The following is a 57,671-nucleotide window of genomic DNA, read 5'->3' as shown; positions in this document are numbered from 1 at the left end:
GCACCTCGGTGGAGAACTTCTCCATGCCCATCACGCCGGCCGAGACCGCCGACTGCATCTCCTTGACCATCTGTTCGATGTCCCAGGTCGCCACGGCGGTCTGGTCGGCCAGGCGGCGGATCTCGGTGGCCACCACGGAAAAGCCCACGCCATACTCGCCAGCCTTTTCCGCCTCGATGGCGGCGTTGAGCGACAGCAGGTTGGTCTGGTCGGAGACCTTGTTGATGGTGGTCACCACGGTGTTGATGTTGGCGGCCTTCTCGCTCAGCACCGCCAGCTTGGAATTGATGGTGTTGGTCGCCTCCAGCATGTGGCGCATGGTCTCCTCCATGCGGGTGAGCGAACTGCGCCCGGCGTTGGCCTGCTCGGCGGTCTTGAGCGCGACGTCGGTGACCTCGTGCATGGTGTTGACGAGTTCGTTGGAAGTGGCCGAGATCTGGGTCACGGTGGCGCGGATCTCGTTGGTGGTGGCGGCCTGTTCGTTCACCGTGGCCTCCTGCTGCTTGGCGGTGGCGGCGATCTCGGTCACCGAGGAGGTCACCTGGATGCCGGCCTGCTGGATGCGGGCGACCAGGCTGTTGAGACTGTCCAGCATGCCCTGTACGCCGCTGGCCAGTTCCGAAATGATGTCGTCGTCGCGATAGATCATCAGCTGGCCGGTGAGGTCGCCGCGGGCGGCCATCTCGACGACTTCCTGAATGAGTTCCACCTTGCCGGTCAGGTCCTCGGCGGCCTGGCGCTCGCGCTCCAGGTTCTCCTTCATCTTGCGGGTCATGCGGTTGAAGGCCTGGCCCAGCAGGCTGAATTCGCGCAGCTGGTCCTCGCGCACCTGGCTGTCCAGATCGCCGTCGGCGCCGCGGCGCATGTCCTGGATCAGGGCATTGACCGGGGCGAACAGGAAGCGGTTGAAGATGCCCAGCGCGATCAGCAGCGCGCCGCCGAACAGCACCACGTAGGCCACGGCGGTCTGGTTGCGCACGTCGAGCATGTTGGCCACCAGTCGTTCCTGCGGCTGCTGGGCACTGAGGGTGAGCAGGGGGCTGCCCGCGGCATCCTGCAGCACGTGCTGCACACTGATGCGCTCGCCCTGCCTGCCGGACTGCCAGTCGGGAGAGCGGTACAGCGGCTTGCCGGTGCGGGTGGCGAGCAGCAGCGGCTGTCCCAGTGCGGCCTCCAGCTGCTGCACGGCGGTGTCCAGTCCGGCCTGGATTTCCAGCCAGGCGCTGCGTTGCGGGGTGCCGGCCGGCAGTGTCAGGCTCAGTACCGGCCCGGTCGGCGTCAGACGCAGCTGGCCGCTGTCTCCCGCCCCCCGACGGGCCTGCAGGGTCTCGGGATCGAGGGCGCCGTCCATGGCCAGTTCACCGCTGCCGGCCAGCGGCTCGCCGTCGGCGGAATAGACGCCGACCCGGTAGCCCTCCAGGCCGGTGGTCTGCCCCAGGTCGTGGATTGACTGCTCCAGATAGGCGGCCAGCCGGCGGCTGCCCATGCCGCTGTTGACCAGGATGTGCTGAAACGCCGGATCATTGCCCAGCGCATGGCCGACCAGACGGGCGTTGCGCTCGAGTTGCTGCAGCAACTGGCTGGCATGGGTCTGCAGCTTGCGCTCACTCAGGTCGGTCTGTTCCGTCAGGGCGGCCGCGCGGTAGCGGTTGCCGGAGTACAGGGCCAGTGCCACGGTGGTGGCGCCAACCAGCAGGATGGTGCCGATGGTGATGGCCTTCAACGAAATCTTGTTCAGTTGCATGACGCGTCCTTGTTGCCGATGGGGGCGACCCCGGGCTGTTGTTGTATCCGGTTTGAGTGGCACTTGTTTGTGCCGCGTCATCCCGCGACGGCAGGGGGCCAGCGTTTGTCGGTTCGGCCGCGCATGGATCCCCGCTTTCGCGGGGATGACGGAGAGACCGAAAACCGGCTGATGCAAGGGCCCTCATGTCCGAGTTGGCAGGTCGGGTTGGCCCGTAAGGGCGTAATCCGACAACATCAGCGGTACCTGTCGGGTTACGCTGGCGCCAACCCGACCTACACCTAAGTTTCTTATTTGAATAGCAAAATGGGTGCCATGCGGGGAGAAAAGGCAGCCGGCTGGAGAATGGTATTGATTTCAGAGGGTTAAGGGGTGACGTGAGGCGCGAGAACGGCGGCTGATGTGACGGTTTCGTGGCGGGTCGGGCGCAGCGGCGTCAGTCCAGCAGGCCCTTGAGCTTGTACAGCACATCCAGGGCCTGGCGCGGGGTGAGCTCGTCGGGCTCGATGCCCTCCAGGGCCTCCAGCAGGGGATGGTCGGCCGGGGTGGAGAACAGCCCCAGCTGGGGGCCGTCGGCCGCGCCGGCGGTGGCCGGTTCGATCGGCTGGGCTTCCAGTTCGCGCAGTCGCTCCCGGGCCTGGCGCAGCACCGGCTGCGGGATGCCGGCGAGCGCGGCCACGTGCAGGCCGTAGCTGCGATCGGCCGGGCCCTCCTTGACCGCGTGCAGAAAGACGATGCGCTCGCCGTGTTCCATGGCGTCCAGGTGCACATTGGCGATGCCGGGGTAGTGCTCCGGCAGCTGGGTGAGTTCGAAGTAGTGGGTGGCGAACAGGGTGAAGGCGCGGATGCGCTGCGCCAGGTCCGCCGCACAGGCCCAGGCCAGCGACAGGCCGTCGTAGGTGCTGGTGCCGCGGCCGATCTCGTCCATCAGTACCAGGCTCTGCTCGCTGGCGTTGTGCAGGATGTTGGCGGTCTCGGTCATCTCCACCATGAAGGTGGAGCGCCCGCCGGCCAGATCGTCCGAGGCGCCGATGCGGGTGAAGATGCGGTCGATCGGCCCGATCACGGCCGCTTGCGCCGGCACGAAGCTGCCGATGTGCGCCAGCAGCACGATCAGCGCGGTCTGGCGCATGAAGGTGGATTTGCCGCCCATGTTGGGGCCGGTGATGATGAGCATCCGGCGCGCGTCGTCGAACTCGACATCGTTGGGCACGAAAGGCCTGTCCATCACCTGTTCCACCACCGGGTGGCGGCCGGCGCGGATCGACAGGCCCGGGGTGGGGGACAGGCTGGGCCGGCGCAGGTCCAGGGCATCGGCGCGTTCGGCCAGGGTGGCCAGCACGTCCAGTTCGGCCAGGCCCTCGGCACAGCCCTGCAGCGTGGCCAGATGCTCGCACAGCTGCTCCAGCAGGCTGTCGTAGAGCGCCTTCTCCCGCGCCAGGGCGCGTTCGCGTGCGCTCAGCACCTTGTCCTCGAACTGCTTCAACTCCGGGGTGATGTAGCGCTCGGCGCCCTTGAGCGTCTGGCGGCGCTGGTAGTCGGCCGGGACCTGATCGGACTGGGCTCTGCTCACCTCGATGTAATAGCCGTGCACCCGGTTGTAGCGCACCTTCAGGGTGCTGATGCCGGTGCGTTCGCGCTCGCGGTTTTCCAGTTCCAGCAGAAACTGGTCGGCATGCTCGCTCAGGCCGCGCAACTCGTCCAGCTCGCTGTCGTAGCCGGCGGCGATGACGCCGCCGTCGCGGATCAGTACCGGCGGCGATTCGATGATGGCGCGGCGCAGCAGCTTGTGCAGCTGCGGATGCTCGCCGATGCGCTGGCGCAGTTCGGTCACCAGCGGATCGTCGCTGGCGCGCAGCTGCTCGCGCAGTGCGGGCAGCTGGCCGAGGCTGTCGCGCAGCCCGGCCAGGTCGCGCGGCCGCGCCGATTTCAACGCCACGCGCGAGAGGATACGCTCCATGTCGCTGATACCGCGCAGGCTGTCCTGGTAGGCGGCGTAATTGCAGTTATCGAGCAGCGCGTCCACGCACTGATGACGCTGATGCAGGCGGGCGGTGTCGCGCAACGGCCGGTGCAGCCAGCGCCGCAGCAGCCGGCTGCCCATGCTGGTGGCGGCGGTGTCCAGCACCCCGAGCAGGGTGTGGCGGCGCTCGCCCGAAGGCGCGCTGTCGAGTTCCAGGTTGCGGCGGCTGGCGGCGTCCAGAATGATGGCGTCCTCGCGCCGTTCGTGGGCCAGGCCGCGCAGATGCGGCAGGGCCGCGCGCTGGGTCTCCTGCACATAGCCCAGCAGACAGCCGGCCGCGCCCACCGCCAGCGGCAGGCCCTGACAGCCGAAGCCGGTGAGATCCCGGGTGCCGAACTGCTCGGTCAGCCGGCGATAGGCGGCCTCGGTGTCGAACAGCCAGGCCGGGCGCTGGCGGCTGCCGGGGCGATCATTCAGCCAGGCGGGCAGGGCCGCGCCCTCCGGCAGCAGCAGCTCACTCGGCGCCAGGCGCTCCAGTTCGCCGGCCAGGGCCTCCTCGCCGGCCAGTTCCTGCACCGTGAAGCGGCCGCTGGCCAGGTCCAGCGCGGCCAGGCCGTAGTCGCCCTCGCCATCGACCGCCACGGCAGCCAGCAGGTTGTCGCGGCGCTCGTCCAGCAGGGCCTCGTCGGTCAGCGTGCCCGGGGTAACGATGCGCACCACCTTGCGCTCCACCGGACCCTTGCTCTTGGCCGGGTCGCCGACCTGTTCGCAGATGGCCACGGACTCGCCCAGCTTGAGCAGCCGGCCCAGGTACTGCTCCACGCTGTGCACCGGCACGCCGGCCATGGGGATAGGCTCGCCGGCCGACTGGCCGCGTCGGGTCAGGGTGATGTCGAGCAGGGCGGCGGCGCGGCGGGCGTCATCATAGAAGAGTTCGTAGAAGTCGCCCATGCGGTAGAAGACCAGGATGTCGGGGTGCCCGGCCTTGATGCGCAGGTACTGCTGCATCATTGGAGTGTGGGCGGCATTGGCTGGAGCGGTCCCGGTCATGGCGCGAAGTTTACGTCCCTCGTCCCGGCAAGGCCACACTCACGGCGGTACCCGCTCCCTTGCGCCGGCGGGATGGCTCGTTTTTTCCGTCATTGCGAGCACAGCGCGGCAATCTCATAATGCAGAATCAGCCGGTTGGAGATTGCCGCGCTGTGCTCGCAATGACGTATCCCGAGGAGAGCAGTGCCCATGCGGCGAGACTATGACGAGAAACGCGACTTCCGGCGCATGGCGCTGGACACCCGGATCCAGTGCAAGGACCTGGCCAGCGGCGAGACCTTCTACGGCCATGCCCAGGACCTGAGCAGTCAGGGGCTGTCCATCGACACCGACCGGGAATTCGCCCCCGGCACGCGGCTGGAGGTGCGCATCGTCCCGGAGAAGGCCCTGGTGCCGCCGCTGTATGCCGCGGTCGAGGTGGTGCGGGTGGAGCCCGCGGCCAACGGCCAGGGCTACAATCTCGGCGTGCGCATCCTCGAGCACAAATCCTGACCGATAGAAGGTGGGCAGTAGGATGGGTGCAGGCGCGGAGCACCGTAACCCATCGACCGACCGGCCTCGATGGGTTGCGCTGCGCTCCACCCATCCTACCCGGGCGGGGTATGTTGTAGGTCGGGTTGGCGCAGCGTAACCTGACACCCCGGCGGTGCTGCCGCATATGTCGGGTTATGCCCTCCGGGCCAACCCGACCTACAAGGCTGATCCATGACCCAGAGCACCAATAGCAATGAAGCGCGGCTGTCGGACCTGAGCCGGGCGCTCGGCCGGGCGGCGACCGAGGCCGGGGTGATGCTGACCGTGGCCGAGTCCTGCACCGGTGGCTGGCTGGCCAAGGTCATCACCGACACCCCCGGCAGTTCGCACTGGTTCGACCGGGGCTTCGTCACCTATACCAACGCCGCCAAGCAGGACCTGCTGGGCGTGAGTCCGGCGACGCTGGAGGCGCAGGGCGCGGTGAGCGAGGCGACGGTCCGGGAGATGGCCGCCGGCGCCCTCGCGCACAGCCGGGCGCAGCTGGCCGTGGCCATCAGTGGCATCGCCGGCCCCGAGGGCGGCACCGAGGACAAGCCGGTCGGCACTGTCTGCTTCGCCTGGAACCGGCTCCACCAGGCGCCCCGCGCCGAAACCCTGAAACTGCCGGGCGACCGCGAAGCGGTACGCCGCCAGGCGGTGGAGCGGGCACTCTATGGCCTTCTCGCAGCCCTCGGACATCACGACTGACGCGACGCAGCGGCTGTTCTTCGCCCTGTGGCCGGACGGCGGGGTGCGCGAGCGGCTCGATGCCGCGGCCGCGGCCGCGGCCCGGGACAGCGGCCGGCGGGTCCCGCGGGGCAACCTGCACCTGACCCTGGTGTTCCTGGGCCAGACCCCGGCCGCACGGCGCGACTGCATGATTCAGGCGGCCGCGGCCATCCGCTGCCCGGCCTTTGAGTTGTGCCTGGACCGCTTCGGCCACTTCCGCCGTGCCCGCATCGCCTGGCTGGGACCGACCGCGCCGCCGCCGGCGCTGGTCGATCTGTACCGGCAGCTGAACGCGGCCCTGGCCGACTGCGGCGGCACGCCGGAGACCCGGCCTTTCGCGCCGCACGTCACCCTGGCGCGCAAGGCCGGACGCTGCCGGGCCCCGGCGGAATTCGTGCCCATCGACTGGGCGGTGCGCAGCTTCGCCCTGGTGGAGTCCCCCGGCGACGGCAGCGGCTACCGGGTGCTGGCGACCTGGCCGCTGGCCGCTGCGTGATGGGTTGCGCTGCACCTCACCCGTTCCATCGGGGGGATTGTAGGATGGGTGCAGGCGCGGAGCGCCGTAACCCATCGTCTGGCCGCTCCGCGATGGGCTGCGCTGCGCTCCACCCATCCTACCCGGGCGGGAATTTGTAGGATGGGTACAGGCGCGCAGCGCCGTAACCCATCGACCGGGCGGTCCGCGATGGGTTGCGCTGTGCTCCACCCATCCTACCCGGGTGAGGGATGTTGTAGGATGGGGGAAGCGCCCGCCCCTCTGGACAACTGGATAAACATCCAGTATAACAAACAACCACAAGGGCACGGCCCGAACACCCCTGACAGCACAGCCTGGAGACCCCTATGGACGACAACAAGCGCAAGGCCCTGAGTGCCGCTCTCAACCAGATCGAAAAACAGTTCGGCAAGGGTGCCGTGATGCGGATGGGCGACGTCGGCGCCGTGCGCGATGTCGAGGCCATCTCCACCGGCTCGCTGGGACTGGACGTGGCCCTGGGCATCGGCGGCCTGCCCGCCGGCCGCGTGGTCGAGATCTACGGGCCGGAATCCTCCGGCAAGACCACGCTCACCCTGCAGGCGATCGCCGAATGCCAGAAGACCGGCGGCACCGCCGCCTTCGTCGACGCCGAGCATGCGCTGGATCCCACCTATGCCGAGAAGCTGGGCGTGAACGTCGACGACCTGCTGGTCTCCCAGCCCGACACCGGCGAACAGGCGCTGGAGATCGCCGACATGCTGGTGCGCTCCGGCGCCGTGGACGTGGTGGTGGTCGACTCGGTCGCCGCGCTCACCCCCAAGGCCGAGATCGAGGGCGAGATGGGCGACTCCCACGTCGGCCTGCAGGCGCGCCTGATGTCCCAGGCCCTGCGCAAGCTCACCGGCAACATCAAGCGCTCCAACACCCTGGTCATCTTCATCAACCAGATCCGCATGAAGATCGGCGTCATGTTCGGCAATCCCGAGACCACCACCGGCGGCAACGCCCTCAAGTTCTACTCCTCGGTGCGCCTGGACATCCGCCGCATCGGTGCCATCAAGAAGGGCGACGAGATCGTCGGCAACCAGACCCGCGTCAAGGTGGTCAAGAACAAGATGGCCCCGCCCTTCAAGCAGGTCGAGTTCGAGATCCTTTACGGCGAGGGCATCTCGCGCGAGGGCGAGATCATCGACATGGGCGTGGCCGAGGGCCTGGTCGAGAAGTCCGGCGCCTGGTACTCCTACCAGGGCGAACGCATCGGCCAGGGCAAGGAGAACGTGCGCAACTTCCTCAAGGAAAACCCGGACATCGCCAACGACATCGATCAGCAGCTGCGGGCCAGACTGCTGGTCAAGCCCAAGTCCAGTGCCGAGGAGGCCATGGACGAGGCGCCCGAGCCGGAGGCGCTGAACTAGTCGCGACGGTGGCATGAACGCAGAGGCGCGGAGACGCAAAGAAAGATCAATATATTGAAAAAACCTTTGCGCCTCTGTGCCTCTGCGCCCTCCGCGTTATTATCACCGCACTAGACAAGTCCAAAGACTTCGCGTAACGGATATTGCCCGGCTTCGGCCGGGTAATGTCTTTATGGGACCCGGAATCATGTCGGAACAGGACGAAGCCGAAATGCCGGAACCGGGAGACCGTTCGGTCGAGATCGAGCACAAGCTGGTCGAACTGCTGGCCCGGCGCGAGCACAGTCGCCGGGAACTGCTGCGCAAGCTGGAGCAGCGCGGCTACGGTTCTGACGAGGTTGAACCGGTGCTGGCGGAGCTGACTGCGCAGGGGCTGCAGAGCGAGGCGCGCTTTGCCGAGCACTATGCCCGCGGCCGCGAGCAGCGCGGCTACGGCCCGGTGCGTATCCGTCAGGAACTGCGCGAGCGCGGCATTGACGACGGCCTGATCGCGGCGGCGCTGGGAGCGCTGGAGGTGGACTGGTTCGCCGCCGCCCGCGCCGCCCGGCACAAGCGCTTCGGGGCGGCGGCCCCGGCCGATTTCCGGGAGCAGGCCCGGCAGCTGCGGTTTCTCAACAACCGCGGTTTCGACGCCGAGCAATGCCGCGTCGCGCTGGAGAACGACCCGGCGGACCGGTGACGCGCGGTCCCGCATCAGGTAAGCTTTGAGCCGGATCCAGCGGGCTTGTGTCCAGGCCCGACACATTACCCGTCATCCCGGTGCAGGCCGGGATCCAGTGGCCGCAGCGGTATCTGGATCCCGGCCTGCACCGGGATGACGATCACAGGCATGACAACCGCGATTCATACGGTTGTGGGAATGAGCGGCATGAAGACAAGCGCGGACATCCGCACCCTGTTTCTGGAATTCTTCCGCGAGCGCGGCCACGAGGTCGTGGCGTCGAGTCCGCTCGTGCCGGCCAACGACCCGACCCTGCTGTTCACCAATGCCGGCATGGTCCAGTTCAAGGATGTCTTCGTCGGCAAGGAGACCCGCAGCTACAGCCGCGCGGCCAGTTCCCAGCGCTGCGTGCGCGCCGGCGGCAAGCACAACGACCTGGAGAACGTCGGCTACACCGCCCGCCACCACACCTTCTTCGAGATGCTGGGCAACTTCAGCTTCGGCGACTATTTCAAGCGCGAGGCCATCCAGTACGCCTGGGAGTTCCTGACGCAGACCGCCGGTCTGCCGGCGGAGAAGCTGTGGGTGACCGTGTACGAGGAGGACGACGAGGCCGCCGACATCTGGCTGAACGAAATCGGCGTCGACCCCGATCGCTTCACCCGCATCGGCGACAAGCCCGGCGGGGCCAGATACGAAAGCGACAACTTCTGGTCCATGGGCGACACCGGCCCCTGCGGCCCCTGCACCGAGATCTTCTACGATCACGGCCCCGAGGTCGAAGGCGGTCCGCCCGGCACCCCGGAGGAGGACGGCGACCGCTACATCGAGATCTGGAACCTGGTGTTCATGCAGTACAACCGGGACAAGGACGGCAACATGAGCCCGCTGCCCAAGCCCTCGGTGGATACCGGCATGGGCCTGGAGCGCCTGGCCGCCGTGCTGCAGGGCGTGCACAGCAACTACGAGATCGACCTGTTCCGCAACCTGATCCTGGCCGCCGCCGAGGTGGTCGGGGTGAAGGATGCGGGCCAGAGTTCGCTGCGGGTGATCGCCGATCACATCCGCTCCTGCGCCTTCCTGATCACCGACGGCGTGCTGCCCTCCAACGAGGGCCGCGGCTATGTGCTGCGCCGCATCGTGCGCCGCGCCGTGCGCCACGGCTATCGCCTCGGCGCCGATGGCATCTTCTTCCACAAGCTGGTCGCGCCGCTGGTCGCCGAGATGGGTGAGGCCTATCCGGAACTCACGCAGGCGCAGGCCCAGGTCGAGCGGGCCTTGCGACAGGAAGAGGAACGCTTCGCCGAGACCCTGGACCAGGGTATGAAGATCCTGGAGGCCGATATCGCCGGTCTGTCCGGCAAGGAAATTCCGGGTGAGACGGTGTTCAAGCTCTATGACACCTACGGCTTCCCGGTGGATCTGACCGCCGACATCGCCCGCGAGCGCGAGCTCACCCTGGACATGGCCGGCTTCGAGCGCGAGATGGCCGCCCAGCGCGAGCGCGCTCGCGCCGCCAGCCAGTTCGGCGCCGACTACTCCAGCGACATCGAGGTCCGGTGCAGCAGCGAATTCACCGGCTACGAACACCTGATCGACCGCGGCCGGATCGCCGCGCTGTTCCGCGGCGCCGAGCCGGTCGAGGTGCTGCATGCCGGCGAGTCGGGCATCGTGATTCTGGACAACACCCCCTTCTATGCCGAGAGCGGCGGCCAGGTGGGCGACAGCGGCACGCTGGAGACCGCCGGCGCCCGCTTCACCGTCAACGACACCCAGAAGCGCGGCACCGGCGCGCACGCCCATATCGGCGTGCTCGAATCCGGCGAACTCAAGCTGGGCGAGCAGGTCGAGGCCCGGGTCGACGCCGAACGCCGCCAGGCCACCCGGCTCAACCACTCCGCCACCCACCTGCTGCACGCCGCCCTGCGCCGGCTGCTGGGCGAGCATGTGCAGCAGAAGGGCTCGCTGGTCGAGCCCGAGCGGCTGCGCTTCGATTTCTCCCATCCCCAGGCGATCACGCCCGAGGAACTGCAGCGCATCGAGAATATGGTCAACGACCAGATCCGCCGCAACGTGTCGGTCGATACCCGCATCATGGACATCGATTCCGCCATGCAGGCCGGGGCCATGGCCCTGTTCGGCGAGAAGTACGGCGATCAGGTGCGGGTGCTGAGCATGGGCGACTTCTCGGTCGAGCTGTGCGGCGGTACCCACGTCGAGCGGGTCGGCGATATCGGCCTGTTCAAGATCACCAATGAAACCGGCATCGCCTCCGGCGTGCGCCGCATCGAGGCGGTCACCGGCGACCGGGCCCTGGCTTACGTCGAGCAGACCGAGCAGGCGCTGGGTCGCATCGCGCGCCTGGTCAAGGGCAGCAGCCAGGACGCCGAATCCCGGGTGCAGCAGCTGCTGGAGAAGAACCGCCAGCTGGAGAAGGAACTGGAGCAGCTCAAGAGCAAGCTGGCCAGCAGCCGCGGCGGCGATCTGGCCAGCGAGGCGGTGGAGGTCGAGGGCATCCAGGTGCTGGCCGCCCGCCTGGACGGCGCCGATCCCAAGTCGCTGCGCGACACCCTGGACCAGCTCAAGAACAAGCTGGGGGCAGCGGCCATCGTGCTGGCCGCGGTCAATGATGACAAGATCAGCCTGGCCGCCGGCGTGACCAAGGCCGAGACCGGGCGCGTCAAGGCCGGCGAACTGGTCAATCACGTGGCCCGGCAGGTGGGTGGCAAGGGGGGCGGGCGGCCCGACATGGCCCAGGCCGGCGGCAGTCAGCCCGAGCATCTGGACGCGGCCCTGGCCTCGGTGCCGGAATGGGTGCGCTCCGTGCTGACAGAAAGCCAGAGCGCCTGAGCGGTCTCTGTCATTGCGAGCGTAGCGTGGCAATCTCGTCCCGCATAATCAGCCGGTTAGAGATTGCCGCGTCACTTCGTTCCTCGCAATGACGTTTATTGTTTTCATGCCCGAAAATCCCATCGGGCGTTTCATCCCGCCGCGATTTGTAGTTTAATTCACGCCTTTCGTGCCCCGCCCGGGGCCAGACAATCGGGTTTACACGCATGGCACTGCTGGTACAGAAATTCGGCGGCACCTCGGTCGGCAGCCCCGAGCGCATCGAGGCCGTCGCCGCCAAGATCAAGCAATACCGCGACAACGGCGATGACGTGGTGGTGGTGGTCTCGGCCATGAGCGGCGAGACCGACCGTCTCATCGGCCTGGCCCGCGCGCTGAGCGAGGCGCCGCCGCCGCGCGAGATGGACGTGCTGCTGTCCACCGGCGAGCAGGTCACCATCGCCCTGCTCAGCATGGCGCTGCAGAAGCGCGGCTGCCCGGCCAAGTCCTATACCGGCAGCCAGGTCCACATCCTGACCGACAACGCCCACTGCAAGGCCCGCATCCAGGGCATCGACGGCAGCCGCATCCAGCAGGATCTGAAGGAAGGCAAGGTGGTGGTCGTCGCCGGCTTCCAGGGCGTGGACGAGCAGGGCAATATCACCACCCTGGGCCGGGGCGGTTCGGACACCACCGCCGTGGCCCTGGCCGCCGCCCTCAAGGCCGATGAATGCCAGATCTTCACCGACGTCGACGGTGTCTACACCACCGATCCGCGCGTGGTGCCCCATGCCCGCCGGCTGGAGCGCATCACCTTCGAGGAGATGCTGGAGATGGCCAGCCTCGGCTCCAAGGTACTGCAGATCCGCTCGGTCGAGTTCGCCGGCAAGTACAATGTCCCGCTGCGGGTCCTGTCCTCCTTCCAGGAGGGCCCCGGGACCCTGATCACCTACGAGGATGAGACCATGGAAAACGCCCTGATTTCCGGCATCGCCTTCAACCGCGACGAGGCCAAGATCACGGTGCTGGGCGTGCCCGACCAGCCCGGTGTGGCGCACAAGCTGCTCGGCCCGGTGGCCGCGGCCAATATCGAGGTGGACATGATCGTGCAGAACATGGCCCCGGACGGCGCGACCACCGACTTCACCTTCACCGTGCACCGCAACGACTACGAGCGCGCCCTTGAGGTGGTCCGCCGGACCGCCGGTGAGATGGGGGCGCGCGAGGTGGCCGGCGACGACAAGATCGTCAAGCTGTCGCTGGTGGGCGTGGGCATGCGCAGCCACGCCGGCATCGCCTCAACCATGTTCGAGACCCTGGCCAACGAGGGTATCAATATCCGCATGATCTCGACCTCGGAGATCAAGATTTCCGTGGTGGTGGACGAAAAATACCTCGAACTGGGGGTGCGTGCGCTGCACGACGCCTTCCAGCTCGAGGCCCCGGCTGCGGGTTGAGCCGCGGAAAAATGTCGCCGCTCAGCGCTTGGGTTGCCAACATTCTGAAATAAATAGAAATCTATAAATGGCTGGGGACGGAAAATTGACTATAGTTTCCGATGCCCGTGCCGACATAGAGTGTGTGCTGACGTGCATGCACCAGTGGGATGTTGGCGCTACCGGCCGCACCGGGTTCTTTTGAGTTGCTCGTAATTGAAAGTGTTAAGGAGATAACACATGTTGATTCTGACTCGCCGGGTTGGCGAAACCCTGATGATCGGTGACGAAGTGACCGTGACCGTTCTGGGGGTGAAGGGTAATCAGGTTCGGATCGGGGTGAATGCGCCCAAGGACGTCGCCGTTCACCGCGAGGAGATCTACGAGCGCATCCAGAAGGAAAACGGCGAGGAACCCGTCGCTACCGCCAAGGGCGACTGATCCGGAAGCCCTTGATTCCAGAGTTACATACTTTACCTCGACCGGCCGCGCCGGTATCCTACGCATCTTCCAACCCGGAGAGATGGCCGAGCGGCTGAAGGCGCTCCCCTGCTAAGGGAGTATGGGGTTAAAAGCTCCATCGAGGGTTCGAATCCCTCTCTCTCCGCCATATAAAAAGGGCCCCAACCGGGGCCCTTTTTATATGGCGGAGAGAGCGGCCCTGGTGAGAACCCTGTGTTCGACCACGCAGACGACAGCGCCGAAAGTGCGAACATAACAAGCTCTATACTTACTGCATGACAGGAACCGCTTATAAGCGCCTGTGGCCAGCCAGCGGGAGTAGAGGCAGCACCCATGCCGCGTGAATTCCTTAACACTGAACGTATCGCCTATCTGACGATGGAGGTCGCGCTGCGACCCGACATCCCGACCTACAGCGGCGGCCTGGGTGTACTCGCCGGCGACACGGTCCGCTCTGCAGCGGACCTGGAACTGCCGCTGGTCACGGTCAGCCTGGCCAGCCGCAAGGGCTATTTCCGCCAGCGGCTGGACGCGAACGGCCGCCAGCAGGAAGAGGCCGATCCCTGGGAGCCGTCAGAGCGCGCCCGCCCGTTGCAGGCACGGGTGGTGGTGCCCATCGAGGGGCGGGATGTCTGGGTCGGCGGCTGGCTGTATGTGCTGGAAGGCGGCCTGGGCGGCCGCCAGCCGGTGATCCTGCTGGATACGGACCTGGGCGAGAACTCCGCCGACGACTGCGAACTGACGCATTATCTCTACGGCGGCGATGCCGCGTATCGCCTGAAGCAGGAGATCGTGCTTGGCATCGGCGGGGCGCGCATGCTGCATGCACTCGGTTTCCGGGTGCGCCAGTACCACATGAACGAGGGCCATGCGGCCCTGCTGTGCCTGGAACTGATGAATCGCTATGCCTACCCGAATGACGATCTACGGCCTGGCGAAACCCCCTACGACATCCCGCGGGTACGTGATCTGTGCAACTTCACCACCCACACCCCGGTCGAGGCGGGACACGACAAGTTTCCCTATGACCTGGTCGACCGGGTGCTGGGGGATTTCATCGACCGCCAGACGCTCCGGCGCCTGGCCGGGGAGGACCAGCTGAACATGACCCGGCTGGCGCTCAACAGCAGCGACTATGTCAATGGCGTCGCCCGCCGTCATGCCGAGACCTCGCAACACCTGTTTCCCGGCTACCACGTGCGTTATGTGACCAATGGCGTGCATCCCCAGACCTGGACCCATGTCGCCTTCGCCGGCCTCTACGACCGGTCCCTGCCAGGATGGAGTCACGAACCGGAGTTGCTGGTGCGCGCCGATTGCTGCCTCTCGGACGAGGCGGTCTGGCAGGCGCATCAGGCTGCCCGGCGGGATCTTGTGGCCCTGGTCCGGGACCGGACCGGCATCGGGCTCGACCCGGAGGCCTTTACTCTCGGCTTCGCCCGCCGCATGACCGCCTACAAGCGTCCTGAGTTGCTGTTCAGCGACATCGCCCGGTTGAAGGCGATTGCCGGTAACCACCCGCTGCAGATCGTGATGGCCGGCAAGGCACATCCCCGGGACGAGGAGGGCAAGCGCGCCATCGAGGCGATCCACGCCCACATGCATGAACTGGCTGGAGTGATCCAGACCGCTTATATACCCAACTACGACATGGCGGTGGCCGCGACCCTGGTCGCGGGCGTCGATGTCTGGCTCAACACTCCGCTGCCGCCCTGGGAGGCCTCGGGCACCAGCGGCATGAAAGCGGCGTTCAATGGCGTGCCCCATCTGAGCGTGCTGGACGGCTGGTGGAGCGAGGGGCGCATCGAGGGCGTTACCGGCTGGGCCATCGGCAATGGTGATGCCGATGGCGATGACGCCACCCATCTGTATGAGAAGCTCGATCAGGTGGTATTGCCGCTGTTCTACCAGGACCGGGCAGGCTGGCTCCGGTTGATGAAGAATGTGATCGCCAAGAACGCGTCCTACTTCAACAGCCACCGCATGATGCGTCGCTACGCCAGCGACGCCTATATCCGCTAGGCAACGCAGTGACTCAAACGTCGGCGCTTGCTCGCAGGTGGGCGGTCGGGAAAATACGCTTCCTCAGGGAAACGAAGGGATCGTCGGCTCGGTGCCGTGAACCTCGGCCTCGGGGTGATGCTGTTTGATTTTGTTCTCGATCTCCTCGACCCGGCCCTTGTCGGTATCGACCATCATCAGCAGCTTTCCCGACTCTATGGCCTGCTGAAACTGCTTCAGCCGCGAATTCGCTACATCCACCCCGATCATGCTGGACATAAGGGCACCGACACCGGCACCGGTCAGGCCGGTAGCCAGAATGGCCCCACCACCGAGAACGAGTCCGGCGGGAGGGAAGCTCACGGCCACGATCCCGGCAAGAATACCGGCGGCACCGCCGATGGCGAGTCCGCGTTCGAGGGCGGGCACGAGGTCGCTTTTCTGGGACAGCTTCGCCTCGGGCAGATCTTCCATTGGCGTGCCTTCCCGGGCCAGTACATGGATACGCCGCTCCTCGATCCTGGCCAGGAGCAGCTCATCCACGATGGCCTTCGCCGTCCCGATATCGGGAACGAGAAAATACAAGCGCCGCATGTCTGCCTCCTGGTTTATTTGTGGTGTGTCCGGCATTTGAGGCCAGCAACGGCCCGCCTTCAGGAAAGTTAGTCGGTTTCTGCAGTGGCGCAAGCCAGCTATCGTAGCGGTATGCCGGCCGCCCGTTGCTCAAGGCCCGCTGCAGGAGCGGGGATTTCGCCATATCACATCCCGCAGCTTCCTCAACTATCTGATCGAACTGGCAATGTTCAGGTTTACAATTTTCCCGGGGCAGTTTATCCTACCCCGCTTTCGTCGTCCCGATGCAAACCGGGCGCGTATCTCCGGAGAGGTGTCCGAGTGGTTGAAGGAGCACGCCTGGAAAGTGTGTATACGGTAATCCCGTATCGAGGGTTCGAATCCCTCCCTCTCCGCCAAATCACGAAACAACCGGCTCTCAGCAGCCGGTTTTTTTGTGCCCATCAAATGTTTATCTCATGCTCCACTTCACGAATGTCAGCGATGATGTCGTGAATGACGGTGGGTTGTTATACCCCATCCCAGCGCCGAGCATCTTTGCATAGTCTGTTCGTAGTTCGGCGTTCTCTCCGTTCTCGGCGATCAGGAGGAGTTCATTGGCCAGATGCGCCTCGTGATTGATGAACGCGGCGTTGAAAAAGACCTGTTTGTGTCGAATACGGCCATCGATTCGATCGCGATTATCGAGCGCTGTCTTGCCGGAGGCCTGTTCCAACCGCATTGGTGATTCGAGTCTATGTCGGTACAGGCGATGCATATTCGTTTTTAACTTGTTGCGACTGCACTCGATGTGGATCAGCGTGGCTTTCTCTCAGAGCGTTCGTTCCAATGAGAGGGCTGGTGGTACCTCGCCCGAAGACAACTCGAGGTCGGAGATCAATGCCGAGTAGAGCAGCTGGCCGACGTTATTCCGGTACAGGGCGGACCGGCAGTCGGGTGAAGCGAATAGACCAGGGGCCCACCGCCGCGATATCCGGAGTCCGGTCTGTGATGGGATGGCGGGCGCGGACGCTGTCGGCATGCCGGCTGGACATGTCGCATGCCTGCCTCGGAAATGCGTAATGAACTTTTTATACCTGACGCCCATCCCTGATGTCGTTGCGATGAGCGATCAGAAGGATAATTCAGCAGGGGGTAAGCATACAGCCGAGCCACATCGTCCGGTATAACCGGCCGGTTGTCCTCTGCCAGGACATTCGAGGGTCCCCCGCCACACCTGTCTATACTTCAGGGAACCTCTGATGTATTCGTCATGCCTCGGTGGCGGGCATCCATGTCGCTCAAACCGCTGGATTCCCGGCTTCGCGGGAATGACGGAAGGGGAAATCATCACAGTTACCCTGGCGTGATTTCAGGCGATTGAGCGGGGCTTCCCATGCAGGACTGGAATGTCGTTATTACCGTCCAGGATGGAACTTACACCCTGGTACGCCAGGCGCTGAGCAGGTTCGGCACTGTCTACAAGACTGACTACTACAATGTTCTGCTCATGCAGGTCCCAGATATACAAGGATTTATACGCAGCCTGGCAGACCATCTTGAGTCGCACCCGGGCTTGCGCTCGGCGCTGGCCCGGGTGATGCCGGTGACTGTCCGGTTCACCTTTCAGGCGGTCGAGGGGTTCGAAGAAGGCTGCCGTCGGGCGATCGTGCCCTGGCTTGGCGAACTGGGAGGCAGGCGTTTTCATGTCCGCATGCACCGCCGGGGCTTCAAGGGACGGCTTTCGAGTCAGGAGCAGGAGCAGCAACTCGATCACTACATCCTTATGAATACGTCCTCCGAGGCGCAGACACAGATCGACTTCGAGGATCCGGATTACATCCTGGCCGTCGAGACGCTGGGCCAGCAGGCCGGTTTGTCCCTCTGGTCCCGTACCGATCGTCAGCGTTATCCGCTGCTGAAACTCGACTGAGCCGGGTCCGCGTACCGGCGCCAACCACAATGCAGCGGGGGGGATCTGCATCATGACCGGGTCTGTTCCGGTCACAGCATACGGATCGTCCGGTACACTTGAGTCAGGAGCAAGATCGGTCCGCTGCCGGTCGGGATCTGAACCTATGACCTCAGCCACTGCCATTCCCCTGCTGCCCCCTTCGGCGGAGGCGGTGCTGGAGGCTGTGCTGGCGAAGGCCGATCGCCGGGTGTTGCTGTACGGCGAACCCGGTAGCGGGAAATCCACCCTGGCCGCGGGTCTGGCAGCCGCGCTGGCGGCGCGTGGACGTGACTGCGTCTGCCTCGGTGCCGATCCGGGCAGCCCCGCCTTCGGGGTGCCCGGTGCCGTCGCTCTTGGCCAGTGGTGCGGGACTGGCTGGCAGCCGGTTGCCATGGAGGCGTTATGCAGCCTGGATGCCGGCCGTTTCCGCCTGCCGCTGCTCGCTGCCGTAGGGCGGCTGCTCGCGCGGGACACAGGGGGTACCCTGCTGATCGATGCCCCCGGCGTGGTGCGTGGGGTGGCCGGGGCGGAACTGCTGCTTGGGTTGCTTGAAGTGACCGCGGCCGAGGTCGCATTGTGCGTGACCCATCATGTCAGTTCCCCGCCGCTGCGCGAGGAGTTGGCGGCCAGCGGCTGCCAACCCCGGGTGGTGCCCGCCGTGGCCTCGGCACGTCGGCCGGGGCGGCGCATGCGCGCCCGCAACCGGACGCGGCAGTGGGAGGCGTATCTGGCCGCGGCCGGGGAGGTCAGCCTCGAACTGGAGCGGCTGCCGGTGGTGGGTACGCCGCCGCCGGCCGGGGCGGCGGCCGCCTGGCGTGGCCGACAGCTGGCCCTGGTGGATGCCGCGCAACGGACCCTGGCCCTGGGCGAGGTCATCGGCTGCGAGGACGGGCAGTTGCGTGCCCAGCTGGCCATGACGTCAGGGGCGGCGGCTGCCCTGGTTATCCGCGACGCCGCGCGCAATGCCCGCGGCGAACTGGAGACGGCTGCACCCGCCGCCGCGCACGTAGCCTGGTACCGGCCGCCGCCGGACATGCTCACCCGCAGCGCCGGGCCCGACGACGGCGGGCCGCGACCGGTGGCGACCCTGGGGACAGGGACCGCCATGCTGGTCAACGGGATCTTCGGCGACCCGCTGCTGCACCTGCGGCTGCGCCATCAACGCCGCAGCCTGCTGTTCGATCTGGGGGAATCCGAACGTCTGCCGGTGCGGGTGGTGCATCAGGTGACGGACGTATTCATCAGCCACGCCCATGCCGATCACATCATGGGCTTCCTGCGGCTGCTGCGGTCCCGTGTCGGCGTGGCCACGGTCTGCCGCCTGTATGGTCCTCCTGGCTTGCACCAGCATATCCAGGGCATGATCCAGGGCATCCGCTGGGACCGGATCGGCGAGCGCGGCCCGCACTTCGAGGTCCATGAACTGCACGACGACAGCCGTCTGCGCCGCTTTCGTCTGCAGGTCGGGCGGGAGCGGGTGGAGGAACTGGACGAGCAGTGCGTCCACGACGGGGTCCTGCACACCGAGTCGGGGTTCCGGATCCGGGCCGTGAAACTGGATCACGGTATCCCGGTGCTGGCCTATGCCTACGAGACGTCGCAGCTCCTGCAGGTGCGCAAGGATCGCCTGCTGGCCCTGGGCGTCGAGCCGGGGCCCTGGCTGACCGACCTCAAGCGCCGGATCGGCGAGGGCGCGGTCGATGCGGCGATCACGCTGCCCGCTGGCCGCAGCGTCCGGGCCGGGGAACTGGCTGAGCGTCTGCTGCTGTCCCAGCCGGGGCAGACTCTGGTCTATGCCACCGATCTCGCCGACAACCCGGCCAATCGCGAACGACTGATCCGCCTGGCCCGGGGTGCCCATACCTTTTTCTGCGAGGCGGTCTTTCGCGAGACGGAGGCGGGCCAGGCCGAGCGCACCGGCCATCTGACTGCCCGGGCCTGTGGCGAGATCGCAGCCGCCGCCGGTGTCGGGACGCTGATCCCGTTTCATCACTCCCAACGCTATGTCCGGGCGCCGGCCGCCCTGTATGACGAGGTGCGGGCGGTCTGTCCCAATGTGGTGTCCCCGCATCCCCTGCGCGGCTGACGTGAGGCGTGACGGACGGGGCTGCGCCACCGGCCGTTGCGGGGAGAAGCACAGGCAATCCTTCTCAGTTGCAGGCCACCCGGTTCCTGCCCGCCTCCTTTGCGGTATAGAGCGCCCTGTCGGCACGGCCGAGGGGCTCCTCGGGGTCGGCATCCTGCGGCTGCAGTGCGCTGACGCCGATGCTGGCGGTTATCCCGAAGGAACCGCGTCGACAGTTCACCTCGATTGCGGCGACTGCCTGGCCAATGCGTTCGGCGAGTTGCATTGCCTCATCCAGGCCGCTTTCGGGAAGCAGGAGGGCGAATTCCTCCCCGCCCATGCGTGCGAACTGATCGGTGTGGCGCAGCATGGGTTTGATCGTCTGACTGAAGGCCTTCAGGGCCGCGTCGCCGCCCTCGTGGCCGTAGCGGTCATTGACGGCCTTGAAGTGATCAAGATCGATCATGAGCACTGTGAACGGGTGCCCGTAGCGGCGGGCGCGCTGGTATTCCTCGGCCAGTGTGTCCATGAATGCCCGCCGGTTGGCGATATCCGTCAGCATATCGGTGCGGGACAGCTGCACCAGTTTCTCCGTGATTCGTTCCTGCTCGGTGATGTCACGGTAGAACCAGATCCGTCCCCACCAGGTCCCTTCGCGATCCCTGAGACCCCGGGAATAGCGCTCGAGGATGCGGCCGTCGCGCATCCTGATCCGGTGCTCCTTCTCCTCCTGATCCAGGCGCTGGTACAACTCCCTGATCCGGTCGACGAATTCATCGGGATCCCGCAATTGCGCCCGGACAATTTCCAGTGCCCGGGCGCCATCACGGGCATCCATGACGTCGGCCGGGATATTCCAGATTTCCAGAAAGCGCCGGTTCCAGTTTTTGATGTGATTGTCGGCATCTACCACCAGGATGCCATCGGGCGACTCTTCCAGATAGGCATCCAGAAGGCTGGATTGGTAGCGGGCTTTCTGTTCCAGATGAACGGTGCGACTGATTTCAAAGGACGTGCCCAGCAGGCGGAATACCCGGCCCGAGGCATCGATATAGGGTACCAGGTTGGTGCGCCAGTAACTGGTGCCGTTTGGCAGCTCCAGGCTCTCGTCGTAGTCAATGGGGGCGCGTTGGTGTACGCAGCGACGATAGTTGATCTTGACCTGCTCGGCTACCTCCAAAGAGAGGATCTCATCGATCCTCCGCCCCGCGCAGTCGGCGTGCCGCATCCCGGTCAACTGCTCATGGCGTTCATTGATGGCGGCAAGACGATAGACGTCGTCGCCCTCAACGTCGATCACGAACGCGGCGATGCCGAGGTAGTTGAGGATGCTGTGAAGTTCCGCATAGTCGCGGCTTTCCAGGAGTCCGTGCACTTTGAGCCTGCTCAGTGACCTGGGTCCTTGGGAGGGCGGCAGCGGAGGTCTCCTGCTGACGACTCTCAACAACGAACGCATGTAGCGCCCCGCATATCATACGCGCAGCTTAGCATGAATCACGCGCCCGTCATAAGAATGGAGCATGTGAGGTTTATAGCGCTGGTCAAACTGGGTGCGATTGGGTAATTTGTTGATGTGTGTAATATTTATTAATCAATGCCGTAGTGGTTATTACAGCAGGGTTGCGGCTTCCGATCAGATGGATTTGTGGATTTCCACCGGCATTGATATATACGCAAGGGGATGTTGCATTTGCGTAGACTATCAACCGTTACCCAGGAGAGACCAATGTACAGTCTGGCCAGTGATCGTGTTTCAGCGCTTCAGATTTCCGAGAATACCCCTTACCGCCACCTCACAACCCACTACGAGGAGAAGTACAGGGTCGGCTGGTACTTTATGCATGCAGCACCGCGTCCCTGCTTCAATCCCGAGTTGCTGCAGGACATCGATCAGTGGTTCACCTGCGTCCGCCAGGAGCAGGATAGCGAGGGAGGGCGTGACTACCGTTATCTGGTGCTTGCTTCCGACGTCGATGGTGTCTTCAATCTCGGCGGTGATCTCAATCTGTTCCGTTCCCTGATCGCCGCCGGTGATCATGATGGCCTGCTCGATTATGCCAAGGCATGCATCAATGTTCTCTACCAGAATATTGTCCATCTGGAGCGCGACCTGACCACGATATCGCTGGTGCAGGGCGATGCGCTGGGCGGCGGATTCGAGGCGGCACTGTCGAGCAACGTGCTCATTGCGGAGCGCGGCACCCGGATGGGACTGCCTGAGATCCTGTTCAATCTGTTCCCGGGGATGGGTGCCTACAGCCTGCTGTCGCGGAGAATCGGTACCGGGCGGGCCGAACAGATGATTCTGAGCGGGCAACTCTACACTGCCGAGGAACTGTATGAGATGGGGGTGGTGGATATCCTCGCTGAGAAGGGTGAGGGTGAGTTGGCCGTGCTCGAGTACATCAAGCGTGCCGACAGGGCTGCCAACGGATATCGTGCCATGCGTGAGGTCAGGGATATCTGCAATACCCTGGATTACAGGGAGCTTCTCGCTATCACCACGGTCTGGGTCGAAGCAGCGCTGCGCCTGGGGAAGCGTGATCTGCGTATGATGGAGCGTCTTGTCAGTCGGCAGAACGCCAAGTAGGAGACTTGCGGCACGGGGTTTTCTGGGGCCACTCCATTCCGCAAAATGGGGTGGTTTCAACGCATTTCGCGTTGTTGAGTAAGATATCCCTGCATTGTCTCGAGCAGGTGTCCATGGGCGAGGCGCAGCTGCCTCATGCTGTTCGCGGGGGCGGCGCCCGACATTTCATAGGGCTTGATCGTTTCGGTCTTTTCGCAGAGCTGCACGAATTCTATGGCGCCGAGTTCGACCGCGCTACCCTTGAGCGCGTGTACCGCCTCGCGAAAATCAAGGTAGTCCTGTTCCTCGATCGCCTGCTCCGCCCGGCGCAGCAGTGCGCGACTGTCGTCGCAGAAGCCATCGATAAGTTCTGCCACGAAGTCGATTCCAGAACCCAGATTGGCGAGACGGTTCAGTGCTTCCTGGTCGAGAACGATGTTCTTTGTCAGGCTGCTGGTCCTGCCTTGCCGTTCAGTGTCCGCTGTGCGTCCTGTGGTTGCCTCACCGCCCCTGACCAGTCCGGCAATCGTCTCCAGAAGATTGTGGGCGTCGATCGGCTTGGTGATATAGGCGTGTGCGCCGGCATCCAGGCAGCTGTTCATTGTCTCCAGCGTGGCATCGGCGGTGACCATGATCACCGGTACCGAACCCGAAGTATCGTAGAATCGGAATGCCTTCAGCACTTCGATGCCACTGCTATGCGGCATGTTCATGTCGAGGATTGCAAGATCGTAGTGTCGGCGGCCGTCGGTTAGTGCATCCAGCGCTTTCTCGCCATCGTCCACGATGTCGACATGGTGTCCCGCGCGCTTGAGGATGCCGTTGATAACCTTCTGGTTGATGTCGTTGTCTTCGGCAACGAGGATATTGAGTTCGGAGACGCTGCTGTTCTGGCGGTGGTAGTCGGATAGAGTGACGACGTTTTCATCCAGCTGCACTTCGCTGCGTGCGGCATGGATGGCGTTGAACAGAAAGGTTTTCTCCGGCGGCTGCGACAGGACGGAGGAATAGTCGCATTCAAGCCTGTGCATGCCGACACGATCGAGCTCTCTGTCCACAAGGAGGATCAGTGCGATCTCCATAATGGAGTCGTCGCTGCGAATGACTCTGGCGAACAGGTCCGGCTCCATATTGAGTGCGGTCTGGTCGAGCAGCGCCACGTCGTAGGCGCATTCGCTCTCGCTTGCCTCCAGCATCAGCGAAAGCGCATGCGCAGGGGTGGTCGCCCAATCGAACTCGACCCCCCAGCCGCGCAGGGCAGGGCGGATTGCCGCAGCCAGCTTCTCGCTGGCGAGCAGCAGGATACGCATTGACTCCAGCCTGCCGTTGTCGCTTTCCACCTCATCGCGCAGTAGTGTCATCGGAACTTCAAACCAGAAGGTGGAGCCCTCTCCCGGCGTGCTCCGGACGCCGATGGTGCCCTCCATGAGTTCCACCAACTGCTTGGCGATCGTTGTTCCCAGTCCCGAGCCGCCATACTGTCGTGTGACGGAGTGATCGGCCTGGCTGAAATTCTCGAAGATGTGGTCGAGTTTGTCCTCCGCAATACCGATCCCGGTATCTTCGATTTCGAAACGTATGCGGGGTTTGAAGCTGGTTCCGCCCGCCGGCAGGACGCGCAGCGTTACGGATCCGTGATCGGTGAATTTGATGGCGTTGCCGAGCAGGTTCACCAGTACCTGCCTGAGGTGAAGTTCATCTCCCTCGAGCATGAACGGAATCTGCGGGTCGATATGGGCGGAGACAAGCAGTTCCTTGCGTTTGCCCTGTACCTCGAGCAGTCGCACCGTGCTGTTTACCAGCGAGTGCAGATCGAAGCGGTTCTTCTCTATGCTGGTCTTGCCTGCCTCGATCCTGGTGAGGTCGAGAACATTGTTGATCAGGCCGAGCAGCGTCCTTGCCGAGAGGTGGACCGTCTTGACCAGGTCGCGCTGCTCGTCATCCAGGTGCGTATCCTGCAGCAATTCGCTCATCCCGATAACCCCGTTGAGCGGGGTGCGGAGTTCGTGGCTCATATTGGCCAGGAAGCGCGATTTCGCCTCGTTGGCCTGGTTGGCCTTCTGAATCGCCTCGTAGAGTTTGCGCAGCAGTACCTTGATGTAGAGCGGCAGCATGATGAGCAGCAACAGCAGGCTGACGCCGATGTCCAGGTGCTGCTGCCAATACTCGCTCAACAGCAGAACCGCGGAGAAGCCGACAAGGCTCAGTGCCATCGAGATGTCCACATAGCGCTCGCCGTAACGGAAGCCGTTGCCGACGATCACCCACAGATAGATGGCGAACAGCGGTGTTCCGTAGCCTCCCGTCAGGGCCATAACCAGGGAGAGGGTGGCGAGATCGACGACCATGCCCAGCAGGCGTCTGGCGGTGGATTTCGCGGGTCTTATCAGGATGGCGGCAATGATGCCCAGCGATACCAGGAGGAAGCTGCCGCTGATCAGTCTGGGGAAGAGAAGATTTGATTCATGCTCGTCCCAGAGCAATGGCATCGGCGAGATGAAATAGAGGAAGATGATGCCGCCGATGGCGAGGCGGATGAGGGCCTGTTCGTGTTCGCTGTCTTCCCTGGCCGCCAGCGTTTTCCTGGCCCTGTTCCATGCAGTTTTTATTGTATATTGATTGTACTGCATCCAGACGTCCGTTTGTTCCGGGGGCATCAATCACGAGCCCGCTTGTTCAGAGTCACTGATCCGTGGTGTCATTCAGCTGCATTTCGATCTCGTCGATAAGCTCCAGCTGGTTGTTGAAGGCCTCGACGCAGACCGGATCGAAATGCTTCCCGGACTGCTCGTTTATGAAATCGACCGCTTTCTGCCGCTCCCATGCCGGTTTGTAGGGGCGGGTCGATCGGAGCGCATCGTATACGTCGGCAACGGCGACGATCCGGGCCGCCAGCGGAATATCCTCGCCGCTGAGACCGTAAGGATAGCCGGTTCCGTCAAATTTTTCATGGTGGCTGAGCGCGATGACTGCGCCGAGCTGGATGAAGCGGGAATCGCTGTCAGCCAGTATGCCATGGCCGATCACCGTATGCTGTTTCATCCATTCCCACTCCTGTGGGGTGAGTTTCCCTGATTTGAGCAGGATGTGATCGGGGATTCCGATCTTGCCGATATCATGCATCGGCGAGGCGTACTCGATTTCGTCACAGTCCGCCTTGGAGAGGCCGAGATGCTCGGCGATGGCGCGGCTGTACCTGGCGATGCGCAGAATGTGGTTGCCGGTGTCCTCGTCCCGGTATTCGCCCGCCTTGGCCAGCCGCAGCAGGGTTTCACGTTCCCGTGCGATTATCCGGCGGGTGGCCAACTCCACCTGCGTCTGCAGCCAGTCTGCCCGATCCTGAATGATGGTCTGCTGTCTGCGGATGGTCAGCAGATTGCGGCAGCGGCTGCGGCATTCGTATTGATCCAGCGGCCGGGTCAGAAAATCCGTCGCCCCGGCGTTGAGTGCTTCGTATCGGACGCTGCGGTCGCCGACCACCGTAATCATGACAATCGGGATATCACAGCAGCTGTTGATATTCCTGACGCGCCTGATGAACTCAACACCGTTCATCTGCGGCATACGGTAATCAGTGAGGATCAGATCGGGCGCGACATCATGAATCTGCTGCAGCGCCTCGTTCGGGTCGGAGAAGCTGGTGATCTCGATCTTGTCGTCGAGGGTGTGGACGATCCCTTCGAGGATCCGTCTGCCGATGGACTGGTCGTCCAGGATGAGGACGTGTTGTGATTTCTCGCCGGTCTGCGAGCTGCTGTCATGCCGGCGGTGAACCAGTCGCGGTTTCCTGTAACCGCGGGCTCTCCCGCCAGAACCGGCAATACTGCTTACAGTGTTCATTTCCTGTCCCCGCTGGCACGCAAAATGTGAATCAAAATTTTACGCCTATACGATAATTACGCCAGGTTTTCTGCAGGAAATACCCATTCATTGTCGTGGTTATCCTGCGTGGGTTGCATGCGGACTCGGAAGCCTGGTCGTGCGGCCTGTTCCAGTGTGAAACGCGCCGGGTTGTTCAAGGGAGACTGTCTCATTCCGGCTGCACTCAGCGGCTCCCGTGACCTTGATAATGCACCGTGTGGATTTATCGGCAGATTGTTGTCTTACATTAACATCCAATCGGTCTCAGTCATGGATGACGATGCCGGGATCGACGCCGGGGCGGTTGCGCGCAGTGTTGCGTCGGGATTGCAAGGGGGCGTGATGGTACAGGATGGAAAATCCCGCTTGATGTGGATGGGATGCGTAACCGCCCTGTCACTCTCGAGATGGATTGTCAGTCTTTCGCTGACTTCAGACGACCTGTCCCGCTGCCCAGCCCGAGGACCAGGCCCACTGGAAATTGTAGCCGCCCAGCCAGCCGGTGACATCCACCACCTCGCCGACGAAATACAGGCCGGCTACCCGTTTCGATTCCAGGGTTTTCGATGACAGTTCGTCGCAGTCCACGCCGCCCACGGTGACCTCTGCCGTGCGGTAGCCTTCGGTGCCGTTGGGTCTGAGCTGCCAGTGCTGCAGAGATTCGGCGATGGCCTCGAACCGGCGATGTGAGAGCGACTGCAGGGGTTGATCGGCCGATTCCGTCCCGAGCATGGCACTGATCAGGCGTTTCGGTAGCCATTCGCTCAGTACGGTTTTCAGGTGACTGTTGGGTTGTGCTGCCTGCCGTGTCTTCAGCCAGGCGGCCGCATCCAGATCGGGCAGCAGGTTGATGCTGACCGCCTCGCCCGGCTGCCAGTAAGAGGACATCTGCAGGATCGCCGGCCCGCTCAGGCCGCGGTGGGTGAACAGGAGGTTTTCCCGAAACGTGATGCGGGCATTGCTGACCTGGCTGTCCACGGCGATGCCGGCGAGTTCGGCGAAGCGCGCCTTGTCGCCCGGCTGCAGGGTAAAGGGCACCAGGCCGGGGCGGGTCGGGACAATGCGGTGGCCGAACTGCCCGGCCACCTGGTAGCCGAAGGGACTGGCACACATCCGCGGGATGGACAGGCCGCCGGTGGCGATGACGCAGGCCCCGGCCTTGAACATCCCCTTCGAGCTATCGATAGTGAAGCCTGCATCGGTCTTGTCGATGCGATCAATGGCGCAGTTCAGCCGGATCTCGACCCCTGCCTTCCGGCATTCGTTCAGCAGCATGTCGAGGATGTCGCGGGCGCTGTCATTGCAGAACAGCTGGCCGTGATCCCGCTCGTGCCAGGGGATGCCGTAACGGTCGACCAGGGCGATGAAGTCCCACTGGGTGTAGCGGCTGAGCGCCGATTTGCAGAAATGCGGGTTGTCGGAGATGTAGTTGTCGGCGCTGACGTCCAGGTTGGTGAAGTTGCAGCGTCCGCCGCCGGACATGAGGATCTTCTTCCCGGCCCTGTTGGCATGATCGAGTACCACTACCCGGCGCCCGCGTCTGCCCGCCTCGGCGGCGCACATGAGTCCGGCGGCGCTGGCGCCGATGATGACGACATCTGTCTGCATGGTCAGGAAGGAGTGTCGAGGCCTGTCTGCGGTGGGGCGTGAGGATATCAGCCCGGTCGGATCGGGGCGAGTCTGCGCTGTTGCCAGGCCCGGGGCATGTCTTACACTTGCTGTATCAAGCCGGCGATCCGCCGGTACGGCTGATGGAGTCCGTCATGCAGCGATTTTTCCTTTCGGTGTTGCCGGGTATCGCCTTGTTGTTGAGCGGCTGTGTGAGCATGCCGCCCGATCTGGCGGCGGGCGGCCCCTACCGGGACATTACGCCGGACGAGGCCGGTGACGGTCGCTCCGACGGGCAACGGGTACGCTGGGGCGGGCTCGTGGTGCAGGCCGTGCCCCAGGATGGAATGACCTGTTTCGACATGGTGGGGCTTGCCCTGGACCGGGTGGGCGAGCCGCTGGACAGTGATCGCTCCAGCGGTCGCTTCCGGGCCTGTGCCAGTGGCTTCTACGATCCGGCCATTTACAGCAGCGGCCGGCATGTCACCTTCACCGGCCGCATCGAGGGAACCGCCACCCAGCGCATCGGCGAGGCCGAATTCAGTCTGCCGCGGCTGCGGGCCGATCAGGTCCATCTGTGGCCCCGACGCCGGGAAATCCAGTATGTGCCGTATCCCGCCCCCTATTACTGGGATCCGTTCTACGACCCGTACTGGCGCTACCGGCGCCTGGAGTAGGGGTGTACCCTCCCCGGACCCGCGCGGTTCAGTGTGCGCCGCCCGTGACCGGCGTGACGGTGTCGCGGATGACCGACTCGCCGCTGCGCGAGGGCAGGCGCGGCAGTTGCATGGCCGGGAATTCGCCGGTCAGGGCCTCGAGAAAGGCGAGGATGTCATCGACCTGCTGTTCGCTCAGCTGCTTGTTGAGCTGTGTCTCACCCATGATCAGCACTGCCTCGCGCAGGCTGTTCACCGCGCCGTTGTGGAAGTAGGGGGCGGTGAGGGTGATGTTGCGCAGGGTCGGCACCTTGTACATGTACTTGTCCGCGTCCTTGCCGGTGACCTGGTGGCGGCCGGTATCCGCCAGCAGCTGGTATTTCTCCACATAAGCGCTGTCGGCGAACAGGGGGAACTTCTGGTAGAAGCCGCTGCCTTCGGGCAGCTCGGGCTGCGGGCCATTGAAGGCCGGACCGCCGTGGCAGGCAGTGCAGCCGACCTCGTTGAAGGTGCGCATGCCGCGAATCTGCTGCTCGCTCATGGCGCCTTCCTCGCCCTTGACGTGGCGGTCGTAGGGGCTGTTCGGGGTGATCAGGGTGCGTTCGAAGGCGGCCACGGCGCGTGCGGCATTGTCGACGGTGACCGGATTCTCGTCCTCGGGGAAGGCCTGCTTGAACAGTTCCTGGTAGCCCGGGATCGAGGCCACCACGTTGAGGGCGACCTGCAGCTCCTTCACGCCCATTTCCACGTCGGCCAGCACCGGTCCCTTGGCCTGTTCCTCCAGGTTCTTCGCCCGGCCGTCCCAGAACTGGACCGAGGCGAAGGCCGAGTTCCACACCGTCGGCGAGTTGCGCGGTCCGGTCTTGCCATGCACGCCCATGGAGGTCGGGCGGCCGTCGTCACCGCCTTCCATGACATTGTGGCAGGTGTTGCAGGAAACGGTGCCGGTGGCCGAATAGCGGGGATCGAAGAACAGCTTCCGGCCCAGGTCGACCTTGGCCGGCGTGGTCGGGTTGTGGCTCGGGGAGGGCGGTTCTTCCGGCAGGGGTTTCCAGTCGTAGGCGGCGGCGCTGCCGGTGCCGAGCAGGGCGGCGAGGGCGGCAGCGGCAACGAGCGGTCTGCGCCGGATGCCGGCAAGGGGCTGGAAAACGACCATGTTGACTCTCCTTCTGGATCGGGATTGATGTACAGAGATTTGCATATAATTTAATGCTTATGGACGCGGGAATCCATGATCCAGGGCAAGGACGGGGGCGTTGTCCGGCCGGCCGGACCGACAGGAGGTGGCAGGCAGCATGATCGGCGCCATTGCCGGAGACATCATCGGTTCGGTCTACGAGGCCGCGCCGATCAAGACCACGGAGTTTCCCCTGTTCGGGCCGGGCAGCCGCTTTACCGACGACAGCGTGATGAGCGTGGCCGTGGCTGCGGCTATCCTCGACAATCGTCTGTACGCGCAGGCGCTGCGCCACTATGGCCGGCGTTACCCTGACGCCGGCTATGGCGGCAACTTCCACCAGTGGCTGTTCTCGCCCGATCCCAGCCCCTATCACAGCTTCGGCAACGGCTCGGCCATGCGGGTGAGCCCGGTGGGTTACGCCTGTGACAGAATCGAGACGGTGCTGGCCGAGGCCGCACGTTCGGCCCGCTGCACCCACGACCACCCCGAGGGCATCAGGGGCGCACAGGCCGTGGCGCTGGCCGTGTTCCTGGCGCGCCGGGGCATGGACAAGACGGCTGTCCGCGACGAGATCGAGCGCAGATCCGGCTACGATCTTCGCCGCCGCCTGGCACAGATCCGCCCGATCTATCGCTTCGATGTTTCCTGTCAGGGCTCGGTGCCGGAGGCGATCATCTGCTTTCTGGAATCCGCGGACTGGGAATCGGCCGTGCGCAATGCCGTCTCGCTGGGTGGTGACAGCGACACCCAGGCCTGTATCGCCGGCGGCATCGCCGAGGCCTTTTATGGTCCGGTGCCGGTGACGGTGCGCGAGCAGGTGAAGGCTTACCTCACCGGGGAACTGTGGGAGGTGGCCGCGCGTTTCCACCGCCGCTTTGTACTGCATAGTGACTGAAGCCTGTATCCCGCCTCTTCACTGAGCCCTTGCACGCGCCAGACAACCGCTCCCGTTATCTCAGCCCAGGCGGGAATCCGGATGCCTGTGCAGCCGCTGGATCCCGGCCGGCGCCGCGGCGACGGAAATGAATATAACCGGAAATTGAATATTCGATGCTGAATTCCATCGATACGGGATGGAATTTATTCATCAGTCAAATCGCATGATATGCATTGCCAATTGCAATTATATTTTTCCCCGCCGGTAGGCTAGCTTGATCCCACAAGGTGTTATGCGACTTTGCAGGTCCTGACCGGACCGGGGAGGCATAATGGTGTGGGATACCCTGTTGTCACCGGGGATGTTGATTCTGGTTTCCCCGCTGATGCTCGGCATTGTCGGGTTGCTGCCGGATCGTCTGGCCAATGACTGTCCGCTGCGGATGAGCCGGCTGGTCCAGGGCGCGGCCCTGTCCGGCATCCTGGTGGTTGTGGTCCTGTTGTTCGCAACACTGACGCAACCGTCCGATGTTACGACCTATCGCCTGTTCAGTATGCAGGATGGCGCCGCCTGGGCGAGTACCTTTTCGGTGATGGTGGACAGCCTGAGTCTGACCATCCTGGCACTGGTGGCACTGCTTACTGCGCTGGTGGCGCGTTTCAGTACCCAGTATCTGCTGGGCGATGCCCGCCACGGCAGCTTCTTCCGCTGGCTGGCGTTGACGGCGGGCGCCTTCATGCTGGTGGTGATCGCAGGCGACCTGCTCACCTTCGCACTGGCCATCATCCTGACCGGCACCGGTCTGAACCGGCTGCTGACCTATTACAGTCAGCGCCAGCCGGCACGCATGGTGGCGCACAAGAAGCTGCTGTTCAGCCGTGGGGCCGACGCCTGTCTGCTGGCCGCGGCGCTGTTGCTGGGCTTCGGTATGGGCACTCTGTCGTTCGAGGCCCTTGCCGCCGCCGTGACGGCCGGCGATGTCACGCTGAACTGGCAGCTGCACCTGGCCGCCTGGCTCATCGTCGGCTATGCGGTGCTCAAGACCGGTCAGTTCCCCTTTCACGGCTGGCTGCTGCAGGTGATGGAGGCGCCGACCCCGGTATCCGCGCTGCTGCACGCCGGCATCGTCTACAGCGGCCCCATCCTGGTGCTGCGGACCCACGAACTGCTGTTGGCCGAGGGTGCTGCCCTGGTGCTGCTGCTGCTGGTCGGCCTGGTGACCGTGACCCTGGCCTCGCTGGCCATGCTCACCCAGACGGCGATCAAGAGCTCGCTGGCCTGGTCCACCGCCGGTCAGTTGGGCTTCATGCTGGTGGAGTTGGGCCTGGGCCTGTTCGTGCTGGCCCTGTTGCACCTGTTGGCGCACTCCTTGTACAAGGCGCATGCCTTTTTGTCCTCCGGCAGCATTGTCGATCTGCTGCGCGCGCCGGCGCCGCCCGCCCGCCAGGCGTTGACCGCGGGGCACTGGTTCATCGTGCTCGTGGCCGGCGGTTTCGTCAGCTTCGGGATTGCCGCCCTGTGGGGGGTCACGCCGGCCGGGGAGCCGGCCCTGCTGGCGCTGGGCACCATTCTCAGCGTGGCTTTGGCACAACTCCTGGCCGCCGGCCGGAGTCTGGGGCTCGGACCGGCGCTGTGGCTGCGCCTGGGCGGGCTGTCGGCGCTGGTGGCTGCGCTGTATTTCGCCCTGCACAGTCTGTTCGCTCATGTTTACGCCGATGTGCTCAGTCCGATTCCCGCCACTGCGAGTTCGCTTGAGTACGCCCTGATCGGGCTGGTGGCGGTAGCCTTTCTCGGGCTGTCCTTCATGCAGACGGTGCTCATTCCGCGCAGCACGGCGCCCTGGCTGCAGCGTCTGTACGTGCATCTGTACAACGGGCTGTATATCGATCTGCCGGTGGAGCGCCTGGTCTATCGCATCTGGCCGGCCCGCTTCCGCGGTTCGCGTAAACGGGGCGCGGGTGCCGTCTGGCAGTGATTGAGCGGCTGCGAATCTGAATCCTCTGCACAGGAGTCTGGAGCCATGACGAATCTGAACCTGGGCATCGACATTGACACCGCTGCGCCGGAGACCTCCGACATCAATCCCCTCATCGATGCGGTGTGCAATCGCATCCCGCCGTTCTGGCCCCTGGATGCGATGGTGGCGACCAACCCCTACCTGGGCTATGTGGAGCGGCCGTTCGAGCAGGCGGCGGAGTACCACCTGCGCATCCTGGGTCGCCGCCTGAGCGCGCCACGGGACTGGTACCGACGCCAGTGCGAAGCCGGGCGGATCACGCAGGCGGATCTGCAGCAGGCCCTGACGGAAATGGATTCCCGCCTCGGTCTGGAGCAACTGCAGCGTGCGCTGCGCGAACCCGAGCCGCCGGCATGCGCCCCGCTGCTGTATTCCAGTCTGCTGGACGAACGTTACCGCCCCGCCCAGTCGCGTTATGTCATTCAGCAGATCAGCCAGTTCTGCGCGGCCTGGTATGACCAGGGACAGGCCCTGTGGCGCATGCCGCGTTTCGGCGACGGTCTGTATGCTGCCTGGCGTGCCTATTTGCGTATCGATCGCAGTCCCGCCTGGATGGAGATTTCGGATGTGGAGGCGCCGCTGGCCGCGCTGCCGGAGACTGCGCGCGAGGCCATCCCCGCGGCCCTGCAGCAACTCGGGGTGCCGGCAGACAGGTACCAGGACTTTCTCACCCTGGTGCTGACCTGCATCGGCGGCTGGGCCAGCTATCTGCGCGCCCGCCGCTGGGAAGCGGAACTGGCGGGCGGCACGGATGACGACATTGTCGAGTTGCTGGCCATCCGCCTGGTCTGGGAATTGATCCTGCTCAGCAATGACGACCGGCCCGAGCGGGTCGAGCAGTGGCGCCAGTCGTTGTGCTGCTGGCCCCAACAGCTGGCGTCGGCGCAGGCACGCGCGCTGGAGACCGACCTGCTGCTGCAGCGGGCGCTGGAGATCGGCTACCAGCGCCGGATCGTCGCCGGTCTGCGTCACGCCCCTGCGACCGCACCCCATACCGGAACGGTGCGACCGCTGGCCCTGGCCGCCTTCTGCATCGATGTGCGCTCCGAGGTGTTCCGGCGGGCACTGGAGACCGCCGATGCGGATATCCATACCCAGGGCTTTGCCGGCTTTTTCGGCGTCATGGCCCGCTACCGGCCGTTGGGGGCGCACTACCCCCGGAATCATCTGCCGGTGCTGCTGCCGGCCCGCTACGAGGTCTGCGAGACAGCCGGTGACGGCGGCGGCGCGGACACGGCGGCACTGGGTTCCCGACGTCGGCTGGCGCTGGGACTGGGCAAGGCCTGGAAGCAGTTCAAGCTCTCCGCCAGTTCCTGTTTCTCCTTTGTCGAGACCGCCGGTCTGCTGCTGTATGCCCCCCGGTTGATCAGCGACTCCCTGGGCTGGACCGCGCCGGTGTCTGCGCCCGAGTCGGCCGGGCTGTCGGCCCGGGAGCGGGCCCGGCTCGGTCCTGATCTGGATGCGCGGGATCAGGACGGCGCTACCGGTATCCCGGCCGGGGACCGGCCCGGGGCGGCCGCGTTCATTCTCGATGCCATGGGCCTGGTGGCGCCCTTTCCGCGCCTGGTGCTGCTGGCCGGACACGGTAGCAGCAGCGTGAATAACCCCCAGCGGGCGGGTCTGGACTGCGGCGCCTGCGCCGGCCAGACCGGCGCGGCCAGCGTGCGCATGGCCGCGGCGCTGCTCAATGATGCCGACGTGCGCGCGGCCCTGCGGGAACAGGGCAGGCAGATCCCGGATGACACCTGGTTCCTGCCGGCCCTGCACGACACGACCACCGATGCGGTGAGCCTGCTGGACCGGGAACGGGTGCCGACGAGCCTCGCGGATGATCTGGCGCGGCTGGAGCGGGCACTGGACCAGGCAGGCGCCCTGTGCCGGGCCGAACGCCTGGCCTGGCTGGTGACGCAGGTGCCGGACACGGAGGCCGAACGCCGGCGTACAGTGGAACAGCGCAGCCGCGACTGGTCGCAGGTGCGCCCCGAATGGGGCCTGGCCGGCAATGCCGCCTTCATCGCCGCGCCGCGCACGCGCACCGCGCACCTGTCACTGGAGGGCCGTGCCTTCCTGCACGAATACGACTGGACCCGCGATCAGGACTTTCAGGTGCTGAAGCTGATCATGACCGCGCCCATGGTGGTGGCGAACTGGATCAACCTGCAGTACTACGGCTCGGTGGTCGATCCCGAGCACCTGGGGGCGGGCAACAAGGTGCTGCACAACGTGGTGGGCGGGCGCCTCGGTGTGCTGGAGGGCAACGGCGGCGATCTGCGCATCGGCCTGGCGCTGCAGTCGCTGCACGATGGCCGCGACTGGGTGCACGAGCCGCTGCGCCTGAGCGTGTTCATCGAGGCGCCGCAGGCGGCCATGGAGCAGGTGCTGGCGGATAACCCCAACGTCGCCGCGCTGGTGGACAACGGCTGGCTGTACCTGTTCCGCATCGATCCGGAGCAGGGCGTGTTCCGCCGCAGCCGCGGCGGCGAGTGGCTGCCCGCGGCCTCAGCGGCCGTGTAGGTCGGGTTAGCGCAGCGTAACCCGACAGCGCCGCGGAAGTGTCGGGTTACGCCCTTTCGGGCTAACCCGACCTACGTGCTGTGGCCCTCAGTCCCTGCGACTGAGGATCAGGCCCATGGGGCCGATCAGCTGATCGTCCTTCCGCTCGAATACCAGGTTGCCGTGCGGGCCGTGGACGATGACATTGTTGTCGTCGATCTCGTATTCACCGGCGACCCGGGTGCCCATGGCGTTCATGTAGACGGTGCCGTCGGAGTCGAATTCGTACTCCATGATGCCCATCTCGTCGGCGTACTTGCCAGACAGGCCGGAGCCGCAGGCGGTGAGCAGAAACAGCATTGGAACCAGGAGCGTCAGCGCCGGCCGGCGCAGGGTGCGGGTGAGACGGGCATGCAGCATGGGCGGTTTCCTTTGCGGTGGCTGTACCGGAGGTCACTGCAAGTATAGTCCCCGTCTGCGCGGAGTTCTGACTCCCACTCAGGTCGCACGCCTGCGCAGGTCGGGTCAGCCCGGCAGGGCATAACCCGACGCGGACTCCCTGTGTCGGGTTACGCTGCGCTGATCCGACCTGTGCTCAGGCTGCGACCGGCCGGCGGCGAAACCCGGCCGGCTCATTGCGGCCTGTGCTTGTCGTCGGACCAGTAGTCGCTCAGTGCCCCGTCACCGGCCCGGGTCAGGCTGCGCAGGATGTCCCACTCGGCCTTGATGCGGGCACGGACCTGCTCCCAGGCCGATTCCTCCTCGCGCGTGTGTTCGGGATGCTGCCGGCGCAGATGCGCGAAGCACTCCAGGGCGTTGTCGGCGGAGCGGTCCATGGAGAACGCCCTCGCCGTTGCCTGCGCCGCGTCGTTCAACTGCCGGCGCTGTTCCGGGCTGCGTTCGTGCACCCATGCCAGTGCGGTACAGAAATCATCCGCATTTTCCTCCCGCAGCAGCCGGCCGTTGTGCCGGTCGCGCACCACCTCGCGCGCGCCGGAGGCATCCAGTGCCACTACCGGCAGGCCGGCGGCCATGGCCTCGGTCAGCACCATGCCCTGGGTCTCGCTGTGCGAGGCGAAGCCGAACACATCCATGGCGGATAATGCATCCGCCAGGTCGCGCCCCTGCTGTGTGCCCAGGATCTGCAGCCGGTCGGCGCAGCCGGCGCGGCTGAAGGTTTCACGGATGGCGGGCTCGGACGTACCGGTGCCCACCACGACGAACCAGGCATTGTTGCGGGTGCGGACGAATTCGGCCACCGCGCGGGCGAGGAATTCCAGATTCTTCTCCGGCGCCAGCCGGCCCAGGTGCCCGACCACGAACGCGTCCTCCGGAATGTCCTGACGCTCTCGGAAGGCGGCGCGATCCCCGTTGGCGAAATCCGCCACCTCCACCCCGGTGGGTACCACCCGCACCGGCACGGTCACGCCGCGGGCATGCAGCAGGTCGCGCACGCTTTCACTGGGGGCGAACACCTGGTCGGCCAGGTTGGCGTAGTGGGTGGCCAGCTCGATGACGAAACGCCTGAGCAGGGGCGAGTCGCCCGGTACGTAATGGGTGTACTGCTCATACAGGGTGTGATGGGTGAACACCAGCGGCCGCTGCAGGTAACGCGCCATGCGTACCGCGGTCATGCCGAGCAGAAAGGGGTGTTGGGAATGGACGACATCGGGCGCGAATGTCTCCAGCGCCTCGCTCAGGCCGGCGGGAATGGGCAGGGCAACGGAGAAGTCGCTGGCGTTGAAGTTCTGGATCGCCGGCACCCGGATGACGTCGGTTTCCGCTTCCGGCATGTTCTTGAACTCGGGGGCGACCGTCAGCACCCGGTGGCCGCGCTGGCGGTAGTGGCGGGTGAAGGCCTGCACCGAACGGGCCACGCCGCCGACGTGGGGGGTGAAGGTGTTGGTGAAGATGACGATGTTCATGACATGAAGGCTACGCGGCTCAGTGGATCCCATGGGCAGGCAATACGTGATTCCGTCATCCCGGCGCAGGCCGGGATCCAGAAGCCGCCGCGGGTATCGGATTCCGGCCTGCGCCGGAATGACATCGAAGGGCTATGTGCGACCATAACTATGCAGGCTTCGAAAGTATAAAACTGCGGGTGGTGTCATTCACTTCGACCGGCGCAAAGCCCGGCAGCCGTGCCTCGATGACGGGCGCGGCGGCGTGCCAGTCGGCCTGCCAGTCCAGTTGGACGTCGCCCCCCGGCTGCGGGGTGAGTTGCACCGAGACGCGGCCGAAGCGCGTCGGTGCCGGGCCGAAGCGTACCGGCTGTGTCTGCTCCAGCCAGCGTGCGGGGACCCCGCTGGCCAGGATCAGTCTGTCGTCTTCCTCGCGCACGAAGGCGTTGCGCAGCATCAGCACCCATTCGGCGCTGGCCCAGACATGGTGGCCGTCGCCCATGCAGCCGCCGCCGGTGCGCGGATGGATGGCCTCGGGCCACTGACCGGTGGGGCTGGCCAGTTCCGCCACCGTGTCCATCAGTTCGAGATAGCGGGGATCGCCCGCCCGCAGCAGGATCTGCGCCACGTGCAGGGTGAGATAGGCATTGAGTCCGGAATGGATCATGTCCTGGAAGAAGGCGCCGTTCACAAAACAGTTAGCCAGCAGGAACTCGACGCAGTCCAGCAGCCGGGGGTCGTCCGCGGCGCACTGCTGCAGCGGATAGCCGACGGCGAGCGAGCCGATGGCGCCGGCGTCCAGGCGCCGGTAGGGGGAGGCGGGCATGGCCGGGCGGCCGAGGCGCTCGGCGCAGCCGGTCAGGCTGCGGTCGATGGCGGCGGAGAAGTCCTCGGCGTCCGCGGCGCTGGTGCGGGCCGCCTCCGGCTCGGCATCGGCCAGCAGTTCGGCGGCGGCCCGCAGTCCGGCCACTCCCCAGAAATCGTCCCAGTAGTAATAGTCGTTCGGGCCCAGGTGCTCGGCACTGAAGCCGGCCGGCAGCAGCCCGGCATGGGGCGAAGCGGGTGTGGCCGGCAGGCGTTTGCGGGTGATCCAGCGGGCGCCGCGCGCAATGGGGTTGTGCCAGTGCGTGCCCAGGCGTCTGCCGGTGAGTTGCTCAAACCGGCGCAGAATCCACAGGACTTCGCCGTTGGCGTCCCATTCGCCTTCCTGCGAGCGGAAGTAACCGCGTGCGGTCTGGCGCGGCGGGAAGCGCTCCAGGGCGCGTTCGGCGCGTTCATCCAGGCCCAGGCACAGCAGGGCGTGAATGATGAAGGCGGCATCGCGGAACCAGAAGCGCTTGTAGGTATAGGGGCCGGGATAGACGTCATCCGGCGAGTGCAGCAGCAGCGAGGCGACGGCGGCGTCGTACAGGAACTGGTAGCGCGGTTCGGGGCAGTCCAGTCGGCAGGTCTTTTCGCGCAGCGCGGGCCAGGCATTGCGCAGCAGGGGCCGTTCCTGTTTCAGGGGGATGCGCACCTGCAGCCGGGTCGTGTCGGCCTGGCCGATGGGGAACAGGGCGGCGGCGGTGAGCATGCCCAGTTCGCAGCGTCCGCCGGGCTGGTCATCCTGGTCCTGCAGGTGGATGTAGACATCGCCGGCGCGGTAGTCGGAGACGTGATGACGTTCGGCCGGGGCGCTGAACTCGATCTCCCGTTCACCGTCGACGTTCCAGCGGCGGCGGTCGTCGGACAGCGTCAGCTCGTGCACGAAGCTGATGCCTTCCGGGTTGTAGGGGCGCAGCGAGACCACCAGCCAGGCGGGCGTGGTGCTGGCGGCCTCCAGATCCAGTTCGCAAACCGGCTGGCCGGAGGCATCGAGCACCACCCGCGAAGTGCTGTGCAGGGACAGGCCGTCCTGGTAGGTGCGGGTGTGGATGGCCGGTTCCGGTTCGAGCGTCTGGTGCTGCTCGCAGGCGGCGACACGCGAGGGCAGCAGGGCGCGGCCGTCGCTGTCCAGCAGCACCCAGGCATCCAGCGAGGGGCCGTCATAGTCCGGCGTGAGCAGGCCGCGCGGATCCACCAGCGGCAGCGCCTCGGCGTCGGGATAGCCGATGGCGGTCCAGTTGCGATGGGTGAGATTGATGTGCGAGACGGAGAAGGCGCGCGGGATGAAGGCCGGATCGTGCGGATCGAACTGGCGCTCGATCCAGTAGGGCCAGACCCAGTCCAGGTTGTGCTGGATCACCTTGCTGTTGATCAGACCGCGGGCGTGGAATACCACGCCGGCGCGCAGCAGTTCCACCGGCTCGCCCACCTCGGAGGGCTGGGCGAAGCTGCGCAGCCGTGCCATCAACTCGATGGGGTCGAGAAACCCCTGGCTGCGGGCGGCGCGGCGCAGGATGAAGCGCAGGGGCAGCCATTTGGTCCAGCTCACGGCGACTCCTTAGGTTACGGGGGAAAAGGCCATTGTCGCGGAAAAGCGGCGGCCGTTAAACCGCGGCCCGGTATAACTGCAGGCTGTATGCGGGTTATAGCTGTGGGGCGGCATAAACGCAAAGGACGCAGAGGCGCGGAGACGCAGAGTCATGCAAATAATGATTGATGCTTGCGGGTCTACTGACGGTTTTCCCGTCATCCCGGTCTGCGCTGGAATGACACTATGAGCCCGGTAGGATGGGTGGAGCGCAGCGCAACCCATCGCGGCGCGGCAAACGATGGGTTGCGGCGCAGCAGGCGCCTTCACCCATCCTACGCCTTCAGGCAGCGTTCCCATCGCTGCACGGCGCGGTAAATGATGGGTTACGGCGCATTGCGCCTCCACCCATCCTACGCCTTCAGACAATGCTCCCAGTAGGGCTCGCCGGCGAAGCGCTCGACCAGGAAATCGACGAAGGCGCGCACCCGCTGGGACAGGTGCCGTGTCTGCGGGTAGACGGCGTAGGCGTGTACGCCCTGCCATTCATGGTCGATGAGCAGCGGCACCAGCTGGCCGGCCTCGATGGCCCGGTAGCAGATGAACAGCGGTTGCAGCACGATGCCGTGGCCGTCCACCGCGGCCCGGTGCAGAAAGTCGCCGTTGTTGGCCTGCAGGGCCGCGCTGACCCGGACCTCGCCTGGATGTCCCTGCGGATCACGGTAGCGCCACAGGCCGGGGTCGGGCAGGTGGGTGTAGAGCAGGCAGCGGTGCAGTGCCAGTTCCTGCGGGCTGGCGGGGCTGCCATGGGCATCGAGATAGGCGGGGCTGGCCGCCAGCACGCTGCGGATGGGTGCAATGGGGCGGGCGATCAGGCTGGAGTCGGGCAGTTCGGCGATGCGGACGGCCACATCGAAGCTCTCCTGCAGGATGTCCACCTGACGGTCATTGAAATCGAGATCGAAACGGATTTCGGGGTGCATGCGGATGAAGTCGTTGACCGCGGGCGTCAGGTGCAGCAGCCCGAAGCTCAAGGGGGCGGCCACCCGCAGACTGCCGGACAGGGCGCCGTGCTCGCTGGACACCGCGAGTTCGGTCTCCTGCAGGTCGGCGAGCAGACGCACGGCGCGTTCGTACAGGCTGCGGCCGGTGTCGGTGAGGTCCATGCGCCGGGTGGTGCGGCGGAACAGCTGCACGCCCAGGTGCTGTTCCAGTTCGGTCAGGCGGCGGCTGACCGCGGACTTGGCTACCTGACGGCGTTCGGCCGCGCCGCTGATGCTGCCGGCCTCGACCACGCGCACAAAGTTTTCCAGGGCCTCGAAACGGTCCATGCAATTGTTCCTTATTCGAGAATAATCTATTCGTAATAATAGTATTTATTCTGAATAATTCAACAGATAGGCTGATCACATGCCGTCCGGACAGGCCGGGCGACCGCCGCAAACACAGGAGGCAGTCAGCCATGAATCACACGACCAACGCTCTCAATGTTCTCACCGTCACCGCCAGCGCCCGTCAGCAGGGCTCGGTCAGCCGGGGGCTGGTCGCGCACCTGCTGGACAGGCTGCGCGCGCATCATCCCGATCTGCAGCTGCGTGAACGGGATGTGTCCGCGGGGCTGCCGGTGGTGGACGCGGACTGGATCGGGGCCAGCTATACCCCGGCGGAACAGCGCGATGCCGCGCAGCGTGCGGCATTGGCACAGTCGGATGCGCTGGTGCGGGAACTGCAGGACGCGGATGTCCTGGTGATCGGCACACCGATCTACAATTTCTCCATTCCCGCCAGTCTCAAGGCCTGGATCGACCAGGTGGCGCGTGTCGGCGAGACCTTCCGTTACACCGAGTCCGGCCCGCAGGGGCTGCTGCGGGGCAGGCAGGCCTTCCTGCTGCTGGCCAGCGGCGGTACCCCCGTGGGCAGCGACATCGACTTTGCCAGCGGCTATCTGCGGCAGGTGCTGGGGTTTCTGGGGATCGAGGACGTGACGGTCATTGCGGCCGATCGCATCATGCAGCAGCAGGATGAGGCGGTGGCAGCGGCGCAGCGGCGGATTGCGGAGACGGCCGCGGCGCTTCGTGCGGCCGCATGAGTCAGCGGCGCTGACATGGAGAGTGTGCCTGCCGGAGTCCGGGCCTCACCCCCTCCTCAATCCTCCCCCATCAAGAGGGAGGAAGCGGGTCTCCCCGCCCGTTGAAGGAGGGTGTTATTGGACGGTACCTCCGGGCCATCCCGGCATCGGCAGGAAGTAACGGCTATACAAGGAGAACAGCGATGACCTATCGCGAAGTCAGACAACTCATTCCGGCGCAGGAGATCACCGAAGGCGCGGGCGTGACCGTGCGCCGCACCCTGGGTACGCCGGCGCGGCGCAATCTGGATCCCTTCCTGCTGCTGGATCATTTCAGCAGCGACAATCCCGACGACTACATCGCCGGCTTTCCGGACCATCCGCACCGGGGCTTCGTCACCTTCACCTATATGCTGGACGGGCACATGCTGCACCGCGACAGCATGGGCAACCAGGGCGACCTGCAATCCGGCGGCGCCCAGTGGATGAAGGCCGCCGGCGGGGTGATCCATTCGGAGATGCCGCAGCAGTCCGCCGGGCTGATGCGCGGCTTCCAACTCTGGATCAATCTGCCGGCCAGCGACAAGCTGAGTGCGCCGGCCTACCAGGAATTCAGCGCCGCCGCCTTCCCGGTGCACCGGGAGCCGGGGCTGGAGGTGAAGGTGCTGAGCGGCGAGCACGCCGGCCTGTGCGGGCCGGTGGAGGATCCGCATACCCGGGTGCAGTACCTGGACGTGTCACTGGAGCCCGGCCGGCGCTTCGAGCATGATCTGCCGGTGACGCATACCGCCTTCCTTCATGTGTTCGAGGGGGCGGTCGAAGTGGCCGGCACCGGCGTGCCTGCACACAGTCTGGCGGTGCTGGACACGGGCGAGCGGGTGGGCGTGACGGCCGGTGAGGCGGGTGCGCGCCTGATCCTGGTGGCGGGACAACCGATCGGCGAGCCCATTGCGCAGTACGGCCCCTTCGTCATGAACACCCAGGACGAGATCCATCAGGCCATGCGCGATTACCGCGACGGGCGGTTGGTACAGCAGCGGGCGGATGTGATCCGCGACTGATCGGCAATGTCTGGCTGGGTTGAAAAGACACCGGCCCCGGTGGCGAACCGGGGCCGGTGCAGCGGGCGGGACGGGCCTTGCGGCCCGCAGGTCAGGCGCCGATGATGCCGCCGTCCCGGCGGGTGATCACCACGGTGGCATCGCGCGGGATGGTCACGCCGTCCGGCGCGGCATTGAGCAGAGGGAAGTTGGTCTGGTTCGGATCGCCGTCGCCCGGGTGCTGGATATTGACGAACAGGGTGCGCCGATCCGGCGTGACCGCAATCCCGGTCACTTCACAGCCGCTGACCCCGGTGAACAGACGCCGCAGTTCGCCGCTGTTGATGTCGGCCACCAGCAGCTGGTTGTTCAGTCCCTTCTTCTGGCCGCCGTCGGTCTCGATGAACAGGCGGCCGTCCGGGTCGGCCCACAGACCGTCGGGATCGCTGAAGGTGTCCTCCCGGTCGTCAGCGTGGGTGTCCTCGGCGATCAGGAAGATGTCCCAGACGAAGGTGGTGCCGGCAAAGCCCGAGGTCTCGCTCCAGCGGATGATGTGACCGTCGGGGTTCGGGGCCAGCGGGTTGGGGCCGTCGGCGACACTGCGCCGGCTGTTGTTGGTCAGGGCGCAGTAGACCTTGTCGTCGGCGCCGACCGTGACCCATTCCGGGCGGTCCATCGGGGTGGCACCGACGATGTCGGCGGCGATGCGGGTGTTGACCAGCAGTTCGCCCATGTCGGCGAAGCGGGCGGCCAGGGCCGGGATGTTCATGCTCAGTTCCAGCCATTCGCCGTTGCCGTCATCGCCGAACCGGGCCACGTACAGGGTGCCGTGATCCAGCGGGCTTTCGCCGCGTGCGCGCATGGCGCGCCAGTTGTCGGCGGAGACGAACTTGTAGATGTAGTCGAAGGTCTGATCGTCGCCGGAATAGACCACCACGCGGCCATAGTCGTCGACATGCACCGTGGCGCCCTCGTGCTTGGTGCGGCCCAGGGCGGTACGCTTGACCGGGGTCCGGGTCGGATCGAAGGGGTCGATCTCGACGATCCAGCCGAAGCGGTTTTCCTCGTTGCGATAATCCGGGTCGGCCAGGTCGAAGCGCTTGTCGAACAGGTGCCAGCCATAGCCGAAGCCGGTGTTGAGGAAGCCGTAGCGCTGCTGCGATTCGTTCGGCGTCCAGGCCGGGTCCTCGGTGCCGAAGTAGCCGTTGAAGTTCTCCTCGCAGGTCAGGTAGGTGCCCCAGGGGGTGTAGCCGTTGGCGCAGTTGTTGACGGTACCGAGCGGGATGTTGCCGTTGGGGGTCTGCAGCAGCGGGTGGCCGGCCGCCGGGCCGCTGAAGTTCACCGGCGTGTTGACGTGAATGCGGCGCGAGAGCCTGCTCCGGACCGGCTGCCAACGATTATCGCGGCCATGGCCTTTGCGGATCTCGACCACCGATACACCATGGGCGTGCTGGGAGGCGCGCACGTCCTCCAGGCTTTCCGGCACCGGTTTGCCCAGTACGTGGTCATTGCCGCCGAACTCGTGGTTCAGGCACAGCACGCCGTGGTCATTGCCCTGGCCGAAGGCCAGCGCGCGGCCGCGCCAGGGGTTGTTCTCCCGGTCCTCGTCCCAGCCGAAGCGGCGGCCGTGCTCGTGGATCATGGGGAAGAACCACATGCCGTCATGGCCGATACCCAGCTGCAGCGCCTGATCGGCTGCCGTGGGCGGCCAGCTGTAGGCCGGGCCGCCGGGTTCCAGCGGATCGCCCCAGGGCAGGATGATGTCGTACTGGTAATCCGGGGAGATACCGGGATTGGGGCCGCTGCCGTCGGCGATGGCGACCGGGGTGAAGTTGATCAGACCGCGATTGCGGGGATTGCGCTGCCAGGGGGTACGGCCCCGGTCGTCGCGGCCGAAGGCCTGCGCCACCGCGGGCCCGGCGAAGAAACCGGTCGCGGCCACGGCCAGGCCGCCCTTGAGCACCTGACGGCGGTGTAAACGGGTTTCCAGGATATCGGCGAAGGGGCGGTTGCCCGAGTTGTTGCTGCTGTTGTCGTCGTGATCGTTCACGGTTGTTGCCTCCTGATCAGGCAGTTTGAGGGGTACCGTGAAGCTAGCAGGCAGATGTTGCCGGGAAATGAAGTTTGTGTGATGCCGATATGTCAGGCAAAGAAAAAGGCCCCTGAAAAGGGGCCTTTGACTTGCTGCGGTTACCCCGCGACGGCTCAGGCCGTCTTGAGGTTGGCGTCGTCGGCCATGGCCTTGGCGCGGTCGGTCTTCTCCCAGGAGAATTCCGGCTCCTCGCGGCCGAAGTGGCCGTTGGAGGCGGTCTTGCGGTAGATCGGGCGCAGCAGGTCCAGCATCTGCACGATGCCCTTGGGCCGCAGGTCGAAGTGGGCGCGGATCAGGGCCTCGATCTTGGACTCGTCGATCTTGGCGGTGCCGAAGGTCTCGACATGGATGGAGACCGGCTTGGCCACACCGATGGCGTAGGCGACCTGCACTTCGCACTTGTCGGCCAGGCCCGCGGCGACCACGTTCTTGGCCACGTAGCGCGCGGCATAGGCAGCAGAGCGGTCGACCTTTGTCGGATCCTTGCCGGAGAAGGCGCCGCCGCCGTGACGACCCACGCCGCCGTAGGTGTCGACGATGATCTTGCGCCCGGTCAGGCCGCAGTCGCCGACCGGACCGCCGATGACGAAACGCCCGGTGGGGTTGATGAAGTACTCGGTCTTGTCGGAGATCATGCTGCTCGGGATGATCGGCTTGATGATCTCCTCCATCACGGCTTCCTTCAGCTGATCGTAGCTGATGTCCTCGGCGTGCTGGGTGGACAGGACCACGGCGTCGATCATCTTGGGCTCGTTGCCCTCGTAGCGCACGGAGACCTGCGATTTGCAGTCCGGACGCAGCCACGGCAGGGTGCCGTCCTTGCGCACCTTGGTCTGCTGCTGGGTCAGCTTGTGCGCATACTGGATCGGCATGGGCATCAGCTCATTGGTCTCGTTGGTGGCATAGCCGTACATCAGGCCCTGGTCGCCGGCGCCCTGGTCCAGATCCAGACCGGTGCCCTCGTCCACGCCCTGGGCGATGTCGGGAGACTGCTTGTCCAGCGCGACCAGCACGGCGCAGTTCTTGCCGTCGAAGCCCATGGCGCCGTCGTTGTAGCCGATGTCGAGGATGGTCTCGCGCACCACGTCGGTGTAGTCGACGGTGGCCTTGCTGGTGATCTCGCCGGAGATGATGGCCATGCCGGTGTTGACCATGGTCTCGCAGGCCACGCGCGAGAGCGGATCCTGCGCGAGCAGGGCGTCGAGAATGGCGTCAGAAACGTTGTCGGCCACCTTGTCCGGGTGACCCTCGCCTACCGATTCGGAAGACACGATATATTCGCGTGCCATGTAAACCTCCTGATGGGTTTTTGGACAACCGCCTCGTGCGGTCGAGTTAATGAAAAAAGTCGGGCCGTCTGCCGCCGCGCGGGCGGCGGCGCGGGCCGGGTGTATTCAGATCAGTCCGCGGTCTTGCGGAAATGCAGGATGCCCCAGCTCAGGTAGCCCTTGCTGCCGGCATCGACCCAGTGTCCCAGGCCGGTGATCATGCGGTCAATGTACTCTTCGGAGACCCGGTTCACCAGATCGTCGCGGTTGCGGGTCAGTTCCTCGCGCACGCGGCCGTAATGGACGGGCAGGCGCGCGGTCAGATCCTCGATCTCGATTTCCTTGAGACCGTTGCGGGCGGCCTGCTCGCGGTAGAAGCCGATCGAGCCCAGGCTGCTGAGGTGGATGCGGTCGTAGACCGGCTGCAGCACGTCCTCGGGGCAGTCGTCGGCCTGCATCGGGTCGGTGAAGATCAGCTCGCCGCCCGGCTTGAGCACGCGCGCGGCCTCCGAGATCACCTTGTCACGATGGCCGCTGTGCAGGAAGGAGTCCTGCGACCAGACCACGTCGAAGGTGCCGCTGTCGTAGGGCAGGTTCTCGAAGTTGCCGTCGACCACCTCGATCAGGTGATCCAGGCCCTGCTCCCTGTTCATCTGCCGGTCGCGTTCGTTCTCCTTCTCGCTCAGGTTGAGCGCAACGACCCGGCAGCCGTAGGTCTTCGCCAGGTAGCGGGCGGCGCCGCCGTAGCCGGCGCCCACGTCCAGGACGTAGCTGTCCGGGCCCAGGTTGTCGAGCTTGGAGGCGATGCGTTCCACGGTGCGGCGGCTGGCATCGGCAATGGGCTCCTGGTCGTCCTGGTACAGACCGATATGGATGTCTTCACCGCCCCAGACGTGGAAGTAGAAATTGTCGGCGTCATCGCTGTTGTAATAGCTGCGCGCCGTCTCCACGACCTCGGAATAGGATGGGGTGGTACTCATTCAGTATCCTCCTGCTGATGATATTTCTTCTCAGCGATGTGGATGTAGAAGTCGGGCTCTTCCTCGCGGTAGGTCTCCTGGAAATCACCGTAGGTGGTTACCTTCTGGAAGCCCACTTCCTTCATCAGGCGGCGCGTGTAGTCCTTGCGCAGCGGGAACATGTTGAGGTGATACACCGACTTGTCGGGGAACTCGTAACGGAACCGGGCCAGCGAGTCGTCGACATATTCCGGCGAGGCGCTGACATTGTCGCCACAGTAGTAATAGTTGTGCGTCGGCTGAACCTTGTGGTCCAGGATGGCGTCGTAGTTGCGCTGGTCCAGGATCAGGATGCCGTCATGACGCAGGGTGGCGTAGAATTCCGCCAGGGCCTTGCGGCGGTCGTTCTCGTCATGCAGGTGGGTGAAGGAGTTGCCCAGACAAATGACGGCATCGTAGAGATCGTGCACGTCGCGGTTGAGCCAGCGCCAGTCGGCGTGGACCGTGCGCAGGATATGACCGCGCTTGCGGGCATTCTCGAAGGCCTTGGCCAGCATTTCCGGACTGCCGTCCGCGCTGGTCACTTCGAAACCGGCCTTCATCAATTGCACGGAGTGAAAGCCCGTGCCGGAGGCGACGTCGAGGATCTTCTTGGCGCCGCGTTCCTTGAGGGCCTGGATGAAGAAGTCGCCTTCACTGTTGGCGCGGCCGTCCCAGTCGATCAGTTCGTCCCACTTGTCGACGAAGCCATGAACGTATTCGTCCTTGTACTGGTCGGTGTCGCGGACCTTGAGGGGGTCGTCGCCATAATTCTGCTGGGCAGTTTTTTGCACAGTATTTCCTCCCGTTGCGGTGCCAAACGGTCCTACGGGCGATCTCGTGCAAAGCGGGTAGTTACGCTTAACTTCTGGTATTTCACCTTCCGCCGGGATGGTTTGGCACCAGTTGTCGTTTATCGCAAACAGGACGTAACGGTCCTGATAGTGATTCATGGTCGCGGACCTCAATGGCCCGCCGAAAAAACACGATGACGGAAGAGTTACACCGTTGCCCGCTTAAGGGCAGAGACAGTCGCGTTCCCGTGTCCCGGAGGGGCGGCAACGCTGACCCGTGATGTACAGTCTGCATATCTTACAGATTTCCGAGTGAATTTTCACCCCTGATTCCGGTTTAATTTCCTGTGGGGGGCGGAAATGTGCGGGAAAAACAGGTATTTTTCCATGTATTACAAGTGTCTTGGATGATTGTGAAATATAATCACAGAGTATGCAGGGAATAATGCCCGGTGCGTGGCGCCGGGGCTGTTGTGTGCGGCCTGCCGCGGCATATGCGTCGGCAGGCATGCATAATCAGTATAATGCACGAACGGCGTTCAACGGTCTCAATGGTGTTATACAACTATGTTAGATGTCATACGGGGTAATCTGTTGTGCAAGTGCCTGGGCGGGGCCGCCTGCCTGCTGTTGTCGGCCTGCACCTGGGTGGAGCCCACGCCCGCGGGTGCGCAGGTGCAGGTGGTGACTGCGGAGGCGGTGGCCGACTGCCTGCGCCTCGGCACCACCCGGGTGTCGGTGCTGGACCGGCTGGCGGGGATCCCGCGCAGCTATCGCAAACTCGAGCAGGAACTGGATGTGCTGGCGCGCAACAGCGCGGCGCGCATGGACGGCGACCGGGTGGTGGCGGAGAGCGAAATCGTCGAGGGTGAACGTATCTATGCGGTTTATGACTGCCGCCGGCCGGCGCAGGAGCAGGCCGGCGAGGCAGGGGCGGAAGTCTTTCCCCTGCGCTGAAACCGGCATGAGACTTGCGCAATAAGCGATTGAGGAAAATGGGAAACTGTTATACCCTGCGGGCTCCTGGCAATACCGGTCAATGGTGGCTTGTGCCGGTCCCTCCGCAACGATAAGCTGTGAACCCCGTCAGGCCCGGAAGGGAGCAGCGGCAGCAGTGGACTCGGGTGCCGGAGTGTGGCGGGTACAGGCCGCCTCCTAATTCATCTTTCATGAAATATTCCCTACACTGGGGACAGCCCCGAATGGCGCTTACCTTGGCCGCGTCATCCCCGCGAAGGCGGGGATCCAGCGTCTGTGTGCCCTGCCGGGTACTGGATTCCCGCCTTCGCGGGAATGACGGACGGGCTGAAATCCGCTTTACGTAACGGCCATTCGGGGCTGTCCCCGGTTTGCGGTTTGAGTTGATCACATGTCCTATCAGGTTCTTGCCCGAAAATGGCGGCCCCGCAGCTTCGCTGAACTGGTGGGGCAGGCCCATGTCCTGCGCGCGCTGGTCAATGCGCTGGACAATGACCGCCTGCACCACGCCTATCTGTTCACCGGTACCCGCGGTGTGGGCAAGACCACCCTGGCCCGCATCCTGGCCAAGTCCCTGAACTGCGAGACCGGCGTCGGCTCGCATCCCTGCGGCGAATGCTCGGCCTGCCGCGAGATCGACGAGGGGCGCTTCGTTGATCTGATCGAGGTCGATGCCGCTTCCCGCACCAAGGTCGACGAGACCCGCGAGCTGCTGGAGAACGTCCAGTACGCCCCCACCCGCGGGCGTTACAAGGTGTACCTCATCGACGAGGTGCACATGTTCTCCAACCACAGTTTCAACGCCCTGCTCAAGACCCTGGAGGAGCCGCCGCCGCACGTGAAGTTCCTGCTGGCGACCACCGATCCGCAGAAGCTGCCGGTGACCATCCTGTCGCGCTGCCTGCAGTTCAACCTCAAGCGCCTGCCGCCGGAGCAGATCCGTGACTACCTGGAGCAGATCCTGGAACGCGAGGGCATCAATGCCGAGGCGGGGGCGTTGCGCGAACTGGCCCGCGCCGCCGACGGCAGCATGCGCGACGGCCTGAGCCTGCTGGACCAGGCCATCGCCTACGGCGGCGGCGAGGTGCGCGAGGCCGAGGTGCGCACCATGCTCGGCACCATCGAGCGCGAGTTCGTCTACGACCTGGTGCGGGCGCTCGCGGCCGGTGACGGCAAGGCGCTGCTGGCGCGGGTGGGCGATGCCGCCGAGCGCAGCACCGATTTCGCCGCGCTGCTGGCCGAGTTGTTATCGGTGCTGCAGCGCATTGCCGTTCACCAGGCATTGCCCGGGGAGGGGATGGACGAATATGCCGATGCCCCGGAAGTGATCGCCGAACTGGCCGCGGCCCTGACTCCCGAGGATGTCCAACTCCACTATCAGATCGGCCTGATCGGCCGCCGCGACCTGCCGCTGGCGCCGGACCCGCGCGGCGGCCTGGAGATGATCCTGCTGCGCATGCTCAGTTTCCGCCCGGCGGCGGCCGCGCAGACGCCGGCCGCTGCGGCCCCGGCCCGGCCCGCGCGGCCGGGTGTCCCAGGGGCGGCAAGCCAGGCCTCGGCTCCCGCGGCGCCGACTGCAACGGCATCCGGAGGGAGCGGGGCGGCTCAGCCGGCCGGCGACGACTGGCCCGGCCTGATCGCCGCCATGGGCCTGCGCGGCCTGGCCGGACAGCTGGCGGAGAACTGCACCCTGATCAGCTGCGGGGACAGCCGGGTGCAGCTGCATCTGGATCCGGCCCACCAGCACCTGCTGACCCCGGCGCTGCAGGCCAAGCTGGCCGAGGCGCTGAACCGCTGCCTGGGGCGTGAGGTGCGGCTGGAGATCGACAGCGGCAGCGGGACGCCGCCGCCGGCCGAGACCCCGGCCCAGCAGCAGGCCCGGCGCAGCCAGGAGCGCCAGCAGGCCGCCGAGAGTGCGATTGCCGCCGACGAGACGGTCCGGGCGCTGCAGGATACCTTCAACGCCCGGGTGCAGCCCGACAGCATCCGGCCCCTGGACGATGCATGAACGCATAACCCATGAACTCACTCTGGGTGTATTCGGAAACTTCTGAGAGGAAAGGCAATGAAAGGCGGATTAGGCAACATCATGAAGCAGGCCCAGCAGATGCAGGCCAACATGCAGAAGGCCCAGGAGGAGCTGGCCAACGTGGAAGTCACCGGTCAGGCCGGCGGCGGCATGGTCACGGTGGTGATGACCTGCCGCAACGAGGTGCGCCGGGTCAATATCGACGACAGTCTGATCGGCGATGACAAGGAGATGCTGGAGGATCTGATCGCTGCGGCCATGAACGACGCCGTGCACAAGGCCGAGGCGACGACCCAGGAGAAGATGTCCGGGCTGACCGCCGGCATGGGGCTTCCGCCCGGCTTCAAGATGCCGTTCTGAAGCGCTGACCCATGTCCCTGTCCCCGGCGATTCAACGCCTGGTCGAGGCGCTGCGCTGCCTGCCCGGCGTGGGACCCAAGTCGGCCCAGCGCATGGCCTTCCACCTGCTGGAGCGCGACCGCGAGGGCGGCCGCCGGCTGGCCGCCGCGCTGACCGATGCCATCGACAAGGTCGGCCACTGCGAGCAGTGCCGCACTCTGACCGAGGAGCCGGTGTGCGGCATCTGCCGCAGTGACAGCCGCGACCGCAGCCAGTTGTGCGTGGTCGAGACCCCGGCCGACATCGTCGCCGTGGAACAGGCCACCGATTTCCGCGGCCTGTATTTCGTCCTCATGGGTCACCTCTCGCCCCTGGACGGCATCGGACCGGCCGATATCGGCCTGGACCGGCTGGCGGAGCGCCTGGCCCGGGGCGAAGTGGCCGAGATCATCCTCGCCACCAATCCCACAGTGGAGGGCGAGGCCACGGCCCAGTACATCGCCGATCTGGCCCGCAGCCACGGCATCCGGGCCACGCGCCTGGCGCATGGCATCCCGCTCGGGGGTGAACTAGAATACGTGGACGGCGGCACCCTGTCGCACGCCTTCAGCGGCCGCCGGGACCTCTGAGTCTCCACCCTGTCACCCGAGGGAAGGTAAGGTCACGGAATGGACGTCTCACGCCTACCTGTCATCGCCCACGGCGCGGGCCTCCCGACGTCGGCCGGCGCCCATGCCCAGCGCAGCCGCGGGGGCGAACCGGTGATCGAGCCCGCCGCCGTGCGCCGCCCGCGCGACGCCGCCGAGCAGGCCATTCAGGGCGAACTGCTTGAACGCAGCCGCAGCGAGCACCGTTACAGCCCCACCAGCGACTTCCTGCGCTCACGCCTGTATGAGAGCGGCGAGGATGCCGCAACCGGCCAGCGCAGAGGCGCTGCCGACAACTTCGCCGGCCGCCAAGCCGTCGGCGCCTACCTCTCCCATACCCGCGAACTGATCCAGCCCGACGCCAACCGCGGCACCGCGGTCGATTATTTCATCTGAGGTTCGGTGATATAAACGCAGGGTGCGCAGAGGCGCGAAGAGCAGTAAGTATTCCGTCATTGCGAGCGCAGCGAAGCAATCTCGTGCCGCGTGATCAGTCGGTTGGCGATTATTCGCCACGCTCGCCCCTGAGCACCCAGGGGGCATAAAGGCGTTGTGCCCTCGTAAGCCCGCTTGTGCCACGGCGCTGCGCGCCATGGAATCCCTGCGGGCTTCATTATGGCTATCCCCCCCTTCGAGTCAGGGCATCGCAATGACGGAGTCATCACAAGATCCTCACACCCTTTGCGACTCTGCGTCTTTGCGCACTCTGCGTTATCCTCACCACTGGTCGAAGTTATCATGATCTCAAGATGAGGAGGAGCGAGTCCCATGACCGACTGTCTGTTCTGCAAGATGGCCGCCGGCGAGATCCAGCCCGACACCGTACTGGAAACCGACGACGTCATCGCCTTTCGCGACATCAATCCACAGGCCCCCACCCATGTGCTGGTTATTCCGAAACAGCATATCGCCACCCTCAACGACCTGCAGCCGGCGCAGGCCGAGCTGGTCGGGAAGATGTATCTCGCCGCCCGGGAGGTTGCGCGCATCGACGGCCTGGACCAGCGCGGCTATCGCACCGTGATGAACTGCCTGGAAGAGGCCGGGCAGTCGGTATTCCATCTGCACCTGCACGTGCTCGGCGGCCGGCCGATGCAGTGGCCGCCGGGATGAGTTCTGCCATGCCGGGGTGACAATAACGCGGAGAACGCAGAGACACGGAGGCGCAAAGGGTAATCAATCAGGTTGCTGCAGGTTGGGCGGGACAAAGCAAAGCGAAGACTGACCTGCATTCGCTGCATTTGCCGACCTGGTACACGCAGGTCGGGTTAGTACAGCGTAACCCGACATGCCGCGGTCGGTGCCGGCTTGCGCCTTTCAGGCTGCCCCGACCTGCGGTTGCCGACAGATACACAGCGCTGAAGACACGATATCAGTAATCACCAAGTCGCTCTTCGGCCGCCTCCAGTTGCGCATACAGCTTGCGGTAGCTCTCCAGCCGCCGCGCGCTGATCTCGCCGGCATCCACCGCTGCCTGCACTGCGCAGCCGGGCTCGTTCAGGTGCCGGCAATTGTGGAAGCGGCAGTGACCGGCGGGGTCGTGGAATTCGCGAAAGCCCCGCTCCAGCTGCGCCTTGTCGATGTGCCAGAGATGAAAGTCGCGCACCCCGGGTGAGTCGATCAGCTTGCCGCCGCCCGGCAGATGATAGAGGGTGGTGTCAGAGGTGGTATGCCGGCCCTGGCCGCTGGCCTCGGACAACTCGCCGACGCGGATCTCGTGTTCCGGCAGCAGCGTATTCACCAGCGAGGATTTGCCCACGCCCGACTGGCCGACCAGGATGCTGGTGTGGGTGGCAAGCAGTTCGATCAGCGGCTGCAGGGCACCGGGCTCGCGGGTATTCACCCGTACCACCGGTATATCCAGGGCGGCGAATTCCGCCAGCAGGGCATCGATATGCGTACGCGTGTCGGCAGTGAGCCGGTCGGTCTTGTTCAGCACCAGGGCCGGCCGGGCGGGCATCAGTTCGGCGGCGATCAGGTAGCGGTCGATGAGGGCGGCGGTGGGCTCGGGCGCGGGCGCGATGACGATCAGCAACTGGTCGATGTTGGCCGCCAGGGACCGCGGTCGGCCGCGATGATCGGGGCGGGAGAGGGCACTGGTACGTGGCAGTACGCGCTCGATTACGCCCTGGTCATCGCCCGCGGATGACCATTCCACCCGATCGCCGCAGGCCAGGTCATGCACCCGCTTGCGCGCAGTGCATTCGAGCCGCTCCCCGTTCTCGGCCTCCACCAGGGCGTTGCGGCCGTGGTGCCGGATCACTTGGCCGGTATGGATGTCGGTCTGCGCTGAGATCGCGGAGCGGGGCTTCAGCGGGTTACGGCGCGGCATCCTGTGGTTCCGGCGAGGCGCTTTCAGCCGTTGCCCGCTTCCAGCGCGTCCACCCGGGCGGCGCAGATGAAGTCGTTGTCCGACAGCCCGCCGACCGAATGGGTGGTGAAATGCACCGTGCAGCGGTTGTAGCTGACCTCCAGGTCGGGGTGATGGTCCTGCCGGTTGGCGATCCAGGCCACGGCGTTGACGAAGGCGACGGTCTGGTAGAAATCCTTGAACCTGAAGCTGCGTACCAACGCAGGGGTATCCCGGTCCAGCGTCCAGTCGTCATGCAACTGGCTCAGCTTGTCCTGGGCCTCGTCCAGGACCAGCGCCGGGCTGCCTTTGGGCAGCGGTTTGCAGTGCTGTTCCTTGAGCGGTGTGGTCATGGTCGGTTCACTTGAATCGGTAGTGGGTTTGATTCAGGTACTCTACGACATTTTCCACGTCCTGGTCGAACCAGCGCAGGCCCAGGCTGGCGTCGCAGCGCCTTACCTGCTTGTGCAGGGCCTCCAGCGAATTGACCCGGCGGTCCTCACGGCTATAGACGCCGCTGTCATGGCACTGCATGCAGTGCTGGTCGTGCAGCTTTTTGCCGGCCTGGGCATCTGCCGCCGCGGCAGGGCCGGCGGCCAGCAGGCCGAGGGTCAGAAACAATGGGATCGATCGTATGAACATGGCTACGCTCCTTCAGGCAGGCTGCCTGGTGTTGGCGTTCAGCTGTGCGACCCGCACCGGTGCGGGTGGGTGCGAGTCATAGAAGCTGGAATACAGCGGGTCCGGCGTCAGGGTGCTGGCGTTCTCCCGGTACAGCTTGACCAGGGCCTGGACCAGGTCGCCGGCACGCGTCTGGCTGGCGGCGTAGGCGTCGGCCTCGAACTCGTGCTTGCGCGACAGGGCGTTCATCAGCGGTGACAGGAAGAAGCCGAACAGCGGGCTGACCAGCAGGAACAGGATCAGGCCCATGTGCAGCGAGGGCTCGTTCACGCCCAGGCCATGGAAGAAGGCCGGCTGCTGGATCAGCCAGCCCAGTGCCGCCAGGCCGGCGAGGCTCAGCAGGGCCATGGAGACCAGCCGTTTGTGCACGTGCTTGTGTTTGAAGTGCCCCAGTTCGTGCGCCAGCACGGCCTCGACCTCGTCCGGGTCCAGCGACTTGAGCAGGGTATCGAAGAAGACGATGCGCTTGTTCTCGCCCAGGCCGGTGAAGTAGGCGTTGCCGTGCCCGGAGCGTTTTGAGCCGTCCATGACGAAGATGCCGTTGCTGGTGAAGCCGCAACGGCTCAGCAGTGACTCGATGCGCTGTCTGAGTTCATTGTCTTCCAGCGGGCTGAACTTGTTGAACAGCGGCGCGATGAAGGCCGGATAGGCCCACAGCATCAGCAGGGTGAAGCCCATCCACACAATCCAGACGTACAGCCACCAGAGGCTGCCCGAGGCCTGCATCAGCCACAGCACCACGGCGATCAGCGGCGTGCCCAGCAGCAGCAGGAGCAGACCGTTCTTCAGCATATCGCCGATGAAGGTCGGGAGATCGGTGCGGTTGAAGCCGAACCGCGCCTCCAGGCCGAAGGTGTGATAGAGCGAGAACGGCAGGTCCAGCAGGCTGGAGAGCATGAACAGGCTGAGCATGACCGCCACGCCGGTCCACAACGGGCTCCACTCCAGCTGCGACCAGGCCCCGTTGAGCAGGGCCAGGCCGCCGCCCAGGGTCCAGGCCAGCAGGATCAGGTAGCCGTATGCGCCCTCGGCCAGTCCCAGCCGGGTCTTGGCCAGGGTATAGTCGGCGGCCTTGCGGTGGGATGCGAGCGGGATATGATCGCGAAAGGCCGCCGGCACCTGCCCGCGGTGATTGCGGATATAGCGCATGTGCCGCGCCGCCAGCCACCACTGGGTCAGGGCGGTGGCGAGCAGCATAACGAGAAAGATGGCGGTGTAGAGATTCATGGCATGCCGCATGTTGGCTGGAACTGACCCGGATTATACTCACCGGTTCCCGGGCCCGGCCAGCGCTGTCGGCCGGCAAAATCCGGACAAATAACCGTGTTTCATCTCCGGCGGTCGATGCTGGCCTTTGGGAAAGGCATTCGGTAGCATGGCCGGACAGTTCAGGCACAGGAAATTCCACACAATATCATGGCCCAGGATCCCAATAATCTCATCTGGATCGATCTGGAAATGACCGGTCTGGATACCCAGAACGACCGCATCATCGAGATCGCCACCATCGTCACCGATGCCAACCTCAACCTGGTCGCCGAGGGCCCGGTGCTGGCGGTGCACCAGGACGAGGCGTTGATGAAGGCCATGGACGACTGGAACCGCAAGACCCATGGCGAGTCCGGCCTGATCGAGCGGGTCAAGAACAGCCGCCTCGACGAGCGCGCCGCCGAACTGCAGACCCTGGAGTTCCTGCGTCAGCATGTTCCCCAGGGCAGATCCCCCATGTGCGGCAACAGCATCTGCCAGGACCGGCGCTTTCTCGCCCGCTGCATGCCCGAACTGGAGGCCTGGTTTCATTACCGCAACCTGGATGTGAGCACGCTCAAGGAGCTGGCCGCACGCTGGACGCCGGACCTGCTGTCGCGCTTCACCAAGAAGGCCACCCACCAGGCCCTGGACGATATCCGCGAGTCCATCGAGGAACTGCGCTTCTACCGCGAGCATTTCATCAGGTTGTAATCGTTTGCTTTTGCGCCGGGAACGCAGAGGGCGCAAAGGCACAGAGGCGCAGAGGTTCAAAAATGTAAATGCCTCTGAATAATTCGTCATTGCGAGCGAAGCGTGGCAATCTCCAACCGATTGATCCTGCATTACGAGATTGCCGCGCTTTCTCATAGAATCCCTTCGGGATCCATCATGAGTACCCTACCCTTCGGGTCAGGGCATCGCAATGACGGGAGTAATCGGATTAATCAGGAGTACCGTAATACTCTGCGTGCTCTGCGTTTCTGTCACCCCCCTGAAGAGTCAGCAGTTATTGCGGATGCCGCTTCGCCAGGTGCAGCCAGGTCTTGAGCACGCTGTCGGGGTTGAGCGAGACGGTCTCGATGCCCTGCTCGATCAGCCAGGCGGCGAGATCGGGGTGATCCGAGGGCCCCTGACCGCAGATGCCGATGTATTTCCCCTTGGCCCGGCACTTCTCGATCGCCATGGCGATCAGTGCCTTCACCGCCGGGTTGCGTTCATCGAAGCTCGCCGACACCAGCCCGGAGTCGCGGTCCAGTCCCAGGGTGAGCTGGGTGAGGTCGTTGGAGCCGATGGAGAAGCCGTCGAAATGCTCCAGGAACTCGTCCGCCAGCAGCGGGTTGGAGGGCAGTTCGCACATCATGATCAGGCGCAGCCCGTCCTCGCCGCGCTTCAGGCCGTTGTCGGCAAGCAGTGAGACCACCTGTTCCGCCTCCTGCAGGGTGCGCACGAAGGGAATCATGACATCCACATTGGTGAGTCCGATCTCCTTGCGCACCTTGTTCAACGCCCGGCACTCCAGTTCGAAACAGGGCCGGAAGGCCTCGCTGATGTAGCGCGCGGCACCGCGGAAGCCCAGCATGGGATTTTCCTCCTCGGGCTCGTACTGCGTCCCGCCAAGCAGGTGGGCGTATTCGTTGGACTTGAAGTCCGACATGCGCACGATCACCTTCTTCGGCCAGAAGGCGGCGGCGATGGTGCTGATCCCCTCGGCCAGCTTGTCGACATAG

47 protein-coding genes, 2 tRNA genes and 1 other RNA gene (2 of these 50 running past the window's edge) are annotated in these 57,671 nt (G+C 64.9%); 28 read left to right on the top strand and 22 right to left on the bottom strand.

What is annotated here, in order from left to right:
• Positions 1-1,744: the 5' portion of a methyl-accepting chemotaxis protein gene (locus tag CFK21_RS15420; protein WP_197702951.1), read on the bottom strand. 275 nt of this gene lie to the left of the window's left edge; the window shows 1,744 of its 2,019 coding nt (coding positions 1-1,744); its start codon is at positions 1,742-1,744; its stop codon lies beyond the left edge, outside the window.
• Between the two features lie 436 nt (positions 1,745-2,180).
• Entirely contained in the window at positions 2,181-4,757 is a 2,577-nt protein-coding gene (gene mutS, locus CFK21_RS11880; RefSeq protein WP_231971508.1) for a DNA mismatch repair protein MutS, read from the bottom strand.
• 189 nt (positions 4,758-4,946) lie between these two features.
• Between mutS and CFK21_RS11875 the strand changes: the two genes are divergently transcribed.
• From CFK21_RS11875 to glgP, 10 genes are all read left to right on the top strand, one after another.
• Positions 4,947-5,249, top strand: a complete 303-nt coding sequence (locus CFK21_RS11875; RefSeq protein ID WP_096366857.1) for a PilZ domain-containing protein — start codon at positions 4,947-4,949, stop codon at positions 5,247-5,249.
• A 213-nt stretch (positions 5,250-5,462) separates the two neighbouring features.
• Positions 5,463-5,978, top strand: coding sequence for a CinA family protein (locus CFK21_RS11870; protein WP_096366856.1), 516 nt, complete (start codon positions 5,463-5,465; stop codon positions 5,976-5,978).
• Positions 5,944-6,495 (top strand): RNA 2',3'-cyclic phosphodiesterase, encoded by a 552-nt coding sequence (gene thpR / locus CFK21_RS11865; protein ID WP_096366855.1) that lies wholly within the window; start codon positions 5,944-5,946, stop codon positions 6,493-6,495. The genes CFK21_RS11870 and thpR overlap by 35 nt, the downstream gene beginning before the upstream one ends.
• A 347-nt stretch (positions 6,496-6,842) precedes the next feature.
• Positions 6,843-7,892 carry a recombinase RecA gene (gene recA, locus CFK21_RS11860; RefSeq protein ID WP_096366854.1) on the top strand — a complete coding sequence of 350 codons (1,050 nt, stop codon included), beginning with the start codon at positions 6,843-6,845 and terminating at the stop codon, positions 7,890-7,892.
• Between the two features lie 187 nt (positions 7,893-8,079).
• Complete coding sequence (locus CFK21_RS11855; RefSeq protein WP_231971507.1) at positions 8,080-8,571, top strand: regulatory protein RecX; 492 nt, start codon at positions 8,080-8,082, stop codon at positions 8,569-8,571.
• A 189-nt stretch (positions 8,572-8,760) separates the two neighbouring features.
• On the top strand, positions 8,761-11,403 hold the full coding sequence (gene alaS, locus CFK21_RS11850) for an alanine--tRNA ligase (RefSeq protein ID WP_096367602.1): 2,643 nt from the start codon (positions 8,761-8,763) through the stop codon (positions 11,401-11,403).
• A 206-nt stretch (positions 11,404-11,609) separates the two neighbouring features.
• Positions 11,610-12,839, top strand: a complete 1,230-nt coding sequence (locus CFK21_RS11845) for an aspartate kinase (RefSeq protein WP_096366853.1) — start codon at positions 11,610-11,612, stop codon at positions 12,837-12,839.
• A gap of 219 nt (positions 12,840-13,058) precedes the next feature.
• Positions 13,059-13,259, top strand: a complete 201-nt coding sequence (gene csrA / locus CFK21_RS11840; protein ID WP_096366852.1) for a carbon storage regulator CsrA — start codon at positions 13,059-13,061, stop codon at positions 13,257-13,259.
• A 76-nt stretch (positions 13,260-13,335) separates the two neighbouring features.
• A tRNA-Ser gene (locus tag CFK21_RS11835) sits at positions 13,336-13,428 on the top strand.
• A gap of 185 nt (positions 13,429-13,613) precedes the next feature.
• Complete coding sequence (gene glgP, locus CFK21_RS11830; protein ID WP_096366851.1) at positions 13,614-15,302, top strand: alpha-glucan family phosphorylase; 1,689 nt, start codon at positions 13,614-13,616, stop codon at positions 15,300-15,302.
• 63 nt (positions 15,303-15,365) lie between these two features.
• Here the strand turns inward: glgP and CFK21_RS11825 are convergent, their stop codons facing one another.
• Entirely contained in the window at positions 15,366-15,875 is a 510-nt protein-coding gene (locus tag CFK21_RS11825; RefSeq protein ID WP_096367601.1) for a DUF1269 domain-containing protein, read from the bottom strand.
• A gap of 286 nt (positions 15,876-16,161) precedes the next feature.
• Between CFK21_RS11825 and CFK21_RS11820 the strand changes: the two genes are divergently transcribed.
• Positions 16,162-16,252 (top strand) — tRNA-Ser (locus CFK21_RS11820).
• Between the two features lie 53 nt (positions 16,253-16,305).
• On the opposite strand, the gene CFK21_RS11815 is transcribed toward CFK21_RS11820, so the two are convergent.
• On the bottom strand, positions 16,306-16,575 hold the full coding sequence (locus tag CFK21_RS11815; protein WP_096366850.1) for a hypothetical protein: 270 nt from the start codon (positions 16,573-16,575) through the stop codon (positions 16,306-16,308).
• Positions 16,576-17,229: 654 nt separating this feature from the next.
• Between CFK21_RS11815 and CFK21_RS11810 the strand changes: the two genes are divergently transcribed.
• The gene (locus tag CFK21_RS11810; RefSeq protein WP_096366849.1) at positions 17,230-17,766 is read left to right on the top strand and encodes a THUMP domain-containing protein; all 537 of its coding nucleotides are present in this window, start codon (positions 17,230-17,232) and stop codon (positions 17,764-17,766) included.
• Positions 17,767-17,911: 145 nt separating this feature from the next.
• Entirely contained in the window at positions 17,912-19,873 is a 1,962-nt protein-coding gene (locus tag CFK21_RS11805; protein ID WP_096366848.1) for a Clp1/GlmU family protein, read from the top strand.
• A 64-nt stretch (positions 19,874-19,937) separates the two neighbouring features.
• On the opposite strand, the gene CFK21_RS11800 is transcribed toward CFK21_RS11805, so the two are convergent.
• On the bottom strand, positions 19,938-21,227 hold the full coding sequence (locus CFK21_RS11800; RefSeq protein ID WP_172844300.1) for a sensor domain-containing diguanylate cyclase: 1,290 nt from the start codon (positions 21,225-21,227) through the stop codon (positions 19,938-19,940).
• A 351-nt stretch (positions 21,228-21,578) separates the two neighbouring features.
• Here CFK21_RS11800 and CFK21_RS11795 point away from each other — a divergent pair, with 351 nt between their 5' ends.
• Positions 21,579-22,442, top strand: a complete 864-nt coding sequence (locus CFK21_RS11795) for a crotonase/enoyl-CoA hydratase family protein (protein WP_096366846.1) — start codon at positions 21,579-21,581, stop codon at positions 22,440-22,442.
• 56 nt (positions 22,443-22,498) lie between these two features.
• Here CFK21_RS11795 and CFK21_RS11790 read toward each other — a convergent pair whose 3' ends face one another.
• From CFK21_RS11790 to CFK21_RS11780, 3 genes are all read right to left on the bottom strand, one after another.
• Complete coding sequence (locus tag CFK21_RS11790) at positions 22,499-25,051, bottom strand: ATP-binding protein (RefSeq protein ID WP_172844299.1); 2,553 nt, start codon at positions 25,049-25,051, stop codon at positions 22,499-22,501.
• Between the two features lie 52 nt (positions 25,052-25,103).
• Entirely contained in the window at positions 25,104-26,261 is a 1,158-nt protein-coding gene (locus tag CFK21_RS11785) for an HD domain-containing phosphohydrolase (RefSeq protein ID WP_096366844.1), read from the bottom strand.
• A 453-nt stretch (positions 26,262-26,714) separates the two neighbouring features.
• Positions 26,715-27,890 (bottom strand): NAD(P)/FAD-dependent oxidoreductase, encoded by a 1,176-nt coding sequence (locus CFK21_RS11780; protein ID WP_096366843.1) that lies wholly within the window; start codon positions 27,888-27,890, stop codon positions 26,715-26,717.
• A 155-nt stretch (positions 27,891-28,045) separates the two neighbouring features.
• Between CFK21_RS11780 and CFK21_RS11775 the strand changes: the two genes are divergently transcribed.
• Complete coding sequence (locus CFK21_RS11775) at positions 28,046-28,567, top strand: Slp family lipoprotein (RefSeq protein WP_157745647.1); 522 nt, start codon at positions 28,046-28,048, stop codon at positions 28,565-28,567.
• Positions 28,568-28,595: 28 nt separating this feature from the next.
• On the opposite strand, the gene CFK21_RS11770 is transcribed toward CFK21_RS11775, so the two are convergent.
• Positions 28,596-29,702 carry a cytochrome-c peroxidase gene (locus CFK21_RS11770; protein ID WP_096366841.1) on the bottom strand — a complete coding sequence of 369 codons (1,107 nt, stop codon included), beginning with the start codon at positions 29,700-29,702 and terminating at the stop codon, positions 28,596-28,598.
• Positions 29,703-29,841: 139 nt separating this feature from the next.
• Here CFK21_RS11770 and CFK21_RS11765 point away from each other — a divergent pair, with 139 nt between their 5' ends.
• The 3 genes from CFK21_RS11765 to CFK21_RS11755 all read left to right on the top strand — a co-directional run bounded on the left by CFK21_RS11765 (position 29,842) and on the right by CFK21_RS11755 (position 35,134).
• Positions 29,842-30,621 (top strand): ADP-ribosylglycohydrolase family protein, encoded by a 780-nt coding sequence (locus tag CFK21_RS11765; protein WP_096367600.1) that lies wholly within the window; start codon positions 29,842-29,844, stop codon positions 30,619-30,621.
• 313 nt (positions 30,622-30,934) lie between these two features.
• Positions 30,935-32,578, top strand: coding sequence for a proton-conducting transporter transmembrane domain-containing protein (locus CFK21_RS11760; protein ID WP_096366840.1), 1,644 nt, complete (start codon positions 30,935-30,937; stop codon positions 32,576-32,578).
• 45 nt (positions 32,579-32,623) lie between these two features.
• Positions 32,624-35,134 carry a YbcC family protein gene (locus CFK21_RS11755; protein WP_096366839.1) on the top strand — a complete coding sequence of 837 codons (2,511 nt, stop codon included), beginning with the start codon at positions 32,624-32,626 and terminating at the stop codon, positions 35,132-35,134.
• 87 nt (positions 35,135-35,221) lie between these two features.
• Here the strand turns inward: CFK21_RS11755 and CFK21_RS11750 are convergent, their stop codons facing one another.
• The 4 genes from CFK21_RS11750 to CFK21_RS11735 all read right to left on the bottom strand — a co-directional run bounded on the left by CFK21_RS11750 (position 35,222) and on the right by CFK21_RS11735 (position 40,740).
• On the bottom strand, positions 35,222-35,533 hold the full coding sequence (locus CFK21_RS11750; RefSeq protein ID WP_096366838.1) for a hypothetical protein: 312 nt from the start codon (positions 35,531-35,533) through the stop codon (positions 35,222-35,224).
• A gap of 212 nt (positions 35,534-35,745) precedes the next feature.
• On the bottom strand, positions 35,746-37,038 hold the full coding sequence (locus CFK21_RS11745) for a glycosyltransferase (RefSeq protein WP_096366837.1): 1,293 nt from the start codon (positions 37,036-37,038) through the stop codon (positions 35,746-35,748).
• A 148-nt stretch (positions 37,039-37,186) separates the two neighbouring features.
• Positions 37,187-39,430 carry a hypothetical protein gene (locus tag CFK21_RS11740; RefSeq protein ID WP_096366836.1) on the bottom strand — a complete coding sequence of 748 codons (2,244 nt, stop codon included), beginning with the start codon at positions 39,428-39,430 and terminating at the stop codon, positions 37,187-37,189.
• Positions 39,431-39,822: 392 nt separating this feature from the next.
• Entirely contained in the window at positions 39,823-40,740 is a 918-nt protein-coding gene (locus CFK21_RS11735) for a LysR family transcriptional regulator (protein WP_096366835.1), read from the bottom strand.
• Between the two features lie 131 nt (positions 40,741-40,871).
• Here CFK21_RS11735 and CFK21_RS11730 point away from each other — a divergent pair, with 131 nt between their 5' ends.
• A complete protein-coding gene (locus CFK21_RS11730; protein ID WP_096366834.1) occupies positions 40,872-41,498 on the top strand; it encodes an FMN-dependent NADH-azoreductase in 627 nt (208 codons plus the stop codon).
• Positions 41,499-41,680: 182 nt separating this feature from the next.
• Entirely contained in the window at positions 41,681-42,538 is an 858-nt protein-coding gene (locus CFK21_RS11725) for a pirin family protein (RefSeq protein ID WP_096366833.1), read from the top strand.
• A 91-nt stretch (positions 42,539-42,629) separates the two neighbouring features.
• Here CFK21_RS11725 and CFK21_RS11720 read toward each other — a convergent pair whose 3' ends face one another.
• The 4 genes from CFK21_RS11720 to CFK21_RS11705 all read right to left on the bottom strand — a co-directional run bounded on the left by CFK21_RS11720 (position 42,630) and on the right by CFK21_RS11705 (position 47,669).
• Complete coding sequence (locus CFK21_RS11720) at positions 42,630-44,567, bottom strand: PhoX family protein (protein WP_096366832.1); 1,938 nt, start codon at positions 44,565-44,567, stop codon at positions 42,630-42,632.
• Between the two features lie 155 nt (positions 44,568-44,722).
• The gene (metK, locus tag CFK21_RS11715) at positions 44,723-45,898 is read right to left on the bottom strand and encodes a methionine adenosyltransferase (protein WP_096366831.1); all 1,176 of its coding nucleotides are present in this window, start codon (positions 45,896-45,898) and stop codon (positions 44,723-44,725) included.
• A 110-nt stretch (positions 45,899-46,008) separates the two neighbouring features.
• Positions 46,009-46,857 carry an SAM-dependent methyltransferase gene (locus CFK21_RS11710; RefSeq protein WP_096366830.1) on the bottom strand — a complete coding sequence of 283 codons (849 nt, stop codon included), beginning with the start codon at positions 46,855-46,857 and terminating at the stop codon, positions 46,009-46,011.
• Positions 46,854-47,669: a glycine/sarcosine N-methyltransferase gene (locus CFK21_RS11705; protein WP_231971506.1), complete on the bottom strand. Its 816-nt coding sequence runs from the start codon at positions 47,667-47,669 to the stop codon at positions 46,854-46,856. Before CFK21_RS11705 ends, CFK21_RS11710 begins: the two co-directional genes overlap by 4 nt.
• A gap of 567 nt (positions 47,670-48,236) precedes the next feature.
• Here CFK21_RS11705 and CFK21_RS11700 point away from each other — a divergent pair.
• From CFK21_RS11700 to CFK21_RS11670, 7 genes are all read left to right on the top strand, one after another.
• A complete protein-coding gene (locus tag CFK21_RS11700; RefSeq protein ID WP_096366828.1) occupies positions 48,237-48,626 on the top strand; it encodes a DUF4156 domain-containing protein in 390 nt (129 codons plus the stop codon).
• Positions 48,627-48,719: 93 nt separating this feature from the next.
• Positions 48,720-48,816: signal recognition particle sRNA small type (gene ffs, locus CFK21_RS11695), an RNA gene on the top strand.
• Between the two features lie 222 nt (positions 48,817-49,038).
• Positions 49,039-50,655 carry a DNA polymerase III subunit gamma/tau gene (gene dnaX, locus CFK21_RS11690; RefSeq protein ID WP_096366827.1) on the top strand — a complete coding sequence of 539 codons (1,617 nt, stop codon included), beginning with the start codon at positions 49,039-49,041 and terminating at the stop codon, positions 50,653-50,655.
• 57 nt (positions 50,656-50,712) lie between these two features.
• Complete coding sequence (locus CFK21_RS11685) at positions 50,713-51,036, top strand: YbaB/EbfC family nucleoid-associated protein (protein WP_096366826.1); 324 nt, start codon at positions 50,713-50,715, stop codon at positions 51,034-51,036.
• Between the two features lie 11 nt (positions 51,037-51,047).
• Positions 51,048-51,644, top strand: a complete 597-nt coding sequence (recR, locus tag CFK21_RS11680) for a recombination mediator RecR (RefSeq protein WP_096366825.1) — start codon at positions 51,048-51,050, stop codon at positions 51,642-51,644.
• A 39-nt stretch (positions 51,645-51,683) separates the two neighbouring features.
• Positions 51,684-52,058, top strand: a complete 375-nt coding sequence (locus tag CFK21_RS11675; protein WP_096366824.1) for a hypothetical protein — start codon at positions 51,684-51,686, stop codon at positions 52,056-52,058.
• Between the two features lie 372 nt (positions 52,059-52,430).
• Complete coding sequence (locus tag CFK21_RS11670; protein WP_096366823.1) at positions 52,431-52,775, top strand: histidine triad nucleotide-binding protein; 345 nt, start codon at positions 52,431-52,433, stop codon at positions 52,773-52,775.
• Positions 52,776-53,034: 259 nt separating this feature from the next.
• On the opposite strand, the gene rsgA is transcribed toward CFK21_RS11670, so the two are convergent.
• The 4 genes from rsgA to CFK21_RS11650 are packed head-to-tail and all read right to left on the bottom strand — an operon-like array spanning position 53,035 to position 55,920.
• Positions 53,035-53,994, bottom strand: a complete 960-nt coding sequence (gene rsgA, locus CFK21_RS11665; protein ID WP_096366822.1) for a ribosome small subunit-dependent GTPase A — start codon at positions 53,992-53,994, stop codon at positions 53,035-53,037.
• A gap of 23 nt (positions 53,995-54,017) precedes the next feature.
• Complete coding sequence (locus CFK21_RS11660) at positions 54,018-54,365, bottom strand: 4a-hydroxytetrahydrobiopterin dehydratase (RefSeq protein WP_096366821.1); 348 nt, start codon at positions 54,363-54,365, stop codon at positions 54,018-54,020.
• A gap of 7 nt (positions 54,366-54,372) precedes the next feature.
• Complete coding sequence (locus tag CFK21_RS11655; RefSeq protein WP_096366820.1) at positions 54,373-54,654, bottom strand: green heme protein; 282 nt, start codon at positions 54,652-54,654, stop codon at positions 54,373-54,375.
• 12 nt (positions 54,655-54,666) lie between these two features.
• Positions 54,667-55,920 (bottom strand): M48 family metallopeptidase, encoded by a 1,254-nt coding sequence (locus CFK21_RS11650; protein WP_096366819.1) that lies wholly within the window; start codon positions 55,918-55,920, stop codon positions 54,667-54,669.
• Positions 55,921-56,109: 189 nt separating this feature from the next.
• Here CFK21_RS11650 and orn point away from each other — a divergent pair, with 189 nt between their 5' ends.
• On the top strand, positions 56,110-56,655 hold the full coding sequence (gene orn, locus CFK21_RS11645) for an oligoribonuclease (RefSeq protein ID WP_096366818.1): 546 nt from the start codon (positions 56,110-56,112) through the stop codon (positions 56,653-56,655).
• A gap of 295 nt (positions 56,656-56,950) precedes the next feature.
• Here the strand turns inward: orn and ppsA are convergent, their stop codons facing one another.
• On the bottom strand, positions 56,951-57,671 hold the final stretch of the coding sequence (ppsA, locus tag CFK21_RS11640; RefSeq protein WP_096366817.1) for a phosphoenolpyruvate synthase. The gene runs 1,655 nt beyond the window's last position; 721 of the gene's 2,376 nt are visible here — the last part of the coding sequence; its start codon lies beyond the right edge, outside the window; its stop codon occupies positions 56,951-56,953.

The organism is Thiohalobacter thiocyanaticus, assembly GCF_002356355.1.
Lineage (GTDB): Bacteria > Pseudomonadota > Gammaproteobacteria > Thiohalobacterales > Thiohalobacteraceae > Thiohalobacter > Thiohalobacter thiocyanaticus_A.
This window is presented reverse-complemented; position numbering and strand designations above follow the sequence as displayed.

Coding starts and splice junctions, on each gene's coding strand:
- CFK21_RS11775 (WP_157745647.1), top strand. CDS start 28,046: ATGCAGCGATTTTTCCTTTCGGTGTTGCCGGGTATCGCCTTGTTGTTG.
- CFK21_RS11685 (WP_096366826.1), top strand. CDS start 50,713: ATGAAAGGCGGATTAGGCAACATCATGAAGCAGGCCCAGCAGATGCAG.
- CFK21_RS11750 (WP_096366838.1), bottom strand. CDS start 35,533: ATGCTGCATGCCCGTCTCACCCGCACCCTGCGCCGGCCGGCGCTGACG.
- thpR (WP_096366855.1), top strand. CDS start 5,944: ATGGCCTTCTCGCAGCCCTCGGACATCACGACTGACGCGACGCAGCGG.
- CFK21_RS11875 (WP_096366857.1), top strand. CDS start 4,947: ATGCGGCGAGACTATGACGAGAAACGCGACTTCCGGCGCATGGCGCTG.
- alaS (WP_096367602.1), top strand. CDS start 8,761: ATGAAGACAAGCGCGGACATCCGCACCCTGTTTCTGGAATTCTTCCGC.
- CFK21_RS11825 (WP_096367601.1), bottom strand. CDS start 15,875: ATGCGGCGCTTGTATTTTCTCGTTCCCGATATCGGGACGGCGAAGGCC.
- CFK21_RS11810 (WP_096366849.1), top strand. CDS start 17,230: ATGCAGGACTGGAATGTCGTTATTACCGTCCAGGATGGAACTTACACC.
- CFK21_RS11675 (WP_096366824.1), top strand. CDS start 51,684: ATGGACGTCTCACGCCTACCTGTCATCGCCCACGGCGCGGGCCTCCCG.
- CFK21_RS11790 (WP_172844299.1), bottom strand. CDS start 25,051: ATGCAGTACAATCAATATACAATAAAAACTGCATGGAACAGGGCCAGG.
- CFK21_RS11725 (WP_096366833.1), top strand. CDS start 41,681: ATGACCTATCGCGAAGTCAGACAACTCATTCCGGCGCAGGAGATCACC.
- CFK21_RS11700 (WP_096366828.1), top strand. CDS start 48,237: ATGTTAGATGTCATACGGGGTAATCTGTTGTGCAAGTGCCTGGGCGGG.
- CFK21_RS11755 (WP_096366839.1), top strand. CDS start 32,624: ATGACGAATCTGAACCTGGGCATCGACATTGACACCGCTGCGCCGGAG.
- CFK21_RS11710 (WP_096366830.1), bottom strand. CDS start 46,857: ATGAGTACCACCCCATCCTATTCCGAGGTCGTGGAGACGGCGCGCAGC.
- rsgA (WP_096366822.1), bottom strand. CDS start 53,994: ATGCCGCGCCGTAACCCGCTGAAGCCCCGCTCCGCGATCTCAGCGCAG.
- CFK21_RS11795 (WP_096366846.1), top strand. CDS start 21,579: ATGTACAGTCTGGCCAGTGATCGTGTTTCAGCGCTTCAGATTTCCGAG.
- CFK21_RS11650 (WP_096366819.1), bottom strand. CDS start 55,920: ATGAATCTCTACACCGCCATCTTTCTCGTTATGCTGCTCGCCACCGCC.
- dnaX (WP_096366827.1), top strand. CDS start 49,039: ATGTCCTATCAGGTTCTTGCCCGAAAATGGCGGCCCCGCAGCTTCGCT.
- orn (WP_096366818.1), top strand. CDS start 56,110: ATGGCCCAGGATCCCAATAATCTCATCTGGATCGATCTGGAAATGACC.
- CFK21_RS11655 (WP_096366820.1), bottom strand. CDS start 54,654: ATGTTCATACGATCGATCCCATTGTTTCTGACCCTCGGCCTGCTGGCC.
- CFK21_RS11855 (WP_231971507.1), top strand. CDS start 8,080: ATGTCGGAACAGGACGAAGCCGAAATGCCGGAACCGGGAGACCGTTCG.
- CFK21_RS11760 (WP_096366840.1), top strand. CDS start 30,935: ATGGTGTGGGATACCCTGTTGTCACCGGGGATGTTGATTCTGGTTTCC.
- csrA (WP_096366852.1), top strand. CDS start 13,059: ATGTTGATTCTGACTCGCCGGGTTGGCGAAACCCTGATGATCGGTGAC.
- CFK21_RS11730 (WP_096366834.1), top strand. CDS start 40,872: ATGAATCACACGACCAACGCTCTCAATGTTCTCACCGTCACCGCCAGC.
- recA (WP_096366854.1), top strand. CDS start 6,843: ATGGACGACAACAAGCGCAAGGCCCTGAGTGCCGCTCTCAACCAGATC.
- metK (WP_096366831.1), bottom strand. CDS start 45,898: ATGGCACGCGAATATATCGTGTCTTCCGAATCGGTAGGCGAGGGTCAC.
- recR (WP_096366825.1), top strand. CDS start 51,048: ATGTCCCTGTCCCCGGCGATTCAACGCCTGGTCGAGGCGCTGCGCTGC.
- CFK21_RS11660 (WP_096366821.1), bottom strand. CDS start 54,365: ATGACCACACCGCTCAAGGAACAGCACTGCAAACCGCTGCCCAAAGGC.
- CFK21_RS11670 (WP_096366823.1), top strand. CDS start 52,431: ATGACCGACTGTCTGTTCTGCAAGATGGCCGCCGGCGAGATCCAGCCC.
- mutS (WP_231971508.1), bottom strand. CDS start 4,757: ATGACCGGGACCGCTCCAGCCAATGCCGCCCACACTCCAATGATGCAG.
- glgP (WP_096366851.1), top strand. CDS start 13,614: ATGCCGCGTGAATTCCTTAACACTGAACGTATCGCCTATCTGACGATG.
- CFK21_RS11780 (WP_096366843.1), bottom strand. CDS start 27,890: ATGCAGACAGATGTCGTCATCATCGGCGCCAGCGCCGCCGGACTCATG.
- CFK21_RS11785 (WP_096366844.1), bottom strand. CDS start 26,261: ATGAACACTGTAAGCAGTATTGCCGGTTCTGGCGGGAGAGCCCGCGGT.
- CFK21_RS11770 (WP_096366841.1), bottom strand. CDS start 29,702: ATGGTCGTTTTCCAGCCCCTTGCCGGCATCCGGCGCAGACCGCTCGTT.
- CFK21_RS11765 (WP_096367600.1), top strand. CDS start 29,842: ATGATCGGCGCCATTGCCGGAGACATCATCGGTTCGGTCTACGAGGCC.
- CFK21_RS11735 (WP_096366835.1), bottom strand. CDS start 40,740: ATGGACCGTTTCGAGGCCCTGGAAAACTTTGTGCGCGTGGTCGAGGCC.
- CFK21_RS11815 (WP_096366850.1), bottom strand. CDS start 16,575: ATGCGGTTGGAACAGGCCTCCGGCAAGACAGCGCTCGATAATCGCGAT.
- CFK21_RS11805 (WP_096366848.1), top strand. CDS start 17,912: ATGACCTCAGCCACTGCCATTCCCCTGCTGCCCCCTTCGGCGGAGGCG.
- CFK21_RS11745 (WP_096366837.1), bottom strand. CDS start 37,038: ATGAACATCGTCATCTTCACCAACACCTTCACCCCCCACGTCGGCGGC.
- CFK21_RS11870 (WP_096366856.1), top strand. CDS start 5,463: ATGACCCAGAGCACCAATAGCAATGAAGCGCGGCTGTCGGACCTGAGC.
- CFK21_RS11845 (WP_096366853.1), top strand. CDS start 11,610: ATGGCACTGCTGGTACAGAAATTCGGCGGCACCTCGGTCGGCAGCCCC.